General features: G+C 69.0%; 57 protein-coding genes (2 of these 57 only partly in view). 28 read left to right on the top strand and 29 right to left on the bottom strand.

Annotation, left to right across the window (positions count from 1 at the left end; translation table 11 throughout):
• Positions 1-54 carry the final stretch of a GNAT family N-acetyltransferase gene (locus P2PM1_RS17640; RefSeq protein ID WP_186387582.1) on the top strand. The gene continues 408 nt to the left of window position 1, outside the view, so the window shows 54 of its 462 coding nt (coding positions 409-462); its start codon lies beyond the left edge, outside the window; its stop codon occupies positions 52-54.
• A gap of 17 nt (positions 55-71) precedes the next feature.
• On the opposite strand, the gene P2PM1_RS17645 is transcribed toward P2PM1_RS17640, so the two are convergent.
• Positions 72-1,115: a DUF2125 domain-containing protein gene (locus tag P2PM1_RS17645; RefSeq protein ID WP_186399942.1), complete on the bottom strand. Its 1,044-nt coding sequence runs from the start codon at positions 1,113-1,115 to the stop codon at positions 72-74.
• A 147-nt stretch (positions 1,116-1,262) separates the two neighbouring features.
• Here P2PM1_RS17645 and P2PM1_RS17650 point away from each other — a divergent pair, with 147 nt between their 5' ends.
• Entirely contained in the window at positions 1,263-1,823 is a 561-nt protein-coding gene (locus P2PM1_RS17650) for a gamma-glutamylcyclotransferase (protein ID WP_186399943.1), read from the top strand.
• A 9-nt stretch (positions 1,824-1,832) separates the two neighbouring features.
• On the opposite strand, the gene ureG is transcribed toward P2PM1_RS17650, so the two are convergent.
• From ureG to P2PM1_RS17700, 10 genes are read right to left on the bottom strand one after another with little or no spacing between them, the layout of a single operon-like run.
• Positions 1,833-2,462, bottom strand: coding sequence for an urease accessory protein UreG (ureG, locus tag P2PM1_RS17655; RefSeq protein ID WP_186399944.1), 630 nt, complete (start codon positions 2,460-2,462; stop codon positions 1,833-1,835).
• A 23-nt stretch (positions 2,463-2,485) separates the two neighbouring features.
• On the bottom strand, positions 2,486-3,235 hold the full coding sequence (locus tag P2PM1_RS17660) for an urease accessory protein UreF (RefSeq protein WP_186399945.1): 750 nt from the start codon (positions 3,233-3,235) through the stop codon (positions 2,486-2,488).
• Positions 3,225-3,806 carry an urease accessory protein UreE gene (locus tag P2PM1_RS17665; protein WP_186399946.1) on the bottom strand — a complete coding sequence of 194 codons (582 nt, stop codon included), beginning with the start codon at positions 3,804-3,806 and terminating at the stop codon, positions 3,225-3,227. The genes P2PM1_RS17660 and P2PM1_RS17665 overlap by 11 nt, the downstream gene beginning before the upstream one ends.
• A complete protein-coding gene (locus P2PM1_RS17670) occupies positions 3,803-4,411 on the bottom strand; it encodes a glutathione S-transferase family protein (RefSeq protein ID WP_186399947.1) in 609 nt (202 codons plus the stop codon). Before P2PM1_RS17670 ends, P2PM1_RS17665 begins: the two co-directional genes overlap by 4 nt.
• A 42-nt stretch (positions 4,412-4,453) precedes the next feature.
• Entirely contained in the window at positions 4,454-6,166 is a 1,713-nt protein-coding gene (gene ureC, locus P2PM1_RS17675) for an urease subunit alpha (protein ID WP_186399948.1), read from the bottom strand.
• A gap of 9 nt (positions 6,167-6,175) precedes the next feature.
• A complete protein-coding gene (locus tag P2PM1_RS17680) occupies positions 6,176-6,493 on the bottom strand; it encodes an antibiotic biosynthesis monooxygenase (protein ID WP_186387574.1) in 318 nt (105 codons plus the stop codon).
• Between the two features lie 3 nt (positions 6,494-6,496).
• A complete protein-coding gene (locus P2PM1_RS17685) occupies positions 6,497-6,907 on the bottom strand; it encodes a lysozyme inhibitor LprI family protein (protein ID WP_186400073.1) in 411 nt (136 codons plus the stop codon).
• A 38-nt stretch (positions 6,908-6,945) separates the two neighbouring features.
• Positions 6,946-7,251, bottom strand: coding sequence for an urease subunit beta (locus P2PM1_RS17690; RefSeq protein WP_186387573.1), 306 nt, complete (start codon positions 7,249-7,251; stop codon positions 6,946-6,948).
• A gap of 15 nt (positions 7,252-7,266) precedes the next feature.
• Positions 7,267-7,569, bottom strand: a complete 303-nt coding sequence (locus P2PM1_RS17695; RefSeq protein ID WP_186387572.1) for an urease subunit gamma — start codon at positions 7,567-7,569, stop codon at positions 7,267-7,269.
• Positions 7,570-7,608: 39 nt separating this feature from the next.
• Positions 7,609-8,457, bottom strand: coding sequence for an urease accessory protein UreD (locus P2PM1_RS17700; RefSeq protein ID WP_186387571.1), 849 nt, complete (start codon positions 8,455-8,457; stop codon positions 7,609-7,611).
• Positions 8,458-8,898: 441 nt separating this feature from the next.
• Here P2PM1_RS17700 and P2PM1_RS17705 point away from each other — a divergent pair, with 441 nt between their 5' ends.
• Positions 8,899-10,317 (top strand): D-alanyl-D-alanine carboxypeptidase family protein, encoded by a 1,419-nt coding sequence (locus tag P2PM1_RS17705; RefSeq protein WP_186399949.1) that lies wholly within the window; start codon positions 8,899-8,901, stop codon positions 10,315-10,317.
• 46 nt (positions 10,318-10,363) lie between these two features.
• Positions 10,364-11,590, top strand: coding sequence for a GTP-binding protein (locus tag P2PM1_RS17710; RefSeq protein WP_208985319.1), 1,227 nt, complete (start codon positions 10,364-10,366; stop codon positions 11,588-11,590).
• On the opposite strand, the gene tesB is transcribed toward P2PM1_RS17710, so the two are convergent.
• Entirely contained in the window at positions 11,591-12,466 is an 876-nt protein-coding gene (tesB, locus tag P2PM1_RS17715) for an acyl-CoA thioesterase II (protein ID WP_186399950.1), read from the bottom strand.
• A gap of 128 nt (positions 12,467-12,594) precedes the next feature.
• Between tesB and P2PM1_RS17720 the strand changes: the two genes are divergently transcribed.
• From P2PM1_RS17720 to P2PM1_RS17760, 9 genes are all read left to right on the top strand, one after another.
• Positions 12,595-13,824 (top strand): ubiquinone biosynthesis hydroxylase, encoded by a 1,230-nt coding sequence (locus P2PM1_RS17720; RefSeq protein WP_186399951.1) that lies wholly within the window; start codon positions 12,595-12,597, stop codon positions 13,822-13,824.
• Between the two features lie 44 nt (positions 13,825-13,868).
• The gene (locus tag P2PM1_RS17725) at positions 13,869-14,747 is read left to right on the top strand and encodes an SDR family NAD(P)-dependent oxidoreductase (protein ID WP_186394315.1); all 879 of its coding nucleotides are present in this window, start codon (positions 13,869-13,871) and stop codon (positions 14,745-14,747) included.
• Between the two features lie 42 nt (positions 14,748-14,789).
• A complete protein-coding gene (locus P2PM1_RS17730) occupies positions 14,790-14,987 on the top strand; it encodes a twin transmembrane helix small protein (protein WP_186399952.1) in 198 nt (65 codons plus the stop codon).
• 38 nt (positions 14,988-15,025) lie between these two features.
• Entirely contained in the window at positions 15,026-15,601 is a 576-nt protein-coding gene (locus tag P2PM1_RS17735; RefSeq protein WP_186387565.1) for a cob(I)yrinic acid a,c-diamide adenosyltransferase, read from the top strand.
• Between the two features lie 85 nt (positions 15,602-15,686).
• A complete protein-coding gene (locus P2PM1_RS17740; protein ID WP_186399953.1) occupies positions 15,687-16,385 on the top strand; it encodes a rhomboid family intramembrane serine protease in 699 nt (232 codons plus the stop codon).
• 218 nt (positions 16,386-16,603) lie between these two features.
• Complete coding sequence (locus P2PM1_RS17745; protein ID WP_186387563.1) at positions 16,604-17,353, top strand: electron transfer flavoprotein subunit beta/FixA family protein; 750 nt, start codon at positions 16,604-16,606, stop codon at positions 17,351-17,353.
• 25 nt (positions 17,354-17,378) lie between these two features.
• Positions 17,379-18,320: an electron transfer flavoprotein subunit alpha/FixB family protein gene (locus P2PM1_RS17750; RefSeq protein WP_186394312.1), complete on the top strand. Its 942-nt coding sequence runs from the start codon at positions 17,379-17,381 to the stop codon at positions 18,318-18,320.
• A gap of 215 nt (positions 18,321-18,535) precedes the next feature.
• Complete coding sequence (locus P2PM1_RS17755; RefSeq protein ID WP_186387561.1) at positions 18,536-19,417, top strand: 3-hydroxybutyryl-CoA dehydrogenase; 882 nt, start codon at positions 18,536-18,538, stop codon at positions 19,415-19,417.
• Between the two features lie 91 nt (positions 19,418-19,508).
• Positions 19,509-19,709, top strand: coding sequence for a hypothetical protein (locus tag P2PM1_RS17760; RefSeq protein ID WP_186387560.1), 201 nt, complete (start codon positions 19,509-19,511; stop codon positions 19,707-19,709).
• Between the two features lie 86 nt (positions 19,710-19,795).
• Here the strand turns inward: P2PM1_RS17760 and P2PM1_RS17765 are convergent, their stop codons facing one another.
• Positions 19,796-20,413 (bottom strand): TlpA disulfide reductase family protein, encoded by a 618-nt coding sequence (locus tag P2PM1_RS17765; protein WP_244301565.1) that lies wholly within the window; start codon positions 20,411-20,413, stop codon positions 19,796-19,798.
• Between the two features lie 106 nt (positions 20,414-20,519).
• Between P2PM1_RS17765 and argH the strand changes: the two genes are divergently transcribed.
• The 4 genes from argH to P2PM1_RS17785 all read left to right on the top strand — a co-directional run bounded on the left by argH (position 20,520) and on the right by P2PM1_RS17785 (position 26,304).
• Entirely contained in the window at positions 20,520-21,917 is a 1,398-nt protein-coding gene (gene argH / locus P2PM1_RS17770; protein WP_186399955.1) for an argininosuccinate lyase, read from the top strand.
• A gap of 150 nt (positions 21,918-22,067) precedes the next feature.
• On the top strand, positions 22,068-22,265 hold the full coding sequence (locus P2PM1_RS17775; RefSeq protein WP_186387557.1) for a lipoprotein: 198 nt from the start codon (positions 22,068-22,070) through the stop codon (positions 22,263-22,265).
• A 69-nt stretch (positions 22,266-22,334) separates the two neighbouring features.
• Positions 22,335-23,609, top strand: coding sequence for a diaminopimelate decarboxylase (gene lysA, locus P2PM1_RS17780; protein ID WP_186399956.1), 1,275 nt, complete (start codon positions 22,335-22,337; stop codon positions 23,607-23,609).
• A 106-nt stretch (positions 23,610-23,715) separates the two neighbouring features.
• Positions 23,716-26,304 (top strand): TIGR02302 family protein, encoded by a 2,589-nt coding sequence (locus P2PM1_RS17785; RefSeq protein WP_186399957.1) that lies wholly within the window; start codon positions 23,716-23,718, stop codon positions 26,302-26,304.
• Between the two features lie 177 nt (positions 26,305-26,481).
• Here P2PM1_RS17785 and P2PM1_RS17790 read toward each other — a convergent pair whose 3' ends face one another.
• Genes P2PM1_RS17790 through P2PM1_RS17800 form a run of 3 tightly spaced genes read right to left on the bottom strand, consistent with a single transcriptional unit; the run spans position 26,482 to position 28,475 of the window.
• Positions 26,482-26,877 carry a response regulator gene (locus P2PM1_RS17790; RefSeq protein WP_186387554.1) on the bottom strand — a complete coding sequence of 132 codons (396 nt, stop codon included), beginning with the start codon at positions 26,875-26,877 and terminating at the stop codon, positions 26,482-26,484.
• A 30-nt stretch (positions 26,878-26,907) separates the two neighbouring features.
• Positions 26,908-27,450, bottom strand: a complete 543-nt coding sequence (gene hpt, locus P2PM1_RS17795; protein ID WP_186399958.1) for a hypoxanthine phosphoribosyltransferase — start codon at positions 27,448-27,450, stop codon at positions 26,908-26,910.
• Complete coding sequence (locus P2PM1_RS17800) at positions 27,447-28,475, bottom strand: MJ0042-type zinc finger domain-containing protein (RefSeq protein ID WP_186387552.1); 1,029 nt, start codon at positions 28,473-28,475, stop codon at positions 27,447-27,449. The genes hpt and P2PM1_RS17800 overlap by 4 nt, the downstream gene beginning before the upstream one ends.
• A 242-nt stretch (positions 28,476-28,717) precedes the next feature.
• On the opposite strand from P2PM1_RS17800, the gene ftsE reads away from it, so the two are divergent.
• Positions 28,718-29,377 carry a cell division ATP-binding protein FtsE gene (ftsE, locus tag P2PM1_RS17805; RefSeq protein ID WP_186387551.1) on the top strand — a complete coding sequence of 220 codons (660 nt, stop codon included), beginning with the start codon at positions 28,718-28,720 and terminating at the stop codon, positions 29,375-29,377.
• Positions 29,370-30,392, top strand: coding sequence for an ABC transporter permease (locus P2PM1_RS17810; protein WP_186387550.1), 1,023 nt, complete (start codon positions 29,370-29,372; stop codon positions 30,390-30,392). The genes ftsE and P2PM1_RS17810 overlap by 8 nt, the downstream gene beginning before the upstream one ends.
• 132 nt (positions 30,393-30,524) lie before the next feature.
• Here P2PM1_RS17810 and rplS read toward each other — a convergent pair whose 3' ends face one another.
• The 7 genes from rplS to P2PM1_RS17845 form a co-directional block, all read right to left on the bottom strand.
• Positions 30,525-30,986, bottom strand: a complete 462-nt coding sequence (rplS, locus tag P2PM1_RS17815) for a 50S ribosomal protein L19 (RefSeq protein ID WP_208984349.1) — start codon at positions 30,984-30,986, stop codon at positions 30,525-30,527.
• A 280-nt stretch (positions 30,987-31,266) separates the two neighbouring features.
• Positions 31,267-31,962: a tRNA (guanosine(37)-N1)-methyltransferase TrmD gene (gene trmD, locus P2PM1_RS17820; protein ID WP_186399959.1), complete on the bottom strand. Its 696-nt coding sequence runs from the start codon at positions 31,960-31,962 to the stop codon at positions 31,267-31,269.
• Positions 31,963-32,591: 629 nt separating this feature from the next.
• Complete coding sequence (rimM, locus tag P2PM1_RS17825; RefSeq protein ID WP_186399960.1) at positions 32,592-33,170, bottom strand: ribosome maturation factor RimM; 579 nt, start codon at positions 33,168-33,170, stop codon at positions 32,592-32,594.
• Positions 33,171-33,305: 135 nt separating this feature from the next.
• Complete coding sequence (rpsP, locus tag P2PM1_RS17830; protein ID WP_186387547.1) at positions 33,306-33,701, bottom strand: 30S ribosomal protein S16; 396 nt, start codon at positions 33,699-33,701, stop codon at positions 33,306-33,308.
• Positions 33,702-33,737: 36 nt separating this feature from the next.
• Positions 33,738-34,055, bottom strand: coding sequence for a chorismate mutase (locus P2PM1_RS17835; protein ID WP_186387546.1), 318 nt, complete (start codon positions 34,053-34,055; stop codon positions 33,738-33,740).
• Positions 34,052-35,614, bottom strand: a complete 1,563-nt coding sequence (gene ffh, locus P2PM1_RS17840) for a signal recognition particle protein (protein WP_186399961.1) — start codon at positions 35,612-35,614, stop codon at positions 34,052-34,054. Before ffh ends, P2PM1_RS17835 begins: the two co-directional genes overlap by 4 nt.
• A gap of 329 nt (positions 35,615-35,943) precedes the next feature.
• Positions 35,944-36,642, bottom strand: a complete 699-nt coding sequence (locus P2PM1_RS17845) for a YggS family pyridoxal phosphate-dependent enzyme (protein ID WP_186399962.1) — start codon at positions 36,640-36,642, stop codon at positions 35,944-35,946.
• A 188-nt stretch (positions 36,643-36,830) separates the two neighbouring features.
• Here P2PM1_RS17845 and leuS point away from each other — a divergent pair, with 188 nt between their 5' ends.
• Genes leuS through holA form a run of 3 tightly spaced genes read left to right on the top strand, consistent with a single transcriptional unit; the run spans position 36,831 to position 41,052 of the window.
• On the top strand, positions 36,831-39,440 hold the full coding sequence (leuS, locus tag P2PM1_RS17850) for a leucine--tRNA ligase (RefSeq protein WP_186399963.1): 2,610 nt from the start codon (positions 36,831-36,833) through the stop codon (positions 39,438-39,440).
• Positions 39,427-40,005 carry an LPS assembly lipoprotein LptE gene (lptE, locus tag P2PM1_RS17855; protein ID WP_186387542.1) on the top strand — a complete coding sequence of 193 codons (579 nt, stop codon included), beginning with the start codon at positions 39,427-39,429 and terminating at the stop codon, positions 40,003-40,005. Before leuS ends, lptE begins: the two co-directional genes overlap by 14 nt.
• Positions 40,006-40,011: 6 nt before the next feature.
• Positions 40,012-41,052, top strand: a complete 1,041-nt coding sequence (gene holA / locus P2PM1_RS17860; protein ID WP_186394298.1) for a DNA polymerase III subunit delta — start codon at positions 40,012-40,014, stop codon at positions 41,050-41,052.
• Between the two features lie 40 nt (positions 41,053-41,092).
• Here holA and P2PM1_RS17865 read toward each other — a convergent pair whose 3' ends face one another.
• Positions 41,093-41,644 (bottom strand): RNA methyltransferase, encoded by a 552-nt coding sequence (locus tag P2PM1_RS17865; RefSeq protein ID WP_186399964.1) that lies wholly within the window; start codon positions 41,642-41,644, stop codon positions 41,093-41,095.
• Between the two features lie 178 nt (positions 41,645-41,822).
• On the opposite strand from P2PM1_RS17865, the gene P2PM1_RS17870 reads away from it, so the two are divergent.
• On the top strand, positions 41,823-42,797 hold the full coding sequence (locus P2PM1_RS17870) for an NADPH:quinone oxidoreductase family protein (protein WP_186394296.1): 975 nt from the start codon (positions 41,823-41,825) through the stop codon (positions 42,795-42,797).
• Between the two features lie 27 nt (positions 42,798-42,824).
• Here P2PM1_RS17870 and P2PM1_RS17875 read toward each other — a convergent pair whose 3' ends face one another.
• On the bottom strand, positions 42,825-43,628 hold the full coding sequence (locus P2PM1_RS17875) for an exodeoxyribonuclease III (RefSeq protein ID WP_186387538.1): 804 nt from the start codon (positions 43,626-43,628) through the stop codon (positions 42,825-42,827).
• A 282-nt stretch (positions 43,629-43,910) separates the two neighbouring features.
• Here P2PM1_RS17875 and lysM point away from each other — a divergent pair, with 282 nt between their 5' ends.
• Together lysM and P2PM1_RS17885 are read left to right on the top strand one after the other, a co-directional pair.
• A complete protein-coding gene (gene lysM, locus P2PM1_RS17880; protein ID WP_186399965.1) occupies positions 43,911-44,348 on the top strand; it encodes a peptidoglycan-binding protein LysM in 438 nt (145 codons plus the stop codon).
• 152 nt (positions 44,349-44,500) lie between these two features.
• The gene (locus P2PM1_RS17885; protein WP_186387536.1) at positions 44,501-45,220 is read left to right on the top strand and encodes a GH25 family lysozyme; all 720 of its coding nucleotides are present in this window, start codon (positions 44,501-44,503) and stop codon (positions 45,218-45,220) included.
• 57 nt (positions 45,221-45,277) lie between these two features.
• Here P2PM1_RS17885 and P2PM1_RS17890 read toward each other — a convergent pair whose 3' ends face one another.
• Positions 45,278-46,498 (bottom strand): hypothetical protein, encoded by a 1,221-nt coding sequence (locus P2PM1_RS17890; RefSeq protein ID WP_186399966.1) that lies wholly within the window; start codon positions 46,496-46,498, stop codon positions 45,278-45,280.
• 148 nt (positions 46,499-46,646) lie between these two features.
• On the bottom strand, positions 46,647-48,668 hold the full coding sequence (locus P2PM1_RS17895) for a protein meaA (RefSeq protein WP_186399967.1): 2,022 nt from the start codon (positions 48,666-48,668) through the stop codon (positions 46,647-46,649).
• A 367-nt stretch (positions 48,669-49,035) separates the two neighbouring features.
• On the opposite strand from P2PM1_RS17895, the gene ccrA reads away from it, so the two are divergent.
• From ccrA to P2PM1_RS17910, 3 genes are all read left to right on the top strand, one after another.
• A complete protein-coding gene (gene ccrA, locus P2PM1_RS17900) occupies positions 49,036-50,331 on the top strand; it encodes a crotonyl-CoA carboxylase/reductase (RefSeq protein WP_186399968.1) in 1,296 nt (431 codons plus the stop codon).
• Between the two features lie 195 nt (positions 50,332-50,526).
• Positions 50,527-51,048: a CAP domain-containing protein gene (locus tag P2PM1_RS17905; RefSeq protein WP_208984348.1), complete on the top strand. Its 522-nt coding sequence runs from the start codon at positions 50,527-50,529 to the stop codon at positions 51,046-51,048.
• Between the two features lie 12 nt (positions 51,049-51,060).
• On the top strand, positions 51,061-52,701 hold the full coding sequence (locus tag P2PM1_RS17910) for an AMP-binding protein (protein ID WP_186399969.1): 1,641 nt from the start codon (positions 51,061-51,063) through the stop codon (positions 52,699-52,701).
• Positions 52,702-52,744: 43 nt separating this feature from the next.
• Here P2PM1_RS17910 and P2PM1_RS17915 read toward each other — a convergent pair whose 3' ends face one another.
• Positions 52,745-54,040 carry a GNAT family N-acetyltransferase gene (locus P2PM1_RS17915; protein ID WP_186399970.1) on the bottom strand — a complete coding sequence of 432 codons (1,296 nt, stop codon included), beginning with the start codon at positions 54,038-54,040 and terminating at the stop codon, positions 52,745-52,747.
• 178 nt (positions 54,041-54,218) lie between these two features.
• A protein-coding gene (locus P2PM1_RS17920; protein ID WP_208985320.1) for a lipopolysaccharide biosynthesis protein crosses the window boundary here: on the bottom strand, positions 54,219-54,596 show its 3' end. Its footprint extends 1,002 nt past the window's final position; only the last 378 of its 1,380 coding nucleotides appear in the window; the start codon falls outside the window, past its right edge; its stop codon occupies positions 54,219-54,221.

Genomic DNA, 54,596 nt, shown 5'->3' on the forward strand with positions numbered 1-54,596 from the left:
CCGGCGGACTGGAAGGGCTATATCCTGGCGATCGATCGCGGCGGCAACGACTGAGCGCCGGCCGCCGCGCCTCAGCGCAGCGGCGGCAGGGTGCCGAGCGGGATGAAGCCGACGCGGGCGGTGCCGCCGGCAAAGGCGAGCGGCACGGTGACCGCCGGGCCGCCGTCGAGGGTTGCCGGCTGGCCGAGGGCGGCCAGCGCCCCGGCAAGCGAGGCCGGCACCTTCGATCCTTCGGGAAAGAACGGGGCGAGCAGCGGCGGCAGGCCGGCGGCGCCGGCAACGGTGAGCGGCAGGGTGCCGTTGAGCCGTCCCGCCGCGTCCAGCCACAGGCTGCCGGTCGCCGACAGGGTGACCCCGCCCGAGGCAAGGCGCAGGTCGCGAACCGTCAGCGCGCCCTCGCTTTTCAGCAGCGCGAGCGGGTCGGCGCCGCGGGGCGCCAGCAGCGCCGCGCCGCCGGCGAGCCGCACATTGGCCAGGACATCGACCGGCGCCGCCGTTCCCGGCAGGGCAAGCGCGTCGAGCCGCAGGGCGGCCTCCGCATCCTCGGCCGTGTCCGGCGAGCGGCGCAGGTGCAGGTTCGCCAGTGCGGCCGACCCCGCCACACGGTCGTCGGCGAGGCTGAGCACGGGCGCGACGATCTCCACGTCGCTGCGGTCGAGCGCGGAGGTGCCGAGGCGCAGGCTGGCGCGGGCGGTGGTCCAGCCGGCCTTGAGGCCGGTGGCAAGGCCGTTGCCCTCGACCGCGACGGGACTGTCGGCCTCCAGGATCACATGCCAGGGATTGTAGGCAAGGGCGACGGCGCGGAAGCCCTCGACCTGCGCCCGCTCGCCGTGCGCCCCGGCGACCGACAGCGGCTGGCAGGACAGTTCGAGGTGGAAGGGATAGCCGCCGAGGTTCTGCCCGGTGCAGGCGATCTCGCCGCCTTCCGCGCGCGCCGCCATGCGGACATTGGTGAAGAGATCGGCGACCACGCCGCGGGCGATCGACCAGTAGCCGCTCCACAGGGCGATGACCAGGGCGACGAGCGTCGCCAGCAGGATGTAGCCGCGCCGCGAGGTCGGCTTGCGAGCGGGCGTGCCGGTTTCGGACGGGGGGCGGTCCGTGCTGTCGGTCATGTGATCTGTCCCGTGATGTGGCGCCCGGGCGGGCGTGGTGATGCCTGTAAGCATGCCGGCGCGGCGGATTCAAGGCCGTTCGCCACGGTTGCCAGCGGCGAGCGCTGTTGCTAGGTCGTGGGACCCGGACGGGACGGGAAGGGTCGCATGCAAGACAGGCAGGATCTGTGGGTGTTCGGATACGGCTCGCTGATGTGGCGGCCGGGCTTCGAGTTCGAGGAGGCGGTGCAGGGCGTGCTGCATGGCGCCCATCGCTCGCTCTGCATCTATTCCTGGGTCCATCGCGGCACCGAGACGCGGCCCGGCCTGGTGCTCGGCCTCGACCGGGGCGGCGCCTGCCGCGGCATGGCCTTTCGTGTTGCCGCCCGCCGGCGGGACGAGGTGGTTGCCTACCTGCGCGAGCGCGAACAGGCGACCATGGTCTACCGGGAGGCGCATCGGCGGGTGCGGCTGGAGGGCCGCGCCGACCGGCAGGTCAGCGCGCTGACCTATGTGGTCGACCGGACCCACCCGCAATATGCCGGCGTGCTGTCGCTGGAGCGGCAGCTCGAACTGGTCAGCGGCGCCGTCGGCCAGTCCGGCGCCAATCCCGACTATGTGCTCAACACCGTCGACCACCTGTCGCAGATTGGCATCCGCGACCACGGGCTGGAGGCGCTCGGCAAGCATCTGCGCCAGTCGATGGCCCCACAGCTCTCCGCCGGCTGAGCGGCTGCCTTACGCGACCGCCGAAGGCGCCAGCCCGCCGCGCGTGACGATGAAGTCGAGCACCGCCTCGACGCCCTTGCCGTCCTTGACATTGGTGAAGACGAAAGGCCGCTCCTTGCGCATCAGGCGGGAGTCCCGGTCCATCACCTCCAGCGAAGCACCGACCAGCGGGGCGAGGTCCGTCTTGTTGATGACGAGAAGGTCGGAACGGGTGATGCCGGGCCCGCCCTTGCGCGGGATCTTGTCGCCGGCGGAGACGTCGATGACATAGATCGTCAGGTCGGCAAGCTCCGGCGAGAAGGTGGCGGCGAGATTGTCGCCGCCAGACTCGATCAGGATCAGGTCGAGGGCGGGAAAGGCGGCCTCCAGCTCTGCGACGGCGGCAAGGTTGATCGAGGCATCCTCGCGGATCGCGGTGTGCGGGCAGCCGCCGGTCTCCACGCCGCGAATGCGCTCGGCCGCCAGCGCGCCGGAGCGGGTCAGGAACTCGGCATCCTCGCGGGTGTAGATGTCGTTGGTGATGGCGGCGATGTCATAGGTGTCGCGCAGCCGCTTGCACAGGGCGTCCATCAGCGCCGTCTTGCCGGAGCCGACGGGGCCGCCGATGCCGATGCGCAGGGGGCCGTTGGGGGAGGGCATGGGGATCTCCTTCGAAAAGCCGCTCAAGAGCGGAACAGCCGGGTGTACTGGGTCTCGTGCTTCATGGAGGCGATGTCGGCGGCAAAGGCGCAGCCGCCGATCTCCTCGAGCGGGGCTTGAAGCGCGGCGGCGGCAAGGGCGACGACCTCTTCCCCCAGGCCGTTGACGACCCGCTGGCCATCGGTCTGGCCGAGCGGCACCGCGCGCACCGCTGCCGAGACGAGGTTGGCGGCAAAGGCATGCAGGAAGGCGGTGGCGACAGGCCCGGCCGGCAGACCCCAGGCCGCGGCGGCGGCGGAAAATGCCAGCGCATAGGTCCACTCCCCGCGCGCAAGCGCGGCCTTGCCTTGTGTGAGGCGGGCGAAGAGGCGCGTTGCCGCCGTGTCTCCGGGCGGCGGCCAGGCGCCGATGATGGCGGCGATGAAGGCATCTCCCTGCGCGCTCGCCTCCAGCCGGCGCTCCGAACTCGGCTGCAGGGCGAGCGACAGGTCGAGCAGCTCGCGGAACGCCGCCTCCTCGCCGAGGGCGGCCGCGCGCAGTCCGTGGACGAGCAGCAGCGTGTCGCTCCAGCCGGCGCCATGGCGCAGCACGCCGGTCACCCAGGCGCGCAGCGTCGCGGCATCGCGCAAGGTGCTATCCTCGACCGCCCATTCCAGACCGTGGCTATAGGTATAGGCGCCGACCGGGAAGGACGGCGAGGTCCAGGCGAGCAGGGTGTGCAGCCCCGCGCCGGAGAGGCCGGCGCCGGACCCGGGGCTCGTCTCAGGAGCCATCCGCAGCGGGGCCGTCATGGGAGTGCGCGTGCGTGTGGGAGTGGGAATGGCTACGGGAATGCACGTGGCTATGGGAGTGCGCGTGGCCATGGGAGTGCGAATGGTCGTGGGACTGCGCGTGGTCGTGCCCCTCGACGGTGCCATGGCCATAGGCGCCGCCTTCCGGATCGAAGGGCGCGACGAGCGGCGTGATCGTGCCGCCGAGCCGGGCCACCATGTCCTCGATCACGTGGTCGCGGCGGATGCGCAGGGCGCCGGGCAGGAGCTGGGTCGGCAGATGGCGGTTGCCGAGGTGCCAGGCGATGCGCAGCAGGTCGTCGGCGGTCGCCGCCTCGATCTCGACAAGCTCCTCGCCGGCCGCGAGAACGGCGACGATGCGGCCGTCCTCCAGCCGCAGTCCGTCGCCGTGATGCAGTTGCACCGGGCGCGGCAGGTCGAGCAGCACGCGGGTGCCGCCGGCACAGTCCAGCACCGCGCGGCGGCGGTGCCGGTCCTCCCGGTCGAGCACGATGCTGTCGGCCGGCGCGCCTTCCCAGCGGCCGGCGGCGAGGATCTCCTGTACCCGGATCATGCGATGGCCTCGGCTCCTCGTTTCATGGCGGCGGCCAGGGCCGGCCGCGAACCGGCCCGGTCGAGATAATCGGCGAGGGGACCGGCCGCCGGCAGGTCGAACTTCGCCAGCCTCGCCCAGTTGGCGCAATGGACGATCAGGATGTCGGGCACGGTGAAGCGCTCCCCCATGACGAAGGGACCGGAGCCCAGAAGGTGCTCGAGATGGCGCAGGCCGTCGGCGAACTCGGCGGCGCAGACGCGCTTGACCTCCGGCACCCGCAGCTCCTCCGGATGGATGAAGCTGTTCTTGGCGGCCGTCCACAGGGCGCCCTCCAGCACGTCGACGGTGAACTGGGTGATCCCGTCCTGGCGCGCCCGCTCCAACGTGCCGGCGGGACAGGTCAGCCTGCCGTGCTTGTCGGCGAGATACTGGCAGATGGCGACCGAATCGGTGAGCACGGTGTCGCCGTCCTTCAGCACCGGCACCTTGCCGGTCGGGTTGAGCGCGGTGACCTCAGCGGCGTGCGGGGCTGCCGGGATGTAGTCGTAGGGTTCGCCCAGTTCCTCCAGCATCCACAGGACCCGCATGGCGCGGGTGCGCGGATAGCCGATCAGCGTGTACATGCAAGACTCCTCCGGTCGGTGACGGTTCCTCCGTCCTCGAACCTAGAACAGGAAATAGCGCTGGGCCATCGGCAGGACCTTCGCGGGCTCGCAGGTCAGCAGCTCGCCGTCGGCGCGCACCTCGTAGGTCTCCGGGTCGACCTCGATCACCGGGGTGGCATCGTTCAGCACCATCGAGGCCTTGGAAATGCCCGAACGGGTGTTGGAGACCGGCAGCACCAGCCGGTTGAGGCCGAGCCGCTCGCCAATGCCGTCGTCGAAGGCGGCCTGCGACACGAAGGTGACGCTGGAGGCGGTCATCGAGCGGCCATAGGCGCCGAACATCGGCCGGTAGTGGACGGGCTGCGGCGTCGGGATCGAGGCGTTGGGATCGCCCATCGGCGCGGCGGCGATGGTGCCGAGCTTGAGCACCAGCTCCGGCTTGACGCCGAAGAAGGCGGGATCCCACAGCACCAGGTCGGCGAGCTTGCCGACCTCGACCGAGCCGACATGCTGCGAAATGCCATGGGCGATGGCCGGGTTGATCGTCACCTTGGCGATGTAGCGGCGGACGCGCAGGTTGTCGTTGTCGCCGCTCTCGCCGGCAAGGCGGCCGCGCTGGATCTTCATCTTGTGGGCGGTCTGGAAGGTGCGGATGATCACCTCGCCGACCCGGCCCATCGCCTGGCTGTCGGAGGCGATGATCGAGAAGGCTCCCATGTCGTGCAGGATGTCCTCCGCCGCGATGGTCTCCTTGCGGATGCGGCTTTCGGCGAAGGCGACGTCCTCGGGGATCGAGCTGTCGAGGTGGTGACACACCATCAGCATGTCGAGATGCTCGTCGATGGTGTTGACCGTGTAGGGCCGCGTCGGATTGGTCGAGGAGGGGATGACATTCGCCTCGCCGCACAGCTTGATGATGTCCGGCGCATGGCCGCCGCCGGCGCCTTCCGTGTGGAAGGCGTGGATGGTGCGGCCCTTGAAGGCGGCGGTGGTGTTTTCCACGAAGCCGCTCTCGTTGAGCGTGTCGGTGTGGATCATCACCTGGATGTCATAGGCATCGGCGACCGCCAGGCAGCAGTCGATGGCCGCGGGCGTGGTGCCCCAGTCCTCGTGCAGCTTCAGCGCGCAGGCGCCGGCGAGGATCTGCTCCTCCAGCGCCGCCGGCAGCGCGGCATTGCCCTTGCCGGCGAAGGCGAGGTTCATCGGGAAGGCCTCGGCCGCCTGCAGCATGCGCTCCATGTGCCAGGGACCGGGAGTGCAGGTGGTGGCGTTGGTGCCGGTTGCCGGGCCGGTGCCGCCGCCCAGCATGGTGGTGACGCCGGACATCAGCGCCTCGTCGATCTGCTGCGGGCAGATGAAGTGGATATGCATGTCGAGGGCGCCGGCGGTGACGATCTTGCCCTCGCCGGCGATGGCCTCGGTGCCCGGGCCGATGACGATGTCGACGCCGGGCTGGATGTCCGGGTTGCCGGCCTTGCCGATGCCGGAGATGCGCCCGCCGGTCAGGCCGATATCGGCCTTGTAGATGCCGGTATGGTCGATGATCACCGCATTGGTAATGACCGTGTCGACCGCGCCTTGCGCCCTGGTGCGCTGGGACTGGCCCATGCCGTCGCGGATCACCTTGCCGCCGCCGAACTTCACCTCCTCGCCATAGATGGTGAAGTCCTTCTCGATCTCGATGACAAGGTCGGTGTCGGCAAGGCGGAGCCGGTCGCCGGTGGTCGGTCCGAACATGTCCGCATAGGCGGCGCGGCTGATCTTGAAGGGCATGGCCTTACCTCAATAGGTGACGATTTCCGAGTAGCTGGCGATGTCGGCCTCGACGCCGAGGCGGCGATAGAGCGCGCCGGGGTCGGAACCGCGGGCTTCGTAGAGCTTTCCAAGCGCCTCGCGTGCGGCGGCGAGATGGCCGGCGCTCTCCCAGCGGGCGAGGTTGACGAGATTGAACCGGCCGGGGCCGCCGGCCTTGCGGTAGAGGGCGCCGGACAGGAATCCCGGCTGGGCCGCCAGGAACGCCCGGTGCTCCGAGAACTCGTCGAGAAACGCCTCGACCGCCTCCTCGGGAACCACGAACTTGTTGATCACGGTGACGCCCATCGCTCAGTTCCCCAGACCCTCGGTCAGTTGTTCCAGTTCCTGGGTGCGCTGCTCGGTCAGTTCGGCAAGGCAGGAATAGACGAGCATCGGCTCCATCGAGCCGCCGCGGGCGAGGAAGCCGGCGGCGGCGCAGGCCTTGTCGCGATAGGGGACCCAGGCGCGCTGGGCCTCCTTCAGCGCCTCGGCGGCGCCCTTGAGGTCGGCGGAGAGATCGGCGTCCATCGCGCGCATCGCCTTCATCGCCGCCGCGTAGGCGGTGTTGAGCTCTTTGTCGGCGGCTTCCCAGTCCTTCTCGGCGCAGTAAGTGAGCTCCATCTGAACAGTGGCGTTCTCGCAATCGATGTCGGGATCCTGCTGGGCACTGGCGGGAGCGGCCGGCAGCCACAGGGCGAGCAGGACGGCGGAGGCGGTCAGGAATGCTGGGCGGGTCACGTCGGGTGTCCTTCGGTTGGTCAGAGCGTGCCCATCACCTTGCCATTGAAACCGTAGACCGCGCGATCCCCGACATAGGGAACGAGGCTGATCTTGCGCGTCTGGCCCGGCTCGAAGCGGATCGCCGTGCCGGCGGGAATGTCCAGCCGGTGGCCGCGCGCCGCCGCCCGGTCGAAGGCGAGCGCCGGGTTGGTCTCGGCGAAATGATAGTGGGAGCCGACCTGCACCGGACGGTCGCCGGTGTTGGCGACCTCGATCTCCAGCACGCGGCGGCCGGCATTGAGCTCGATGTCGCCCTCGGCGGGCATCAGTTCACCCGGGATCATCCGGCGCTCCTTCTGTCAGCGAATCGGCTGGTGGACGGTGACGAGCTTGGTGCCGTCGGGAAAGGTCGCCTCCACCTGCACGTCGTGGATCATCTCGGCGATGCCGGGCATCACCTGGTCGCGGGTCAGAACCTCGCCGCCGGCGCTCATCAGCTCGGCGACGCTGCGCCCGTCGCGGGCGCCCTCGACGACGAAGTCGCTGATCAAGGCCACGGCCTCGGGATAATTCAGCAGGACGCCGCGGGCGAGCCGCTTGCGGGCGACCTCGGCTGCCATGGCGATCAGCAGCTTGTCCTTTTCCCGCGGGGTGAGTTTCATGGCCTGGTCCTCATCTGCATCTGCGGTGCGTGCCTGTCCTCAGCAATACCATGTGCGCGGCAGGCGCGTGCCGCGCCAGGTCTCCAGGAAGGAGACGAGGCCGGCGCGCAGGTCCTGGCCGCTGTCGGCGAGAAAGCGGAAGACGAGAAGGTCGGGAAGGGCGCTGACGCCGCCGCGCAGCCGCTCGCCGAGCAGCGGGCCCATCGCCTCGCGCGCCCGCTCCAGCAGGCCGGAGACGCCCTCGCGGCAATCGACCAGCGTGGCGAAGGCGCGGCTGCCGGCCGCCGTCGCCGAGCCGGAGAGGATGTCGGTGGCATCGCCCTGGATGCGGGCCTCGTCGGCGAAGATCAGCCGGCCGTCGCGGCGGATGCGCCAGCGGTCGCGGAAGCCGAGGGCGTGCACGTCCTCGCCCATCGCCTCGCGCCCGAGCACCAGGCTCTCCACCGCCAGCAGCCGGGCGCCGGGGGCAAGATCGACGGTGAGCGAGCGCTGCAAGGAGGCGCGGTCGAACAGGATGGTCTCCTGCGGCAGCCATTCCAGCACCGCGTCCTCCTCCGCGCGCAGGGCGCTCGCCACCTCGGCCGGGCCGTCGATGCTGCGATAGACCCGCTCGGCCGCCTGGGTGGTCAGCACCGCATGGGCGCCGGGGCCGGCGGTGGCGTCGAACTCGATGCGGTCGCCGCCGGTCAGGCCGCCGGCGGTGTTGAGGAAGACGGCGACCGGCGGGGAGCCGTGGGTCTTCGGCAGGCGGATCTTGGCGGAGCCGCTCTGGCCGAGCTCCTTCAGCCGCGTCGCGTCGCCCTGCCGCGCGAAGGTGACATGGGCGTGCCCGTGCGCGCGCTGCATCGCGGGGGACGGGATCGCCGGGGCTGCGGGTTCGACGGTCATTCGGCTGATTGGCCTCGCTCGAATAGTCATGAGAATCCGGAGCTTACGCCGGACGTTCGAGAGCCGCGAGAGGGTCGCGGCCGGTCGTCGCGCCCCTGTCGCAGGGGCGTCGGACGGTGCCAAGCAAGAGCGGGGCCAGTCGCGACCAGCCGCGGCCGGGCGGGCCGGCGGCGGCTTCCCGGCGCGGCGGACGGGAGCGACTGCCTCAATCTTCGGCAAATGCCGCTTGTGCGGGCAGGGGCGGTTGCCGCGCATAAGGGCGGGTGGCGGACAGGGGCGGAAAACTTGCAGGTTTTGCATTCCGCCCGCAGGATCGGTTACATATATCCGGCATGGACATTCGGGCATGGACGGGGCCTCCCACGGGTGGCCCGTCCCGGCGCGGACAATTCGATGCGGCGGCTGGAGCTGTGGCGGCCGGACCTGCGGAGGCATTCTGACGTGCTGGCTGACGTGCTGGACTTTACCGGACGCCCCTTGCGCAAGCACCTGGGCAGGCATTTGCGCGGCCTCGCGATCGCGGCAGCGCTCGCGGTCGGCGCCCTGCTGCAGACCGGCGGGACCGCCCGCGCCGACATCGGCGCCTGGATCGTCATCGATGCGGAGACGGGGGCGGTGCTCGACCACAAGGACGCGCTGCGCCAGTGGTATCCGGCTTCGGTGACCAAGCTGATGACCGCCTATCTCGCCTTCAAGGCGGTGCGCGAGGGGCGCGCGACGCTGGAAAGCGCCGTGGCGATCAGCACCAATGCCCATGCCCAGCCGCCCAGCAAGATGGGCTTCAAGCCCGGCACGCAACTGACGCTCGACAGCGCGCTGAAGATGCTGATCGTCAAGTCGGCGAACGACATCGCCGTGGCGATCGGCGAATCGATCGCCGGCTCCGAGCCCGCCTTCATCGACATGATGAACGCGGAGGCGCGGCGCCTCGGCATGAGCGCGACGACCTTCACCAATCCGCACGGGCTGCCGGACAACCGGCAGGTGTCCTCGGCCCGCGACCTGGCCGTGCTGGGACGGGCGGTGTGGCGGGAATTCCCGCAATATCAGGGCTATTTCAGCCTGCCGGCGATCCGGGTCGGCAAGCAGACGCTGCGCTCGGCGAACCGGGAATATCTCGCCCGCGTGCGCGGCGCCAACGGCATGAAGACCGGCTATATCTGCAATTCCGGACTGAACGTGGTGGCGACGGCGAGCCGTGGCGGACGCACCGTGCTGGTGGTGATCCTGGGCGCCTCGTCCGGCGTGGAACGGGCCGCCAAGGCCCGCGTGCTGGTCGATGCCGCGTTCAGCCAGCGGCCGGGGCGCTCCCTCGACAGCATGACCGGCATTGCCGGCGGGCCGCCGGCGGACGGCTATTGCAAGCGCAACCCCAGGCCGACCGCCGAGGAACTGCTCGCCGCCTACGGCACCGGCGGTCTGCGCGGCTCCAGGACGCTGTCCTATGCGCAGGCCGGCCCGGCGTCCGACGGCGTGCGCCAGTCGATCGTCGCCCAGGCGCCGCAACAGGTGGTCTCGGCGGATGACGACGCGCCGGCCGGGGACGACGGCAAGACCGACTGGGGCAAGGTGATGGACCAGATCATCGGCCCGCGCGCCCGCGCCGACCAGGCGCTGCAGGTCGGCCTCGGCGTGCCCAAGGGCGGCGCGGCGCCGGCCGAGGCGAAGGTCGCCGCGCTGACAACCGTGCCGATGCCGCGGGAAAAGCCGGCGACGGGCGCGGTCGCGGCGACGCCCGCCCTGCTGCCGACGGCCGCCGCCGCTGCGCCGGCGCCGCAGGGCGAAGCCAAGCCGGGCGCGATCTTCCGCGGCGAGCCGCTCTTGATCCTGCCGCGCCCGTCCCCAAATCCTCGCCCATAGACCGGTGCGTCGGCCGAGCGGCCGGCGTCCGCGAAAGGACCGTGACGTGACCGAGACCGACCAGACCGGCAAGCGCCCGCGTGGGCCGAAGCCGCCCATTCCGCTGACCGTCATCACCGGCTTTCTCGGCGCGGGAAAGACGACGCTGCTCAACACCCTGCTGAAGGATCCGGCGCTGGCCGACGCGGCGGTGATCATCAACGAGTTCGGCGAGGTCGGCCTCGACCACCTGTTCGTGGAAGGAGGCGAGGAGGGCATCGTCGAGCTGTCCTCCGGGTGCCTTTGCTGCACCATTCGCGGCGATCTGGTGACGACGCTGGAGGATCTGCTGCGCCGGCTCGACAACGGCCGCAGCGAGCGGCTGTCGCGGGTGGTGATCGAGACGACGGGGCTCGCCGATCCGGCTCCCGTGCTGCACACGGTGATGCAGCATCCCTATCTGGTGATGCGCTACCAGCTCGACGGGGTGGTGACCCTGGTCGACGCGGTCAACGGGCTGGCGACGCTCGACGCGCAGGAGGAGGCGGTGAAGCAGGTGGCGGTGGCCGACCGCATCGTGCTGACCAAGACCGATCTTGCGGAGGGCGCGGCGGCGCTCGATCCGGCGAGCCCGCTGCGCCGGCGCATTGCCCGGTTCAACCCGGCCGCCCCGGTGATCCTGGCGGCCAGCGGCGAGGCGACGGCGGCCCGGCTGATCGGCACCGGGCTCTACGATCCGGCGACCAAGACGGCGGATGTGGCGCGCTGGCTGAACGAGGAAGCCTATCGCGACGGCCATTCCCATGGGCACGGTCATGGTCATTCCCACGGCCATCACCATCATGATCACCACCATCATGATCACCACGATCACGGGCATCACGATCACGGGCACGACGTGAACCGCCACGGCGATTCGATCCGCGCCTTCTCCCTGTCGACCGACCGGCCGATCCCGGCGGCGGCGCTGGAGATGTTCCTCGACCTGTTGCGCTCGGCGCATGGGCCGAAGCTGCTGCGGATGAAGGGGGTGGTGCAGCTCGCCGAGGATCCGGACCGGCCGGTGGTGCTGCACGGGGTGCAGCACGTGTTCCATCCGCCGGCGACGCTGCCGGCCTGGCCGGACGCCGACCATCGCAGCCGGCTGGTGTTCATCACCCGCGACCTGCCGGAGACCTTCGTGCGCAAGCTGTTCGACGCCTTCACCGGAACGCCTTCGACCGACACGCCGGACGCGGCGGCGCTGTCCGACAATCCGCTGGCGATCCGCGGCTTCAGCGGCAGCTTCCGCTGATCAGGCCGGCGACCGGTCGGCGCGCACGCGGATGAGCCCTTCCTGCGCGACGGAGGCGACCAGCCGGCCGTCGCGCGAATAGAGCGAGCCGCGGGTGAAGCCGCGCCCGCCGGAGGCCGACGGGCTGTCCTCGGCATAGAGCAGCCACTCGTCGGCGCGGAACGGGCGATGGAACCACATGGCGTGGTCGAGACTTGCTACCTGGAGCCGCGGGTCGAACACGCTGGTGCCATGGGCGAAGAGCGAGGTGTCGAGCAGCGTCATGTCCGAGGCATAGGCAAGCACGCAGGAATGGACGCGCGGATCGTCGGGCAGGGCGGCGCTGGCCCGGACCCAGACATTCTGCGACGGGGTCAGCTTGCGGCGGCTGAAATAGTGGGTCATGTCGACGGGGCGCAGTTCGATCGGCCGGTCGCGCTCCCAGTAGCGGCGCACCGGCTCCGGCGCATGGGCGAGGAACTGTTCCTTCAGCTCCGCCTCGCCGGGCAGGTCCTCCGGCATCGGCACGTCGGGCATGGCGACCTGGTGGTCGAGGCCTTCTTCGAAGGTCTGGAAGGAGGCGGCCATGGAGAAGATCGGCTCGCCGTGCTGGATGGCGACGACGCGGCGGGTGGTGAAGCTGCCGCCGTCGCGGATGCGGTCGACCTCGTAGACGATCGGCACGGCCGGATCGCCGGGGCGCAGGAAATAGCCGTGCAGCGAATGGACGGCGCGGTCCTGCGGCACGGTGCGGGAGGCGGCGACCAGCGCCTGACCGATCACCTGGCCGCCGAAAACCCGCTGCCAGCCGACCTGCGGGCTCATGCCGCGGAAGAGGTTGTGTTCCAGCGGCTCGAGATCGAGTATCGAGAGGAGGTCGTCGACGGCTGAGCGCATGCGGCACCTGTTCGCAGGGACGGAAAGGGTGCGTGAGCCTTCGGGGCGCCGGACGGCATTGTCAAGACTGACCCAGGGGCAGCCGTCCCGGGGCGTAGTAACGAGCGTGCAAACACGGGAGCGACAGGATGGGCATCCAGGCGGACGGGCTCGACGTGCTGGTCGGCGGCGGCGGTTATGTCGGCCTGTCGCTGGCGGTGGCGCTGAAGCAGGCCGATCCGGGCCTTCGCGTCGCCGTGGTCGACATGCGCCCGCGCGACGCGCTGGAGCAGGATCCGCGCGCCTCGGCCGTCGCGGCGGCGGCGAGCCGCATGCTGGACCGGCTCGGCGTGTGGGAGCAGATCGTGCCGCATGCCCAGCCGATGATGGAGATGATCGTCACCGATTCGCGGCTGCGCGATGCGGTGCGGCCGGTGTTCCTGACCTTCGACGGCGAGGTGGAGCCGGGCGAGCCCTTCGCCCATATGGTGCCGAACGGGCGCATGGTCGCCGTGCTCGCCGAGCGGGCCGAGGCGCTCGGCGTCGAACTGATCGCACCGGACACGGTCGCCGGCTTCGCGACCGGACCGTCGGAGGTGGAGATTCGCCTTGCCTCGGGCGCGGTCCGCACGGCGAAACTGCTGGTCGCCGCCGACGGCGTGCGCTCGAAGCTGCGCGAGCTTGCCGGCATCGGCACGGTGCGCTGGGAGTACGACCAGTCGGGCATCGTCACCACCGTTGCCCATGAGCGGCCGCATGGCGGCCGCGCCGAGGAGCATTTCCTGCCCTCCGGCCCCTTCGCCATCCTGCCGCTGACCGGCAACCGCTCGTCGCTGGTGTGGACGGAGCGGCGCGTCGAGGCCGAGCGGCTGGTGACGGGCGACGACTTCACCTTCGAGCTGGAGCTGGAGCGCCGCTTCGGCCATCACCTCGGCAAGCTGGAACTGGCCGGGCCGCGCCACGCCTTCCCGCTCGGGCTGACCCTGGCGCGCGACTTCGTGCGGCCCAGGCTGGCGCTGGCGGGCGATGCCGCCCACGGCATCCATCCGATCGCCGGCCAGGGGCTCAATCTCGGCTTCAAGGACGTGGCGGCGCTCGCCGAGGTGCTGGTCGAGGCGCGGCGGCTCGGCGAGGATATCGGCGCGCTTGACGTGCTGGAGCGCTACCAGCGCTGGCGGCGCTTCGACACGTTCCGCATGGGGGTGGTGACCGACGTCTTGAACCGACTGTTTTCCAACGATATGGATGTGGTGCGCGCGGCCCGCGATGTCGGCCTCGGCCTTGTCGACCGCATGCCGGGGCTGAAGCGCTTCTTCATCCGACAGGCGGCGGGGCTGGAGGGGCCGGCGCCGAGGCTGCTGGTCGGCGAAGCGATCTGACCGCATCGGAACGGGCTGGGACGGGACGGGAGAAGACCTGAGACATGGCCGGGTCACTGACAGCCGCATATGTCCGGCCGCAGCGCATCATTCTCATCACCGGCTGCTCCTCCGGGATCGGCGCCGCCGCTGCCCATACGCTGCGCGGCCGCGACTGGCGCGTCTTCGCCACCGCGCGGCGGGCGGAGGACGTGGACCGGCTGCGGGCGGAAGGCTTCGAGAGCTTCCGCCTCGACTATCAGGACGAGGCGAGCCTCATCGAGGGTGCGGCGGAGCTGTTCGAGCGCACCTCCGGCCGGCTCGACGCGCTGTTCAACAACGGCGCCTATGCCATTCCCGGCGCGCTGGAGGACATCCCCTCGGAGGCGCTGCGCGGGCTGTTCGAGGCGAATTTCCTCGGCTGGCACACGCTGACGCGGGCGGTGCTGCCGCATATGCGCCGGCAGGGGCACGGGCGCATCGTGCAATGCTCTTCGATCCTCGGCTTCATGGGCATGCCCTATCGCGGGGCCTACAACGCCTCGAAATTCGCGCTGGAAGGCTATAGCGACACGCTGCGGCTGGAGCTCGCCGGCGCCGGCATCCATGTCTCGCTGATCGAGCCGGGACCGATCGCCACCCGCTTCACCCAGAACGCGATGGCGAATTTCGAAAGGGTGATCGGCGAAGAGGGGGCGGCCGGCTCGCCCCACCGGGAGATCTACGAGCGGCGCCTTGCCCGTATGCGGGCCGGGGAGCCGTCGCTGTTCAAGCTGCCGGCGCGGGCGGTGGTCAAGCGCCTGGTCCATGCGGTGGAGGCGCCGCGGCCGCGCCCGCGCTACCGGGTGACCGTGCCGACCACCGTGATGGCCGGCCTGAAACGCCTGCTGCCGACCCGGGGCTTCGACTGGGTGCTGTCGCGGGCGGCGCGATCCGAGGAATAGGACGCCGGCGCCTGCCGCGCCCCTGTTGAGAAAGGACTTCCGATGGCCGACTTCCTGCGCATGACCATACCCTTCGCCGTCGGGGCGGTGGCGGTCGTGCTGCTGCTGGGCTTGTGGAACATGATGCGCGGCGGCTCGTCCTCGCGCTCGCAACTGCTGATGCGCTGGCGCGTCGGGCTGCAGTTCCTTGCCGTGGTCCTGGTGATGGTGGTGCTCTATCTCACCGGCGTGCGGCCGTAAGGCGCGGCCGGGAAACGAATTTCGCGGAAGGACATGCCATGGTGGTGCTGAACAAGATCTACACCAAGACGGGAGATGCCGGCACCACGGCGCTTGCCTCCGGCGAGCGGCGGCCGAAGCACGACCTGAGGGTCGAAGCCTATGGCACGGTCGACGAGACCAATGCGGTGGTCGGCCTGGCGCGGCTGGAGACGGCGCGCGGCCATCCCGAGCTCGACGCGGTGCTGGCGCGGATCCAGAACGACCTGTTCGACCTCGGCGCCGATCTTGCCACACCGGAAAGCGACACGCCGCCGGCCTATCCGCCGCTGCGCGTCACCGAGGCGCAGGTCTCGGCCATCGAGGCGGCGATCGACCGGTTCAACGCCGACCTGTCGCCGCTGCGCTCCTTCGTGCTGCCGGGCGGTACGGCGGCGGCGGCGCAGCTCCATCTCGCCCGCACGGTGTCGCGCCGGGCCGAACGGCTGATGACCGAACTGGCGGCGCGCGAGACCGTCGGCCGGCCGGCGCTGGTCTACATGAACCGGCTCTCCGATTTCTTCTTCGTCGCCGCACGCTGGGTCAACGACAAGGGCGCCGCCGACGTGCTGTGGGTGCCGGGCCAGAACCGCTAGGGCCAAGACCGCCGCCTTGACGACGCACTTGACGCCGGGGCGCGCAGGCCGGAAAGCTGCGACGACGCAACAGGACGGCCGGCCGATGTTCATTCCGCTCTACGATCACAAGCCGCTCGTGCATGTGCGGCGACAATTTGTCACATGGGGGCTGATCCTCGCCAATGTGGCGATCTTCGTGCTGGTGCAGCAGGGCGGGCTGTCGGAGCCGGCGATGCAGGCCTCGAGCCTCTCTTACGGGCTGATCCCGGCGGTGCTGTTCGACCTGCGCGACCTTGCCCCCGATCTCGTGGTGTTTCCCGAACCGGCGGCGCTGGTGACCTATGCCTTCCTGCATGGGAGCTGGATGCATCTGGGCGGCAACATGCTGTTCCTGTGGGTCTTCGGCGACAATGTCGAGGACGCGATGGGGCACGTTCGCTTCCTGGTGTTCTATCTGCTGTGCGCGGCCGCGGCCGGGCTCGGCCACGCCCTGATCGAGCCGGGGTCGATCGTGCCGCTGATCGGCGCCTCCGGCGCGGTGGCCGGCATCATCGGCGCCTATCTGGTGCTGCATCCCAAGGTGCGGGTCTGGGTGCTGGCCTTCGGCCGGCTGCCGCTGCGTCTGCCGGCCGCCTGGGTGCTGGGGGCGTGGATCGCCTTCCAGGTGGTGATGGTGCTGGGTCCGGCCGAGGATGGCGACACTGTCGCCTGGTGGGCGCATGTGGCCGGTGCCGCCGCCGGGGCGCTGCTGGTGGTGCCGATGCGCCGGCGCGGCGTGCCGCTGTTCGACAGGGGGGTGTAGGGGGCTTCGGGCGGCGTGGGGAAGCGGGCGTCGCTCCTGCGACGGCAGGGTTCCCTTACGTGGCGTTGACAGCCACCAAGCGCGTCAGTACGGTCCCGGCCCGACGACACGGAACCTGCGAAAAAGCCGCGGTTTCCGGCTGTCCTGAGGCGTTGCGGATACGAAAGGCGACCGGCGGCGGTAACTTGCGGTCGCGTCAGCGGGAGGTTGAAAAACCAATGAAAATCCTTGTGCCCGTGAAGCGGGTGATCGACTACAACGTCAAGGTGCGCGTGAAGGCCGACGGCTCGGGGGTCGATCTGGCCAACGTCAAGATGTCGATGAACCCGTTCGACGAGATCGCCGTCGAAGAGGCGATCCGTCTGCGCGAGGCCGGCAAGGCCACGGAGATCATCGTGGTCTCGGTCGGCCCGCAGCAGGCGCAGGAGACGCTGCGCACGGGCCTCGCCATGGGTGCCGACCGCGGCATCCTGGTCAAGACCGACGCCACCACCGAACCGCTCGCCGTCGCCAAGATCCTGAAGAAGGTGGTCGAGGACGAGCAGCCCGGCCTCGTCATCCTCGGCAAGCAGGCGATCGACGACGACTGCAACCAGACCGGACAGATGCTCGCCGCGCTGCTCGGCTGGAGCCAGGGCACCTTCGCCTCGAAGGTGGACCTCGGCGAGGGCACGGTCGACGTGACCCGCGAGGTCGACGGCGGCCTGCAGACCGTCAAGCTGAAGCTGCCGGCCATCGTCACGACGGACCTGCGCCTCAACGAGCCGCGCTACGCCTCGCTGCCGAACATCATGAAGGCGAAGAAGAAGCCGATCGACGAGAAGTCTCCGGAGGACTGCGGCGTCGACGTCACGCCGCGCCTGGAAGTGCTGAAGACCGTCGAGCCGCCGGCACGCCAGGCCGGCGTGAAGGTGGCCGATGTCGCCGAGCTTGTCGCCAAGCTCAAGACCGAAGCCGGCGTGCTGTGATCGGACGGACAGGGAGACACTGACGATGACCATCCTTCTTGTTGCCGAACACAGCAACACCGCACTGAACGATTCCACCCACAAGGCGATGACCGCCGCCGCCGCGATGGGCGGCGACGTGCATGTGCTGGTCGCCGGCAAGGGCGCGCGCGCGGCCGCCGAGCAGGCCGCCAAGATCGCGGGTGCCGCCAAGGTGCTGCTCGCCGACGGCGACGGGCTTGCCCAGCAGCTCGCCGAGCCGATGTCGGAGCTGATCGTGTCGCTGGCCGGCGGCTATGACGCGATCGTCGCGCCGGCCACCGCCAACGGCAAGAACATCCTGCCGCGCGTCGCCGCGCTGCTCGACGTGATGCAGCTTTCCGACGTCACCGCCGTCATCGACGGGTCGACCTTCGAGCGGCCGATCTATGCCGGCAACGCCATCCAGACCGTCAAATCGAACGATCCCAAGAAGGTGGTGACCGTGCGCACGGCGAGCTTCGCCGCCGCCGAGGAGACCGGATCCGCCGCGATCGAGGAGATTTCGGCGACCCAGTCGGATCTGTCGACCTTCGTCGGCCAGGAACTGTCGAAGTCCGACCGTCCGGAGCTGACCTCGGCCAAGGTGATCATCTCCGGCGGCCGCGCGCTCGGCTCCAAGGAGAAGTTCGAGGAGGTGATGCTGCCGGTCGCCGACGCGCTGGGCGCGGCTGTCGGCGCCTCGCGCGCGGCGGTCGATGCGGGCTACGCGCCGAACGACTGGCAGGTCGGCCAGACCGGCAAGGTCGTCGCGCCGGACCTCTATATCGCCTGCGGCATCTCGGGCGCCATCCAGCACCTTGCCGGCATGAAGGACAGCAAGGTGATCGTGGCGATCAACAAGGACGAGGAAGCGCCGATCTTCCAGGTCGCCGATTACGGCCTCGTCGCGGACCTGTTCGAGGTGCTGCCGCAGTTCAAGGCTGCCGTCGAGGCCGCCAAGGGCTGACGGCACCGCGCCGCGGCGCGGGCGAGACGATTGCGAAGGGCCCGCCCTCGGCGGGCCCTTCCGCGTTGCCGGGGACGGTTGGCGCCATGGCGCTGCCGCCTTGCGAAAAAGCGCTGCCGGGTCCTTGCGGCGGGCTCGCGAAGTTGCCATGAATAGCCCTCACTTTCCCCAAGGGTGCGCCGCGCGGTGGCACCGAAACGAAATCGGGACGGACGATGGTGGTCGAGATCAAGAAAGTCGGCGTGATCGGCTCGGGCCAGATGGGCAGCGGCATTGCGCATGTCTGCGCCGTCGCCGGCTTCGAGGTGCAGCTCAACGACATTTCCCGGGATCGGATCCAGTCGGGACTGGCCTCGATCAACGGCAACATGGCCCGCCAGGTGTCCAAGGGGCAACTGACCGAGGACGAGCGCACGGCGGCCCTGTCGCGGATCGTGCCGGCCGAGAGCATGGACGAACTCGGCGATGTCGACCTCGTCATCGAATCGGCCGTCGAGAACGAACAGATCAAGCGCAAGATCTTCAGCCAGCTTTGTCCGCTGCTGAAGCCGGAGGCGATCCTCGCCACCAACACCTCGTCGATCTCGATCACCCGGCTGGCGGCGACCACCGACCGGCCGGAGCGCTTCATCGGCATTCATTTCATGAATCCGGTGCCGCTGATGGAGCTGGTGGAACTGGTGCGCGGCATCGCCACGGAGGACGAGACCTTCGAGGCGGCGCGGGTGTTCACCCGCAAGCTCGGCAAGACCATCGCGGTTGCCGAGGATTTCCCCGCCTTCATGGTCAACCGCATCCTGCTGCCGATGATCAACGAGGCGATCTACACGCTCTATGAGGGCGTCGGCTCGGTCGAGGCGATCGACACGGCGATGAAGCTCGGCGCCAACCATCCGATGGGCCCGCTGCAGCTCGCCGACTTCATCGGCCTCGACACCTGCCTGTCGATCATGCAGGTGCTCTACGAGGGCCTCGCCGACACCAAGTACCGCCCGTGCCCGCTGCTGGTGAAATATGTCGAGGCCGGCTGGCTCGGCCGCAAGACCCAGCGCGGCTTCTACGACTATCGCGGCGACGTGCCGGTTCCCACCCGCTGAGGCGGGCGGGTACCCGCGCAGGTTGCCCGGATTAACCCGTCGTTAACGCTGGTCATGCGAGGGGTGGGAAGGCTCGAACCGGGAGGCTTTCATGTCCAGTGTTGCCGCCGCCATGGTCGGCATGTCGCAGGCGCAGACCCAGACGCAGCTTGCCGCGACCTTCATGAAGCAGAATGCCGATGCCACGGCCGCGCTCGCGGCCATGCTGGAGCAGAATGCCGACTACGCCGCCGCCGTGGCCAAGGCTCCGACGCCGGCGGGCGTCGGCGGCAGGCTCGACATCTCCGCCTGATCTTTTCCACGACCTGCCGGAAACCATCAAGCGCCGGACGCATCCGCCCGGCGCTTGTGTCGTTCGGTTCCGTCGAGCCGGGCGTCTTAGCTGCCGGTCCCTTCGGGATCTGCCTTGCGCTGGGCGTCGATGGCCGCGCGCACCAGGGCCTTGGCATCGTCCGAGGCCCATTCGGCCGGTCCCATCAGCGCGCCGATCTCGCAGCCCTCGCCATCGACCAGCAGCGTCGTCGGCAGGCCCGGCGCGCGGCCGCGCGCCCGAACATCCTGGAAGATCTTCATGCTGGGATCGGCATAGAAGGCGAGGTTGCCGACGCCGATCTCCTGCAGGAAGGCGCGCGGCTTTTCCTCGCCGGTCTGATCGACGCTGACGGCGACCACCTCGAAATCGTCGCTGCCGAGCTCCGCCTGCAATTCGTCGAGCGCCGGCATCTCCTTGCGGCAGGGCGCGCACCAGGTGGCCCAGAGATTGACCAGGACCACCCTGTCGCGGAAGTCGGCGAGGGTGATCGGCTCGCCCGCATCGTTGCGGAAGGCAAGGTCGGAGAGCGCGTTCGGGTTCTTCGCCGGCAGGAAGGCCGCCACTTCGCCGCGGGCGAGCGGCGCGATCTCAGCGGCAAGGCTAGCCGCGGCGCTGCAGGCGCCGGCCTGCTGCCGGTTGCCATCGGCCCCGCCGATCACGTATATCCCCGCCAGTCCCGCCATCAGGGCCACGGCGGCACCTCCGAGAAGGAGCGTGCACCGGGGAGGCCTGGTTCCGTTGGTCATCGATCCATTACCCGTTCCTTAGGGGCGCCAGAAAGGCACGTTCATGAGCAATCGCATGTGGGGAGGCCGGTTCTCGGATGGGCCGGACGCCATCATGGAGGAGATCAACGCCTCCATCGACTACGATCGCAAGCTCTACCGGCAGGATATAGAGGGTTCGAAGGCTCATGTCCGCATGCTTGCAGCGCGCGAAATTGTCGCCGCCGAGGATGCCGAGAAGATCGCTCACGGTCTAGACACGATCCGGTCAGAGATCGAGGCGGGCGATTTCACCTTCTCGCGGGCGCTCGAGGACATCCACATGAACATCGAGGCGCGCCTGGCCGAACTGATCGGCCCGGCCGCCGGCCGCCTGCACACGGCGCGCTCGCGCAACGACCAGGTCGCCACCGATTTCCGCATCTGGGTGCGCGACACGCTGGACACGCTCGACGAGCAGCTCACCGAGCTGCTGCAGGCGCTCAGCGAGCGGGCGCTCGCCCATGCCGGCGACGTCATGCCGGGCTTCACCCATCTGCAGTCGGCCCAGCCGGTGACTTTCGGCCACCACCTGATGGCCTATGTTGAGATGTTCGCCCGCGACCGCTCGCGCATGCGCGATGCCCGCAAGCGGATGAACGAATGCCCGCTCGGCTCCGCCGCGCTGGCCGGCACGTCCTTCCCGATCGACCGGGAGATGACGGCGGCGGCGCTCGGCTTCGACCGGCCGACGGCCAATTCGCTGGACGCGGTGTCCGACCGCGACTTCATCATCGAGGCGCTGGGCGCGGCCTCGATCTGCGCCATGCACCTGTCGCGTCTCGCCGAGGAAATCGTCATCTGGTGCTCGGCGCAGTTCGGCTTCGTCACCCTGTCCGACCGCTTCTCGACCGGCTCCTCGATCATGCCGCAGAAGAAGAACCCGGACGCGGCCGAGCTGGTGCGTGCCAAGACGGGCCGCATCTACGGCTCGCTGACGGCGCTGCTGGTGATGATGAAGGGCCTGCCGCTGGCCTATTCCAAGGATATGCAGGAAGACAAGGAACAGGCCTTCGACGGGCTGCCGAGCCTGTCGCTGGCGCTGGCCGCGATGACCGGCATGGTCCGCGACCTGACCGCCAACACCAGGACGATGAAGGCCGCCGCCGGCTCGGGCTACTCGACCGCGACGGATCTGGCCGACTGGCTGGTGCGGGTGATCGGCATGCCGTTCCGCGAGGCGCATCACGTCACCGGGCGCGCCGTCGGCCTTGCCGTGGAGCGCGGGGTGCCGCTGCACCGGCTGCCGCTGGAAGACCTGCAGGCGATCGAGCCGCGCATCACCGAGGACATCTTCACCGTTCTGTCGGTCGACAAGTCGGTGCGCTCGCGCACCAGCTATGGCGGCACGGCGCCGGCCAATGTCCGCAAGCAGGCCAAGCGCTGGCTGAAGGCGCTGGAGCGCGAGGCGGCGCGGCGTTAGAGACCTGCGGCAGCAAGGCGGGCCCAAGGTCCCGACCCTGGGGACTTGCGGCAAACGCCGCCGCATGCGAGGAAACGGCAGGGGCCGGCCGGGCCGGCCCGCTTCGAACGGACGTCAACAGGAGCGACGCTCACCATGGCGAAAGCTGGCATGTCTCGGGTCCTGAGCGGCGGCGTGCTGATCGCGGCCGTGCTGGCGCTGACGCTGGCCGGCTGCGGCCGTCGCGGCGCCCTCGATCGTCCAGGTCAGGTGGATCCCGCCGTCTCCGCGCCCGGTCAGGCGGCTCCGGCGCAGGCGCCGGCGTCGGCGCGCCCGGACCGACCCTTCATCCTCGACGCCATCATCTGAGACGTCGCGTTTTCATGCCGGCAGCCGGCGGCGCCACCGCCACCGGTGCCCTCTGGTCAGGACAAGGCCTTGCATCACTTCCACTATGTCGATGGCCGGCTGTTTGCCGAGGACGTGCCGGTCGAGACCATCGCCGCCGAGGTCGGAACTCCGTTCTACTGCTATTCCACCGCCACGCTGGAGCGGCACTACCGGGTGTTCAGCGAGGCTTTCTCCGGCATCCCGACGCTCGTCTGCTACGCGATGAAGGCGAATTCCAACCAGGCGGTGCTGTCGACGCTGGCGCGGCTCGGCGCCGGCATGGACGTGGTTTCGGAAGGCGAATTGCGCCGGGCGCGGGCGGCCGGGGTGCCGGCCGACCGGATCATGTTCTCCGGCGTCGGCAAGACGGCGCAGGAACAGGCGCACGCGCTCGACGAGGACATCCTGTGCTTCAATGTCGAGAGCGAGCCGGAACTGGTGCAGCTTTCGCAGGTGGCGAGCCAGAAGGGCCGCACGGCGCGGGTCTCGATCCGCATCAACCCGGATGTCGACGCGCGCACCCATGCCAAGATCGCCACCGGCAAGGCGGAGAACAAGTTCGGCATTCCCTGGGGCCGGGCGCGCGAGGTCTATGCCCATGCGGCCGCCCTGCCGGGGCTGCAGGTGTCGGGCATCGACATGCATATCGGCTCGCAGATCACCGAGCTGGAGCCCTTCGACACGGCGTTCTCGCGGCTCGGCGGGCTGATCGCGGACCTGCGCGGCGACGGCCATGCCATCGACCATGTCGATCTCGGCGGCGGGCTCGGCATTCCCTACCGGGACAACAACGAGCCGCCGCCGCACCCGGAGGCCTATGCGGAGGTGGTGCGCCGGCATGTCGAGCATCTCGACTGCAAGGTGATCTTCGAGCCGGGGCGGATGATCGCCGGCAATGCCGGCATCCTCGTCACCCGCGTCCTCTATGTGAAGCAGGGCGCGGCGAAGACCTTCGTGGTCGTCGACGCGGCGATGAACGACCTGATCCGCCCGACGCTCTACGACGCCTATCACGAGATCCGCACGGTGGTCCTGCCGGCCCCCGACCATCCGCGGGTGACGGCCGACGTGGTCGGTCCGGTCTGCGAGACCGGCGACTATCTCGGCCATGATCGCGACATGCCGGCGGTTGTGCCGGGCGACCTGCTGGTCTTGCATTCGGCCGGCGCCTATGGCGCGGTGCAGGCCTGCAGCTACAACAGCCGGCTGCTCGTTCCGGAGGTTCTGGTGAAGGGCGACGCCCACGCGGTGGTGCGTCCCCGGCCGACCTACGAGGAGCTGATCGGCCTCGACAGGCTGCCGTCCTGGCTCGACGAGAACTGAGCCGCGGGGCGCCTTTGCCCGGCGCGGCCTTGCCAAAGCGGACGAAACGCCCCACCCTAACGGAACGGGGGCGGGTGACCCAAGGGTCGGGCCGCGGAGACAGACAGTGACAGACGCGACGACACCGGCCGGTTCCGGAGCGGAACCCGGCCCAGCCGTCCCGCCGCCGGGCGACGAGGCCCGGCGCGCGCGCGCGCGCCTCGAACGGGCGGTTCTGCGCACGCGCCTGTCGCTGCTTTGGGAGCGGGTCTGGCCGCCGCTGCACTCGGTCCTGATCGTTGTCGCCCTCTATGTCGGCCTGTCCTGGCTCGGCCTGTGGTCGATGCTGCCGTCCTGGCTGTCGGCGATCGCCGCGCTCGGCGTCCTCGCCGGTGCCGTGTACGCCGCCCTGCCGCTCGCCCGTGCCGGTTCTCCCTCCCGCGCCGAAGCGCTGGCTCGGATCGAGCGTGTCTCGGGCCTCAGCCACCGGCCGCTGGCGGCGCTGGACGACCGGCTGTTCGACGGCGGCGAGAGCGCCGAGACGCGGGCGTTGTGGGAGGTGCACCGCCGCCGCGCCAGCGCCGCGCTGGCCAGCGTGCGCACCGATCTGCCGAGCCCGCAGGCCTTCCGCCGCGATCCCTTTGCCCTGCGCGTGCTGGCGGCGATGCTGCTGCTGGTGGGCTATTTCGCGGCCGAGGGCAGCCATCTGTCGCGGCTGTCGCCGTTCGGCGGCGGCGCGCCGCAGGCGGCCCCCGTTGCCGCCCGGATCGATGCCTGGATCGCACCACCGGTCTATACTGGCCGGGCGCCGGTGTTCCTGACCGGGGCGGCGGCCGAATTGCGCGACCCCGGCAAGGCGATCAGCGTGCCGCAGGGCAGCGAGGTGATCGTCCGCGCGCAAGGGGTCGGTGCGCTTGCCGTGCTGCTGGTCACGCCGCAGGAGACGGTGAACCTGGCCGAGGCCGGCGGGGGGAGCGGCGACGAGGGCGCGGCGCCGGCGGCTGTCGCAGGCGGTTTGCGCAGCCGGCTCGAGACATCCGCGGCCATCGAAATCCGCGATGGCGAAGCGCTCGTGCATGCCTGGCAGGTGGCGGTGGAGCCGGACGAGCCGCCGACCATCCGCCTGCTCAACGATCCGGAAGAGCAGCTCAGCGGCGCGGTCAAATTCACCTATCTGGCGCAGGACGACTACGGCATCGTCGGCGCGCGCGCCGACATCCGCCCGGCGCAGCGCCGCAACCAGGACAGCGGCGCGGCGATCCGCCCCCTGGTCGAGGCGCCGAGCTTTCCGCTGTCGCTGGCCGCCGGCGAGCGGCGCACCGGGACCGGCGAAACGATTCGCGACCTGACCAGCCATCCCTGGGCCGGCTCCGAGGTGGACGTGGTGCTGAGCGCCAGCGACCATGCAGGACAGACCGGCTATTCCGAGCCGCACCGCTTCACCCTGCCGCAGCGGCGCTTCGCCAAGCCGCTGGCGCGTGCGGTGGTCGAGCAGCGCCGCAGCCTGGCGCTCGACGCCAATGCGCAGGTGCGCGTGCTCGACGCGTTCGACGGCCTGATGCTGGCGCCGGAAGTCTTCGGCGAGAAGCTGCGGACCCATCTCGGCATGCGCTTCGCCCGTGGCCAGCTCGTTGCCGCGCAGTCGGACGACGAGCTGCGCGATGTCGTCGACCTGCTGTGGGAACTGGCGCTGAACATCGAGGACGGCGACCTGTCGACCGCCGAGCGGGCCTTGCGCGACGCGCAGGAAGCGCTGCGCCGGGCGCTGGAGGACGGAGCGTCCGACGAGGAGATCGCCCGGCTGACGGAAGAGCTGCGCCAGGCGCTGAACGAATACATGCAGGCGCTGGCCGAGCAGTTGCGGCAGAACCCGCAAGCGATGCAGCCGCTCGATCCGAATGCGCAGAACCTGCGGCCGCAGGACCTCAACGAGATGCTGTCGCGGATCGAGGAACTGGCGCGCAGCGGCTCGCGCGATGCCGCGCGCGAACTGCTCGCCCAGATGCAGCGGATGCTGGAGAACCTGCAGGCCGGCCGGCCGCAGCAGATGCCGGACAGCATGACGCAGGAGATGATGCAGGCGCTCAACGAGCTCGGCCGGATGATCCAGCGGCAGCAGGAGCTGATGGACCAGACCAACCGCTTCAACCAGCAGCAGGAGCAGGGTCGTCAGCAGGGCCAGCAGGGTCAGCAAGGCCAGCCGGGACAAATGACGCCGGAAGAGCTTGCCGAGGCCCTGAGGCAGCTTCAGGAAGGGCAAGGGCAACTGGGCGAGCGGCTGCAGCAGCTTCTCGACCAGATGGCCCGCAACGGCATGCCGTCGAACGACGACCTCGGCCGGGCCGGCGAGGAGATGGGCAATGCCCGCGACAGCCTCGGCCAGGGTCAGCCGGGCGATGCCGTCGGACAGCAGGGCAATGCGCTGGATGCGCTGCGGCGCGGGGCGCAGGGCATGGCGGAGCAGATGTTCGGACAGCCGGGGCCGGGCGACGGGCCCGGCATGGCCGGACGCCAGGGCAGCCCGATGGACGAGGACCCGCTCGGGCGGCCGCGCCGCACGGAAGGGCCGGATTTCGGCGACCGGGTGCGGGTGCCGGACGAGATCGACGTGCAGCGGGCGCGCCGGATCCTGGAGGAGTTGCGCCGGCGCTTCTCGGACCCGACCCGGCCGATGATCGAACTCGATTATCTGGAGCGGCTGCTGCGGCGCAACTGAGCGGCGCCTTGCGGGCGTGCGCTGCGATTTCGGGCTCGCGCGGGACAAGCGCGGGCCCGTTGCGTTTCAACGGACGATTGGGGGGAAGAAGGAAGCCGGCGACAGCGCCGGAGCGGGAGACGACGGCTCGCCTCCGTGAAGGAAGGGGCTGCGGCCGAGGCGCAGGCCGCCACGCGGTCAGGCGTAGCGGCGGGTCTCTTCGCGGCAGATGCCGAGCAGGGCATCGCTGACGGCGCGGCGGATTTCCGCCAGCGAGAACGGCTTGGTGACGACGTCGTGGATCAGCGCGTCGAGCCCGTTCGCCCGCTCGCGCTGGTCGGCGAAGCCCGTCATCAGCAGGATCGGCACGGCGGGATAGTCGCGGGCGGCGATCAGGGCGAAGGCGATGCCGTCCATCACCGGCATCTTGATGTCCGAAAGGATGAGGTCGAAGGCGCCCTTTTCCTTCGCCAGCGTCTCGGCCGCCGCCGCACCGTCTTCCAGGGCGACCACGGCGTGACCGTCCAGCTCGAGGGCGCGCTTGACGAAGCTGCGAACGGCTTCGTCGTCTTCGGCGATCAGAATGCGGGCCATGTCCCCCTCCGTTGTTGAACCATCCGCGCGCTAGGCCGGTGCATCCTGGACGACGTAGCCGATGAACGGGAGCTGGCGCCACTTGTGGCCCATGTCCATCCCGTAGCCGACAACGAACTTGTCCGGACACTCGAACCCGACATAATCCGCGGAAATGGCGGTTTTGCGGCGCATCGGCTTGTCGAGCAAGGCGGCGATGCGCACAGAGCCTGCGCCGCGCTCGCTGAGTCGGTCTCGCGCAAAAGCCAGCGTGCGGCCGCTTTCCAGGATGTCATCCACGAGAATCACATCCCGGCCGGCAACATCGCTCTCCACATCGCGCAACACGCGGATTTCCCTTGACTCGGTGCCCGCGCCATAGCTCGACAGGTGGATGAACTCCATCTCCGGCGTCAGGCCGGCCCGATGCATGGCCCGCACCAGATCGGCGGCGAACATGAAGCTGCCCTTGAGCACGGCAACGACGAGCAGCCCCTGCGGCCGCGAGGCCGCGATCTCGCAAGCGACCTCCTCGACCCGGGCGGCGATCGCGGCTTCGTCGAAAAGGGTTCGGATGTCGACAGTGTCGTTCATTGCAGCCTGACCTGGCGTTCTTTGCGCTCCACGAAGCGCACCTGGATGTCCGCCGCCAGATCGGGCGGGGCCGACAGGCGGGTGCGAAACCGCGTCGTGCCACCGACATCGAGCCGGCGCAAGCGCGGTTCCATGGTCCAGGCGTAGATTTCCTGGGCATCCTCGCTGCGCAGGGCGAGGCGAATGGCCGGGATCGGCACCGCTTCCCGCTCGACATTGACGATCGTGCCTTCGATCACCAGCACGATGGCGCCGTCCTCGATCTCCCGGAAGGTGCGCAGGTCGCGGAATTCCAGCCCGCGCAGGTTGACCTCCAGCCCGGCGAGGGCGAACAGGCCGGCCAGATCCGGCATGCGGGCGACGATCGGCGTGCGGAAGGTGACCGCCAGCGCGCACAGGGCGATGGCGCCGAAGAACATCATCGTGCCGACCACCCGGCGGGGACGCAGCCGGCGGGCGCGCTGGCCGATCCTGGCGAGCAGGCGGCCCAGCACCGGCTCGCTGCTGCGCGGCTTGACATAGATCTTCGGCTTGCGGGCGAGGCTTTCGATGTCGACCGGCTTGGCGCTTGCCGCTGCCCCATCCGCCTCGGCCGCCGCCGCGGCTACCGGAAGAGCCGCGGGCTCGACCCGTTTGGCCGCTTCCCAGCCGTCCTCGGCCTGGTCGTCCTCATCCTCCAGACCGTCGTCGCGCGGCTCCGACGCGGCGGAGAAGACGTCCTCGTCCCGATCCGCAGGGTCCTCCTCCCGGTCGTCGCCCCACTGCGCGCCGTCGCTGTCGTCCTCGTCGTCCTCGGCCGGGGAGGCGTCGTCACGGCCGGCCATCGCCGCTGCCGGTTTGCGCGCGGCCCGTGCCTCGGTATCGGCGTCTTCGGGCAGTTCGGTCTCGATGGAGGCGGTGTCCGGATCGGGAAGCGCGTGCCAGCGCGTGCCGCAGCGGGCGCATTTGACGTCGCGGCCCTCCGGCCCGAGGGCGGCGGGGCTGACCCGATAGGCGGTTGCGCAGTCCGGACAGGTGATCTTCATTGTGGACGCGGCCTCGTCTTGCCCGCAAATACCGGCCGGAAAGGCGTATCGACACCCGGAGAGCCGGTTCGCAAAGCGGGTAGTTTCCGGCGAAGACCGTAAACATGCCGCAAACGGCGAAACGATTGATCGTCGCGCCGGCCGCTTTCCGGGTGTTCTGGCTCCATCACGCCTGGATATCGTTAATGAAGCGTTAATGCCGAGGCGATACTGTCCGGCCAATGTCTTAACGAGAGGTTGCCGTGATCCGATTCGAAAATGTCGGTCTGCGCTACGGCATGGGGCCGGAAGTCCTGCGCGACCTGACCTTCGAGATCAGGCCGCAGTCATTCCAGTTCCTTACCGGTCCGTCCGGTGCGGGCAAGACCAGCCTGATGCGCCTGCTGTTCCTGTCGCTGAAGCCGACGCGCGGGCTGATCCGCGCCTTCGGCAAGGACACCTCGGCGCTGAACAAGAGCCAGATCCCGGCGCTGCGCCGGCGCATCGGCATCGTCTTCCAGGATTTCCGCCTGCTCGATCACCTGACGACCTACGAGAATGTCGCCCTGCCGCTGCGCGTCATCGGCCAGGAGGAAAGCCAATACCGCTCCGACGTGGTGGAACTGCTGAAATGGGTGGGGCTCGGCGAGCGCATGCATGTGCTGCCGCCGGTGCTCTCGGGCGGCGAGAAGCAGCGCGCGGCGATCGCCAGGGCGCTGATCACCCGGCCGGAGATGTTGCTGGCGGACGAGCCGACGGGCAATGTGGATCCGCCGCTGGCGCGGCGGCTGCTGCGGCTGTTCATCGAGCTGAACCGGCTCGGCACCTCGGTGGTGATCGCCACGCACGACCTCGCCCTGATGGACCAGGTCGACGCGCGGCGCATGGAGCTGGGCGAAGGACGGTTGCAGATCCATGACTGACGACGACAGGACCCAGAGGGCCGGGCGCGGCCCCCGTCCGGCCGCTGGCCGGCCAGCCGCCCCGCGCCGGGCAAAGGCCGCACCCAAGGCACGCAAGCGCGGCGCCGCCGGCGAGCTGCGCCCCTCCGCCCCGATCGTGCCGCCGCAGGCGGTCGCGGGGCGCGCGCTGACGCTGGTGGTGGCGATCATGAGCTTCCTCGCCTGCCTGACCATCGGCGCGGTGACCGTCATTCACGAGGCGGCCAGCGCCTGGTCCAACGACCTCCTGCGCGAGGTGACGATCCAGATCCGCCCGGCGGAAGGCGTCGACATGCTGCGCGAGATCGAGAAGGCGACGGCGGCGGCACGGGCCCAGGCCGGCGTCGGCACGGTGCGGGCGCTGTCCGACCAGGAGACGCGAAACCTGCTGCAGCCCTGGCTCGGCGCCGGGCTCGACCTGGAGAGCCTGCCGGTGCCGCGGCTGATCCAGGTGCAGGTGGCGGCGCCGGCGGCGTTCGACCTCGGCGCGCTGCGCCTGGCGGTCAGCGCCGAGGTGCGCGGGGCGAGCGTCGACGATCACAGCCTGTGGACCAGCCGGCTTGCGGCCATGGCCAATGCGGTGGTGCTGGGCGGCATCGCCGTGCTGCTGCTGGTGCTTGGCTCGATGGTGCTGTCGGTCGTCTTCGCGACGCGGGCGGCGATGGCCGGCAATCGCGACGTGGTCGAGGTGCTGCATTTCGTCGGCGCGGAGGACAGTTTCGTCGCCCGCGAGTTCCAGCGCCACTTCCTGCTGCTCGGCCTGCAGGGCGGGCTGGCCGGCGGCGTCGCCGCCTGTCTGGTCTTTCTCGTCCTCGGCTTCCTGGCGGACGAGCGCAGCGGCCTGCAGGGCCTTGCCCGCTCGATGGACATGTTCGGCGGCGTGTCGGTCGGCGTCGGCGGCTATCTCGGCGTGCTGGCGATCATCTTCCTCGTCACCGTGCTGACGGCGGCGACCTCGCGCCTTGCGGTGCGCGCGCATCTGCGACGGATCGAGTAGCGGAGCGGCGCCGCTCCGCAAACGAAAAGCTCCCAAATAAAACCTCAAACAAAAACCCCGGAACCTGAGGCTCCGGGGTTTTCGCATTCGGCAGATGACAGATCCGGGCGCGGGCGCCGGACCTTGAGCGTCTTATTCGGCGCTCTCGCTGGCAGCGGCGGCCTGCTCGGCCTCCTTCGCGGCCTTGGCGGCGGCGACGTCGGCCTTGACCTCGTCGTTCAGACGACGGGCGCGCACGTTGGTCGCCTCGACGATACGGGCCGACTTGCCGCGACGGCCGCGCAGGTAATAGAGCTTGGCGCGACGCACCTTGCCGCGGCGCACGACCTCGACGCCCTCGAGCATCGGCGAGAAGATCGGGAACACGCGCTCCACACCTTCGCCATAGGAGATCTTGCGGACGGTGAAGTTCTCGTTGATGCCGCCGCCGGAACGGGCGATGCACACGCCCTCATAGGCCTGGGTACGGGTGCGGTTGCCTTCCGTCACGCGGACGTTGACGCGGATCGTGTCGCCGGGAGAGAAGCTCGGCAGCTTGCGCTGGGCTTCGACCTTCGCCATTTCCTCGGCATTGAGCTGTTCGATGATGTTCATGGCACTGCCTTTTGGTTCGTCTCGGTCAGAGCGTCCGCTGACGGTCGAGCCGCAGGGGCGAATTCACCGGGTTTTGGCCAGGCCGGACAGGTCCGGCCACGGAATTCGACCGGGGCCGCCGCGCTCGCGAGATGCGGTGCCCCCGCGCCCGCGATCCGGGGCAAAGGCAAACGACAATCGTCACGGCTTGCGCCGGCAGGCGCCCGAGTGGCCGCTGTCTAGCGCAACTCACAGCGTTTGTCATGCCCTTTTGCGCCCGTTCGGCGCAGAAACCCGCGCCTCACTCGCCCGTATGGCGCTGCCACAGGTCGGGCCGGCGCTCGCGGGTCAGCCGCTCGGCCTCCTCCCGGCGCCAGCGATCGATGCGGGCGTGATCGCCCGAGGTCAGCACCTCGGGAATGCCGGCGCCCTCGAACTCGCGCGGGCGGGTGTAGTGCGGATGCTCCAGCAGGCCGGTCTCGAAGCTCTCGAAAGCGCCGCTCTCGGCATTGCCCATGACGCCGGGCAGCAGGCGGACCACCGCGTCGAGCAGGACCATGGCGGCGAGTTCGCCGCCGGAGAGGATGTAGTCGCCGATCGACACTTCCTCCAGACCTCGCGCCTCGATCACCCGCTGGTCCACCCCCTCGAAGCGGCCGCAGACGATCACCGCACCGGGGCCCTGCGCCAGCTCGCGGACCCGGCCCTGGTCGAGCGGACGGCCGCGCGGGCTCATCAACAGGCGCGGCCGCGGATCGCCGGCGGGGCTCGCCGCATCGATGGCAAGGGCGAGGATGTCGGCGCGCAGCACCATGCCGGCACCGCCGCCGGCGGGGGTGTCGTCGACGGAGCGGTGACGATCGGTGGCGTGATCGCGGATCTGGTGCAGCTCCAGATCCCAGTCGCCGCGCTCCAGCGCCCGCCCGGCCAGCGAGGTGCCGAGCGGACCTGGAAACATCTCCGGATAGAGGCTGAGGATCGACGCCCGGAACGCCATCGTTTGCTCCTTAGATGTGGTGGACCTGGTTGCGCGGCCATATTGTTGGCCGGATTTGCGCCGATGCACGGAGTGTTGCCGTCACTGGATGCGTTGCCGTCGCTTGATGAGCGGGGCAACCCCCGCTTAAGGCTTTCCCGCGCAGCAAGGAAGGCGCAATCCCCGGAGATCTTCATGCCGCAGCCGGTTGCCCGCCTTGTCGATCTCGTTCGCTCCCTGGCGCGGCGGCACTATCTCGACCTGTCGCCGGCCCGGGTGTGGCCGCTGGCCCTGCTCGTCGCCTACGGGATCTTCGCCGGTTTCATCTCCAATCCGGGCATCGACCACCCTTTCGACAAGCTGCAGCACCTGGTTTTCTTCGGGCTTCTGACCCTGGCGGTGCATGCGGTCTTCTGTTGCCGGCTGCGGATTTCGGCCGCCGTCGCCACCGGGCTGGGATTGGCCGGGGAACTGGTGCAGTCGCTGTTTCCCCACCGGGAATTCTCGCTGGGCGACATCGCCGCGAACCTGATCGGCGTCGCTCTTGTCGTCGCCGCCATCGCGCTGCTGCGCTCGCAGAGGAGAGCCGCCCTTGCCGGCGGCAGGGCGCCTGCCCCGGAGCCGGACGAGACGGCTGAGGCCCCGCAGGCTCAGTCCACCGTGTCCCCGTCCCCGTCCCCGTCGTCGTCCGCGTCGCGCGCACCGTCGTCCCGAGCCTCGTCGTCATCCGTGCTTTCGGGCACGACGACGGTCACCTTGCCGGCGGCCAGGTCGATCTCCGGCACCGCCTCGCGGGTGAAGGGCACGTAGAAGGACGCCGTCCCTTGCGGGCGGATCTCGACCAGCGTGCCGGCGCCGAAATCGGGCAGCGCGACAATCCTGCCGATGGTCTCCCCCTCCGGCGAGACCGCTTCGAGGCCGAGCAGGTCGGTGTGGTAGAACTCGTCGTCGTCCTGGAGTTCCGGCAGGGCGTCGCGCGGGACGTAGAGATCGAGGCCGTTCAGCGCCTCGGCGGCGGTGCGGTCGTCGATCCCTTCGAAGCGGGTCACCACCATCGCCTTTTGCAGGCGCGCGGATGTCACCACCAGCCGGCGCTTGCCGTCGGCGGTCTCCAGCGGTCCATAGTCGCAGAAGGACAGGGGATCGTCGCCGAACGGCTTGACGCGAACCTCGCCGCGCACGCCATGGGCGGCGCCGATCCGGGCAATCAGAATGCGATCCTTGCTCACGCGGCCGTGCTCCTGACGGGGAGGGCGGGTGTGCAGTCCCCGGGTGGTATCCGGTTCAGGGTCGGGACCTGAGGGCCCCGGCGGATCCGCGCCGGGAGGGCGCGGATCCTGAAGGTGCTCGAAGGGCCGTGCCGATTACTCGGCAGCAGCTTCCTCGCCGCCGCCGGCAGCCTCGGCAGCCGCCGCAGCGGCCTCTTCGGCAGCCTGGCGCTTGGCAGCGAGACGCTCCTTGGCCTTGGTGCCCGGCTCGGCCTTCTTCGGGTTGCTGCGGGCCTCGCGGCTCAGCACGCCGGCGGCATCGAGGAAGCGCAGGACGCGGTCGGTCGGCAGGGCGCCGTGGCTCATCCAGTGCTGGATGCGCTCGACGTCGAGGACGATGCGGTCGGCATTGTCCTTCGGCAGCATCGGGTTGTAGAGGCCGACCTTCTCGATGAAGCGGCCGTCGCGCGGCGAGCGGACGTCGGCAACAACGATGCGGTAGAACGGACGCTTCTTGGCGCCGCCGCGGGCAAGACGAATTTTCAGGGCCATGGTAGTCTCCTTTGGTACTTCAGTGCGACGCCGGGTTCAGCGGCGAATGGCTTCATGGTGTCGGATCACTTCCCTGACGATGAAGTTCAGGAATTTCTCCGCGAAATCGGGATCGAGGTTGGCGTCCCGGGCAAGCGCGCGCAGCCGCGCGATCTGCCGTTCCTCGCGCGCCGGATCGGCGGGCGGAAGATTGTGCGTCGCCTTCAGCAGGCCGACCTTCTGCGTGCACTTGAAGCGCTCCGCAAGCATGTGAACCAGCGCGGCGTCGATGTTGTCGATGGAGCCGCGCAGGCGCAGCAGCTCGTCCATCGCGGTGGACGCCGGCTCGAGGATCTCCTCGGCGCTGTCGGTCATTTCTTCTTCCCCCGTCCCAGGCCCGGAAGGCCGCCGAGACCGCCGGGCAGCTTCGGCCCGCCCAGTCCACCGAGGCCACCGAGGCCGCCCAAACCACCAAGCCCGCCGGGCAGACCCGGCATCTGACCTGGAAGCCCGCCGGGAAGTTGACCGGGCAGTTGACCGGATTGGGCCATGCGCTCCAGTTCCTTCGGATCGATGTTCGGCATGCCGCCGCCGGGCAGGCCCATGCCGCCCATCATCTTGCCGAGCAGGCCCTTGCCCTTGCCCATCTGCTTCATCATGTCGGCCATCTGCCGGTGCATCTTCAGCAGCTTGTTGACGTCGGCGACGTCGACGCCGGAGCCGGTGGCGATGCGCTTCTTGCGGCTGGCCTTGAGAATGTCGGGCTTGCGGCGCTCCTGCGGGGTCATCGACTGGATGATCGCGACCTGGCGCTTGATCACGCGGTCGTCGATATTGGCCGCGTCGAGCTGCTTCTTGATCTTGCCGACGCCGGGCATCATGCCCATGATCCCGGACATGCCGCCGAGCTTCTCCATCTGGCGAAGCTGCTCGGCAAGGTCCTCCAGGTCGAAATTGCCCTTCTGCATGCGGGCGGCCATCTTGGCCGCCTTTTCCTGGTCGAGCTCGCGCGCCGCCTTCTCCACCAGCGAGACGATGTCGCCCATGCCGAGAATGCGGTCGGCGATCCGCGCCGGGTGGAATTCCTCCAGCGCATCCGCCTTCTCGCCGGTGCCGACGAGCTTGACCGGTTTGCCGGTGACGGCGCGCATCGAGAGCGCCGCACCGCCGCGGCCGTCGCCGTCCATGCGGGTGAGCACGATGCCGGTGATGCCAACGCGCTCGTCGAAGGAGGTGGCGAGGTTGACCGCGTCCTGGCCGGTCAGGCTGTCGGCGACGAGCAGGATCTCGTGCGGATTGGTCGCCGCCTTGATCTCGGCCATCTCGACCATCAGCGGCTCGTCGATATGGGTGCGGCCGGCGGTGTCGAGCATGACGATGTCGTAGCCGCCGAGCCGCGCCGCGGTCATGGCGCGCGAGGCGATCTGCACCGGCGTCTGGCCGGCGACGATCGGCAGCGTGTCGATGCCGGTCTGCTCGCCGAGCACCTTGAGCTGCTCCTGCGCCGCCGGGCGGCGGGTGTCGAGCGAGGCCATCAGCACCTTGCGGCGCTCGTTCCTGGTCAGCCGCAGGGCGATCTTGGCGGTCGAGGTGGTCTTGCCCGAGCCCTGCAGGCCGACCATCATGATGGCGAAGGGCGCGGCCGCGTTGAGGTCGATCGGCTCGCCGGCGCCGCCGAGCATCTCGACGAGCTGGTCGTGGACGATCTTGACGACCTGCTGGCCCGGCGTCACCGATTTGAGGACTTCCTGGCCGACGGCCCGGGTCCGCACCTTGTCGGTGAAGGACTTGACCACGGGCAGCGCGACATCGGCCTCGATCAGGGCGCGGCGGACCTCGCGCAGCGCCTCGGAGACATCGGTCTCCGACAGCGCACCGCGCCGCGTCAGCTTGTCGAGAATGCCGCTGAGGCGATCTGACAGACTTTCGAACATGCCGTCTCCTTAAACTCTCTCGAGGCAGCGGCTGTCGCTGCTTCCGTGTCCCCCGGGCGGGACGAAGCGCGATCCGCAAAGCGGTGTGACACCCGAGGGCGCATCGCGCTGTCGGGTGTGAACCTCCGGGATCTCTTTATACCTCTGCGGGTCCCGGGCGGCGGATCGTAGTGTCGTCACTCTTTCGGAGTTGACGGGCTGATACCCGCAAACGCCAGCGAAAGTCAAGGGAGCCGGCGCATTCCCCTGCAAAACGCCCCCCTTTGCAAAACGCCCCCCTTTGCGAAACGCCCCCCCTTTGCAAAACGCCGAAGCCACGGCCTGCCGGCTCAGGGGTAGTCGCGCGTGCCGAAAATCGCCGAGCCGACGCGCACATGGGTGGCGCCGACGCGCACCGCGCTTTCGAAATCCGAGGACATGCCCATCGACAGGCCGGCAAGGCCGTTGCGCTCGGCGATCTTGCGCAGCAGCGCGAAATGCGGGCCCGGCGTGTCGTCGACCGGGGGGATGCACATCAGGCCGAGCAGCGGCAGGCGCAGCTCGTCCCGGCAGAAGGCGACGAACTCGTCCGCCTCGCGCGGGGCGATGCCGGCCTTTTGCGGCTCCTCGCCGGTGTTCACCTGAATGAAGAAGCGCAAGGTCCGGCCCTGTTCCGCGCATTCGGTGGCGAGCGCGCGGGCGATCTTCTCCCGGTCGAGCGTGTGGATCACGTCGAACAGGGCGACGGCGTCCTTCGCCTTGTTCGACTGCAGCGGACCGATCAGGTGCAGCTCGATATCGGGAAACTCCCCGCGCAGCGCCGGCCACTTGCCCTGCGCCTCCTGCACGCGGTTCTCGCCGAAGACGCGCTGGCCGGCGGCGATCACCGGGCGGATGGCCTCGGCGTCGAAGGTCTTGCTGACGGCGATCAGCGTGACCGAGCCGGTCGCGCGCGCGCCGTCCTGCTCGGCGGCGGCGATCCTGTCGCGGATGCCGGCGATCCGGCCGGCGGCGTCGGTCTTGGTCGGTTCGGCGGCGTGCGCGGACATCTTGCTGGCTCTTCGTGCTTGGGCGTTGCGGTCGCTGCCATGGACATGCGACGGGTGCGGCGCGAATGCAAGTCCTGGAGGGGAGAGGCGCGCGCCGCCGGCCTTGCCGGTTGACCGGGCCGGCGATTTCTGGTGACAGTCGCGCCACATCATTTCTTTTCACGGCAACGAGCGAAGCACACGACATCATGGCGACGGAGCGCTACAACGCCCGCGAAGCGGAAAGCCGCTGGCAGAAGGTCTGGGACGAGGCGAAGGTTTTCGCCACCCGCAACGAGGATCCCCGGCCGAAGTATTACGTGCTCGAGATGTTCCCCTATCCGTCGGGGCGCATCCACATGGGGCATGTGCGCAACTACGCCATGGGCGATGTCGTGGCACGCTACAAGCGGGCGCGCGGCTTCAACGTGCTGCACCCGATGGGCTGGGACGCCTTCGGCATGCCGGCGGAAAACGCGGCGATGCAGAACAAGGTGCATCCGCGCGACTGGACCTATCAGAACATCGCGACGATGCGCGGCCAGTTGAAGATCATGGGCCTGTCGCTCGACTGGGAGCGCGAGTTTGCCACCTGCGACGTCGAGTATTACACCCAGCAGCAGCACCTGTTCCTGGATTTCCTGAAGGCCGGCCTTGCCTATCGCAAGAACTCCAAGGTCAACTGGGACCCGGTCGACATGACCGTGCTCGCCAACGAGCAGGTGATCGACGGGCGCGGCTGGCGCTCCGGCGCCTTGGTCGAGCAGCGCGAGCTGACCCAGTGGTTCTTCAAGATCTCCGACTGGTCGGAAGAGCTGTTGTCGGCGCTCGACACGCTCGACCGCTGGCCTGACAAGGTCCGCCTGATGCAGAAGAACTGGATCGGCCGGTCCGAGGGCCTGCGCGTGCGCTTCGCCTTCTCGACGCCCGCGCCGACCGGCGACACGTCGCTGGAGATCTTCACCACCCGGCCGGATACGCTGTTCGGTGCGTCCTTCATGGGTCTGTCGCCGGACCATCCGATCTCGCGCAGGCTCGCCGAGAACGACCCGAAGATCGCCGCCTTCGTCGAGGAGTGCCGGCGCATCGGCACCTCGGCCGAGGCGATCGAGACGGCGGAGAAGATCGGCATCGACACCGGGCTGACGGTCGTCCATCCGCTCGACCCCTCGATCACGCTGCCGGTCTATATCGCCAACTTCATCCTGATGGACTACGGCACCGGCGCGATCTTCGCCTGCCCGGCGCATGACCAGCGCGACCTCGACTTCGCCCGCAAGTATCACCTGCCGGTGCGTCCGGTGGTGCTGCCGAACGGGGCGGATCCGGAGACCTTCGAGATCCGCGACGAGGCCTATACGGACGAGGGCACGATCTACAATTCCGCCTTCATGGACGGTCTGTCGATTGCCGACGCCAAGGACGCGGTGGCCGCGCGGCTGGAGGCGGCGATGCTGGACGGGGCGCCGCAGGCGCAGCGCCAGGTCAACTACCGCCTGCGCGACTGGGGCATCTCGCGCCAGCGCTACTGGGGCTGCCCGATCCCGGTCATTCATTGCGACGATTGCGGCGTGGTGCCGGTGCCGGTCGCCGACCTGCCGGTGCAACTGCCCGACGACATCGACTTCGACAAGCCGGGCAATCCGCTCGACCGCCATCCGACCTGGCGCAACGTCGCCTGTCCGAATTGCGGCAAGCCGGCGCGGCGCGAGACCGACACGATGGACACGTTCGTCGATTCCTCGTGGTATTTCGCCCGCTTCACCGATCCGCGCGCCAAGACGCCGACCGACAAGGCGGTGGCGGATGCCTGGCTGCCGGTCGACCAGTATATCGGCGGCATCGAGCACGCGATCCTGCACCTGCTCTATTCGCGCTTCTTCGCCAGGGCGATGAGCGTCACCGGGCATCTCGACGTCAAGGAGCCGTTCCGCGGCCTGTTCACGCAAGGCATGGTGACGCACGAGACCTACAAGGCGCCGGGCGGCGGCTGGGTCTCGCCGGCCGAGGTGCGCATCGAGGGCGACGGCGAGACGCGCAAGGCCTTCCTGCTGGAGAGCGGCGAGGAAGTCGCCATCGGCTCCATCGAGAAGATGTCGAAGTCGAAGAAGAACACCGTCGACCCGACCGACATCATCGAGACCTACGGCGCCGACACGGCCCGCTGGTTCATGCTGTCCGACAGCCCGCCCGAGCGCGACGTGCAGTGGACCGAGGACGGGGTGCAGGGCGCCTGGCGCTTCATGCAGCGTGTCTGGCGACTGATTTCCGAGATCGGCGAGAGCGTGCCGCAGACGGCGCGTCCCGACGCGTTCGGCGAGGCGGCGACCGCCCTGCGCCGGGCGACCCACAAGGCCTGCCAGGCGATCTCGGCCGATATCGAGGCGCTGTCCTTCAACCGCGCCGTCGCCCGGATCTACGAACTGGTCAACACGCTGTCCAAGGCCTTGCAGGGCGGCGCGGAGGGCGACGACATGCGCTTCGCCCAGCGCGAGGCGGCGGCCTTCCTGGTGCAGATGATGGCGCCGATGGCGCCGCACCTGGCCGAGGAATGCTGGCGGGCGCTCGGCCACGAGAGCCTACTGGCAACGCAGGGCTGGCCGGAGATCGAGGCGGCTCTCCTGGTCGAGGCGACCATCACCCTGCCGGTGCAGGTGAACGGCAAGAAGCGCGCGGACCTCGTCGTCTCACGCGAGGCTTCCAATGAGGAGGTCGAAGCGGCTACCTTGCTGCTCGAGGCCGTGCAGCGCGCGCTGGACGGCAAGCCCGCCCGCAAGATCATCGTGGTTCCGCAGAGGATCGTGAATGTCGTCGTGTGACCATCCGCAACCGCAGCAGCCCGCCCGCCGGCGGACGCTCGCCGTTCTCGTCATCGGTGCGGCGCTGCTTGCCGGCGCCTGCCAGGTGCGGCCGCTCTACGGCACCATCGGCGGAGTGTCGGGAGCCTCCCCCGCCGTCGCCAGCGAACTGGCGGCCATCGACATCGATCTGGTGGAGACCTCCTCCAGGGAGGATCTCGACCGGGTCGGCCAGGTGCTGCGCAACGAGCTGATCTTCGGCTTCCGCCGCGGCCGCGAGGCGGGCGAGCAGCGCTACCGGCTGCGGATCCTGATCGACCGGCCGCTCAACGAGGTCGGCGTCGAGCGGCTCGCCGACGTGCCGTCGGCCTATACGGTCACCGTCAACGCCACCTATGTGCTGAGCGAGCTCGGCACGGGCCGCACGGTGACCACGGGCCGCGCCTTCGGCTCCGCCTCCTTCGACTTCTCCAGCCAGCGCTTCGCCAACCTGCGCGCCCAGCGCGATGCCGAGGACCGGGCGGCGAAGATGGTGGCCGGCGACATCCAGACGCGGCTCGCCGGCTTCTTCGCGTCCCGCGGCTGATCCGCGATGGTCGCGCTCAAGGCCGGCGAGATCGACCGTTTCATCGCCGAACCGCCGGCCGACGTCTCCCTCGTCCTCGTTTTCGGGCCTGATACCGGGCTCGTCTCCGAGCGCGCCCAGGCGCTGGTGACGCGCGCTTCCGGCGGCGTCGACGATCCCTTCTCGCTCGTGCGCCTGGATGCCGCCGAGGTGGTCTCCGACCCGGCGCGGCTGATCGACGAGGCGTCGACCGTGCCGCTGTTCGGCGGCCGGCGGGTGGTCTGGCTGCGCGACGGGGCGGGCAAGAACCTGTCGCCGGCGGTCGATCCGCTGTTCGGCGAACTGCGCGCAGAAAGCGCGCTGGTGGTGATCGAGGCGGGCGACCTGAAGAAGGGCACGGGCCTGCGCGGCAAGTTCGAGCGCGACCGCAAGGCGGTGGCGATCCCCTGCTATGGCGACGAGGCGCGCGATCTGGAGCGGGTGATCGACGGCGAATTGCGCGAGGCCGGCCTTGCGATCAGCCGCGAGGCGCGACAGGTGCTGATGGGGTTGCTCGGCGCCGACCGGCTGGCCAGCCGCGGCGAGGTGCGCAAGCTCTGCCTCTATGCCTATGGGCGCGAGCGCATCGATGTCGCCGATGTCGAGGCGGTGATCGGCGATGCCTCGGCCTTTGCCGTCGACGAGTTGATCGATGCGGCCGCGCTTGGCGATCTCGGCACGCTTGACCACGGGCTGGAGCGGTTGTCGGCCAGCGGCCAGCGCGCCGACATGATCGCCTCGGCGGCGCTGCGGCATTTCCAGTTCCTCGCCCGCGCCAGGGCGGAGGTCGATCGCGGCGTGCCGCCGGCCCGCGTCGTCGAGCAGGCGCGTCCGCCGATCTTCTACAAGCGCCGCGACCTTGTCGCGCGGGAGCTGTCGCTGTGGTCGGGAGACGACCTTGCCAAGGCGGGCGAGCGGCTGGCGGATGCGGTGGCGGCGGCGCGCAAGTCGCCGGCCCTGGCCGAGGCGCTGGTCGGCGATGTGCTGCTGACGCTTGGCCGGGTGGCCCGCTCGCGCGGCCGGCGCTGACCTCGCGCCGCCGATCCACCCTTGGAGCGCGCGTCTCCCGTTAGTCCGGCTGGCCGGGGATCTTGCGTCCGGTGCGCATGATCGGGCCGCCATGCCTGTGCTCCGGGCGCGGCGTCTTCGGGCCGCCGGCGGTCAGCGGGCGTGCGGCATATTGTCCATGCACCCGGTGGCGGTCATAGAGCACCACGGCCCCGGCGATCGCGATGTTCAGGCAGAACTTGGTCGGGATCTTGATGATGTGCTGGCAGGCCGCCTGCATTTCCGGCGAAAGCGAGCCGCGCTCGGGGCCGAGGATATAGGCTGCCTGCAGCGGATGCATGAAGCTCGGCAGGTCGATCGCTTCGTCGGTCAGTTCGACGCCGACAAGCTGGCAGCCCTGCGGCAGGTCCATCTCGGCGATCGAGGGCCAGTGGAACAGCGGCAGATGGCCGGTGCTCTTCGACGTGTCGGAGGCCGGCGCCTTGCGGATCCGCTTGTCGGCATCGACGGTGAAGAAGAAGCTCGCCCCGAAGGCATGCGCCGAGCGCATCAGGTTGCCGAGGTTCATCTGCTTGGAAATGCCTTCCGCTCCGACGGCGAAATAACCGCGCATGTCGCCTTGCGACCTCCTTGTCGTTGTGCCCGGCCGGTGCCGGGCAACCGCAGGTGCCCGGAGATAGCGGCTGGCCGCGGCCCTGGCAAGTTTGCGGGCCTTCGCTGCTTCCAGGACTTCGCAGGCCGTGCTAGGCGAGGCTTGGGGAAAACTTGGGGAACAGTTGGGGGAATCATCCGTGAAAGCCATCTTGTGCGAACGCTTCGGCGCGCCCGAGGATCTCGTCCTGCGCGACATCGAGATGCCGACGCCCGGGCCGGGGGACGTGCTGGTGGAGGTCCACGCCGCGGCGCTCAACTTCTTCGATACGCTGATCATTCAGGGCAAGTATCAGTTCCGTCCCGAGATGCCGTTCTCGCCCGGCGCGGAGTTCGCCGGCCGGGTGCTGGAGACGGGCGAAGGGATCGAGGCGTTCGAGCCGGGCGACCGGGTGATGGGCTATGTGCGCTGGGGCGCGGTGCGCGGCGCGGTGATCGCCAGCGAGGACGATCTCATCGCCCTGCCGGACGAGGTTTCGGACGAGGCGGCGGCCGGCCTTTCGGTCACCTATGGCACAACGCTGCATGCCTTTCGCGACCGGGCGCGGCTGGAGCCGGGCGAGACCGTGGCCGTGCTCGGCGCCTCGGGCGGCGTCGGACTTGCCGCTGTCGAGATCGCCAAGGCGATGGGCGCGCGGGTGATCGCCTGTGCCTCCAGCGCGGACAAGCTGGAGCTCGCCCGCGCCCATGGCGCCGACGAACTGGTCAACTATGCCGAGGACGACCTCAAGCTCCGGCTGAAGCAGCTCACCAATGGCAGCGGTGTCGATGTGGTCTACGATCCGGTCGGCGGCGACTACGCCGAAGCGGCGCTGCGCGCCACCGCCTGGCGCGGCCGCTATCTGGTCGTCGGCTTTGCCGCCGGCGAGATCCCGAAGCTGCCGCTCAATCTGGTCATGCTGAAGGGCTGCGACGTGCTCGGCGTGTTCTGGAGCGATGCCATCGTGCGCGAGCCGGAGGCGCATCGCGACAATATGGAGCAGTTGCTCGCCTGGGTGCGCGAGGGGCGTATCGTGCCGCATCTGCACGCGGCCTATCCGATCGAGGAGACGGCGCGCGCCCTGCGCGAACTCGCGGACCGCAAGGCCCAGGGCAAGGTGATCATCCGCCCATAAGGGCGTTGGAGCAGGCTGCAGGCGGCTTTAAGCCTCCAGCCGCACCAGCACCGGGGCGTGGTCGGAGGGCTGGTCCCAGCCGCGGGCGTCGCGCAGCACCTGCATGGAGACCGCCTGGCCGGCCAGCGCCGGGTTGGCCCAGACATGATCGAGGCGGCGGCCCTTGTCGGCCGCCGACCAGTCCGCGGCCCGGTAGCTCCACCAGGTGTAGAGCTTCTCCTCCATCGGCACGAAGGCGCGCATCACGTCGGTAAGGCCGGCGGCGGTGCGCACCGCCTCCAGCTTCTCGCATTCGATCGGCGTGTGGCTGACGATCTTCAAGAGCTGCTTGTGCGACCACACGTCATGCTCGTAGGGCGCCACATTGAGGTCGCCGACGACGATGGCATTGCCGGACATCGCGGCGAAGCGCTCGCCCATCTCGTCGAGAAAGGCGAGCTTGTGCGCGAACTTGTCGTTGAGCTCCGGATCGGGCAGGTCGCCGCCGGCCGGCACATAGAAGTTCTGCAGGGTGAAGCGGTCGCCGCCGAAGGGGATGCCGGTCGAAAGATGCCGGCTGTCGCCCTTGGTGCAGTAGTCGATCCGCTCCTCGTCGAGGAAGGGGCGGCGGGAGATCGTCGCGACGCCGTGATAGCCCTTCTGGCCCTTGATCGCGATATGCTCGTAGCCGAGCTTGCGGAAGGCGGAGAGCGGAAAATTGCCGTCCGCGCACTTGGTTTCCTGCAGGCAGATCACGTCCGGCGCATGGTCGAGGATCAGCTTCTCGACGATCGGCAGGCGCAGCCGCACCGAGTTGATGTTCCAGGTGGCGATGGTCAGGCGGTCGGTCATGGCGATCCGGGTCTGGCAGGGCGGGGCGGAGCCTGAGCGGCTTCCTGACTGATTGCCAGTTGCCGGCGTGCCTTGCAAGGCCGGCCTTTCTCCGGCCCGGCGGATTTCTGTGTTGCCTGTCACAGGAATCCGGCCCTGGCGGCTGTATTGACTGCGGCTGACACTGGTGTCGAACGGCGCGGGCAAGCCGCGCTGTTGCAGTGGGAGACGCGGCACCTGCCGCGTCAGATGGGACCGCGCGGCGTCAGCCGCGTTGGGGCAGGACCGAAGGGGAGCCGCGACATGGGTTTTTTTGATTTCGTGAAGGATGCAGGCAAATCGCTGTGGGGCAGCAAGGAGCCGGAGGCCGATGCGGCCGCGGCGATCGAGAAGGAAGTGGCGGCGCTCGGCCTCGACGGCGACGTCAAGGTGGAAGTGTCCGGCGACACGGTGAAGATCGCCGGTGCCGCCCCGAGCCAGGAAGCCCGCGAGAAGCTGATCCTGGCCGCCGGCAACGTGCTCGGCGTTGCCAGGGTGGAAGAGGAGATCGCGGTCGCCGCCAGCGCGCCGGAAGCCAGCTTCCACACGGTGGCGAAGGGCGACACGCTGTGGGCGGTGGCCAAGAAGGCCTATGGCGACGGCTCCAAATACATGGTGATCTTCGAGGCCAACAAGCCGATGCTGGCCGAGCCGGACAAGATCTATCCGGGCCAGGTGCTGCGCATTCCGCCGCTCGGCTGAGGCCGGCGCTGCGATCACGATCATGTGAGGCCGAACCGAAAGGTTTGGCCTCATCTCATTTCCGCTTCGCTCGATTGCTAAGTGCTTCCTTAACGCTTTGGTCATAGTGTCCAGACCCGGTTGAAAGGGGGCTTTGGACCAAAGAGAGAGCGATGACTGCGCGCGTGCTGATCCTGTTTTGCACCCTTTTCGTGGCGTCCTGCGCGGCATTCGATTTCGAAGATCCGAAGCCGCAGGACTATCCCATCCACGGCATCGATGTGGCGCGCTACCAGGGCGACATCGATTGGCACCGGGTGAAGAAGGCCGGCACCGAGTTCGCCTGGATCAAGGCGACCGAGGGCGGCGACTATCTCGATCCGAAGTTCATGGAGAACTGGACGAACGCCAAGGCGGCCGGCGTGCGGCGCGGCGCCTATCACTTCTATTTCTTCTGCCGTCCGGTGGAGGACCAGATCGCCTGGTTCATCGAGAACGTTCCGGTCGACCCGGATGCGTTGCCGCCGGTGCTCGACATGGAATGGAACGGTCACTCCTGGTGCCGGGAGCGCCCGGGCCGCGAGAAGGTCCTGCATGACATGGACCTGTTCCTGCGGGCGATGGAGAGCCATTACGGCAAGCGGCCGGTGATCTATTCCTCCGTCGATTTCCACCGCGACCGGCTGGTCGGGGCGAAGCGCGGCTACGACTTCTGGCTGCGCTCTGTCGCGGCCCATCCCAACCGCCGCTACGAGGACCGCCGCGACTGGGTGTTCTGGCAGTACACGGCGAAGGGCCGCGTCGACGGCATCAAGGGCGATGTCGACCGCAACGCCTTCCACGGCTCGCGTCGGCAATGGCAGCGCTGGCTCCAGGGTCACCGCACGCGCTAGGTGTGGGGGGCTGCGCTGGTGCGGGGCGCGGCGGCAGAGGCTGCTCCGCCCGCGTTGTCAGTTGATGGTGTCCATGGCGACAGGCTCATTTGAATTAGGCTGACCAAGGAACGGGGTAAATGACAATATATAAAATATTGCACCTTCCTTCTTAATTGCACTCATTCCACGATGATCATAATCATCAGCAATATATATCTTTTCATCAGTGTTTTTTGGCAATGTATTGCGCTTCTTATCCCGCGCACTGAAATAAGTTCTTTCAGGGTGCCACGCCTCGAAGACACAGGACATGAGCCCTTTGCGCTTATTATCTATAAAAACACCAGAGGGATCAAAAGACAGCGGGCGCATTTGTATTGCTAGATTCCGGGCGACATTGGTCATCGATCGCGTCTGTTCTCGCTTGAGAAGCGCTCCCGAGGTGATCAAACTTTCCGCTTCACTAAACCCGCCATTCCGATAGACGTCCCAGGCCACATTCCCAAATACCGTCTTGATTGGATGGAATCTATCATCATCCGGCAAGCCTTCTACCCAAGGGGCGAGTTCGGGCCAACGGCCCCAATCGCCGCGACCAAGCACCAATGCAGATTGGCACATGGTTTTGCGCGCGGGCTCCTCTGGTCGGTTCGAACGTGTTCGTTCAGTGTCCGTCACTCGGCTCTCAACACCTTTCGCTTTGACACTCGCAAAAGGACGCAGATCCGGACTTTCTGTCGCTGCCCGCTTTTCGGAAGCCTTGAACGCTTTCTTGTCTGTGCGGGTCATCGGCTGAATGCGGACAAACTCTACATGGCTGTCTTCACCGGCAAGACTTGAGCGGGTCAGATAGTACTCGACCTGCTCCAGCCGCTGCCAGTTGTCGGTCCACAGCACGGGTACGAGATCGCCGGGCTGGAGCGGCGGGTTCTTCCATGCGTCGCCTTCGTATTCGGCAGCCCAGCGGCACGCGTCAGGCGTCTGCACATAGACCGCCGCGTCGCTGCCGGGAATCTTGGCGCCTATCACCGGAGGGTTGGCGTAAACTTGGCCGCTCCAGCCGCCTGGATCCGCAGACGTGTTCCACGAACGGGTGCCAGTGCATTTCACGACACGCTCGATGGTGACCGGCACGCCGTCGACTTTCACATCCACCGCATACCGGAAATAGACCGGATACCTCGGGTCATTCTGCGAACATGCTGCCGCCAGGAGCAGGGCGGCAAGGCTCAGGGCCGCTACCGCGCGGGGCGGCAGAGCGAGGCGCGGGCGTCGGGTCTTCTGGTTGTCTCGCAAGGGCGTGGCGGCCTGACGGTGGAGTGAACTCCTGCCTTCATGCCGCGCCGGAGCGATGCGCGCAAGGCGTGTGGTGCCACACCTCTTGCGTGCGATTGCAGATAGTGCAGACAGGCTTAACCGCAGGTTCGTCCCGGTGCCTGCCCCCTCACGCCGCCGCTTCCGCGCGTGAGCCGACGATCTCCACCACTTCCTTCATGATGTCGGTGAGCTGGAAGTTCTTCGGCGTGTAGACGGCGGCAACGCCCATCGCCCGCAATTGGCTCGCGTCTTCCTCGGGAATGATGCCGCCGACGACGACCGGGATATCGTCGATGCCGGCGGCGCGCAGCCGCTCCATCACGTCGCGCACCAGGGCAAGGTGCGAGCCGGACAGGATCGACAGGCCGATGACATGGACGTCCTCCTCCAGCGCGGCGTTGACGATCTGCGCCGGCGTCAGGCGGATGCCCTCGTAGACGACTTCCATGCCGCAGTCGCGGGCGCGCACGGCGATCTGCTCGGCGCCGTTGGAATGGCCGTCGAGGCCGGGCTTGCCGACCAGGAACTTCAGCCGCCGGCCGAGCTTCGCCGACACGCTCTCCACTGCCGCGCGCACCGGAGCAAGGTCCTGCGCATCGGCGCGCGCCGCCTTGCCGACGCCCGTCGGCGCCCGGTATTCGCCGAACACCTCGCGCAGCGCCGCGCCCCATTCGCCGGTGGTGACGCCGGCCCTGGCGGCCGCGATCGACGGCTCCATGATGTTGGTGCCCTCGCTCGCCGCCCTCTTCAGCGCGGCGATGGCGCCCGCCACGGCGCCTTCGTCGCGCGCCTCGCGCCAGGCCGTCAGCGTGGCGATGGCTTCCGCCTCGACATGCTCGGGCACGGTCAGGATGCCGCCGTCCTCGCCGGTGGCGAGCGGCGAGGGCTCGCTCTCGGTGAAGCGGTTGACGCCGACCACCACCTGCTCGCCCGCCTCGATGGCGGCAAGGCGGGCGGCGTTGGAGGCGACCAGCGCCTGCTTCATGTAGCTCGTTTCCACCGCCGCGACGGCGCCGCCCATCTCCTCGATGCGGGCGAGCTCCGCGCGTGCCTCGTCCTTCAGCGCCTCGACCTTGCCGCCGATCACCGAGGAACCGTCGAAAATGTCCTCGAACTCCAGCAGGTCGGTCTCGTAGGCGAGGATCTGCTGCACGCGCAGCGACCATTGCTGATCGAAGGGGCGCGGCAGGCCGAGGGCCTCGTTCCACGCCGGCAGTTGCACGGCGCGGGCGCGGGCGTTCTTCGACAGCACCACGGCCAGCGCCTCGATCAGGATGCGGTAGACGTTGTTCTCCGGCTGCTGCTCGGTCAGCCCGAGCGAGTTGACCTGCACGCCGTAGCGGAAGCGGCGGTAGCGCTCATCCGCAACGCCGTAGCGGGTCTGGCAGATCTCGTCCCACAGTTCGGCGAAGGCGCGCATCTTGCAGATCTCGGTGATGAAGCGCATGCCGGCATTGACGAAGAAGGAGATGCGACCGACCGCCTCGGGAAAGTCGGCCGGGTCGATGGCGCCCGACGCCCTGACCTCGTCGAGGATGGCGATCGCCGTCGCCAGCGCGAAGGACAGTTCCTGCACCGGCGTCGCGCCGGCCTCCTGCAGGTGGTAGGAGCACACGTTCATCGGGTTCCACTTGGGCATCGCCCGGTAGGTCCAGGCGATGACGTCGCGGGTCAGCCGCAGCGAGGGCGCGGGCGGGAACACATAGGTGCCGCGCGACAGGTATTCCTTGATGATGTCGTTCTGCGTCGTGCCGGAAAGCTGCGCCCGGTCGGCGCCCTGTTCGTCGGCCGCCGCGACATAGAGCGCCAGCAGCCAGGGGGCGGTGGCGTTGATCGTCATCGACGTGTTCATCTGCTCAAGCGGGATGCCGTCGAACAGCGCCCGCATGTCGCCGAGATGGGCGATCGGAACGCCGACCTTGCCGACCTCGCCGCGCGCCAGCGGGTGATCGGGATCGTAGCCGGTCTGGGTCGGCAGGTCGAAGGCGACGGACAGGCCCGTCTGGCCCTTGGCGAGGTTGCGGCGATAGAGCGCATTGGAGGCGGCGGCCGTCGAATGGCCGGCATAGGTGCGGAAGATCCAGGGCTTGTCGCGCCGGATGCCGGCGGCGCCCGTCTGCGGGTTGGCGGGGGTCGCTCTGTCGCCCATGGAAACACTCCTCGCAAGCTTCGCGCCCGCGGCAGCGCCCAAGGGCCCCGCATGCCGGGCATCTTCCTGATTTTCCTCAGGCTCCCGACCTTGCGACCGGTCACCCTCCTCCCGAAATCGCGCGGCCCTGCGGCCTCGCACACGCACTATTTCTAGGTGCAATGCAAAAACACTCTTGGGCAAATGCGCCAATTAAGCAATAGTCCAATAGCAGGGCGCCCGTTTTTCGCACGATAGTTTCGCGAAGCGGGCATCTGAGCCGGCTTGCGATAATGCGCTGCAGCATTATCGTGTGGAGGACGGCGCCATAGCGGAGGCGGGGGGCGCTGTATCCGCGAAGGCTGACAAACGGGAGGATAACGGCAATATGGGCAGTGCTCAGCAGGCAAACGACAATCGCGAGGCGGAGGATCGCCCGGTGAAGGACCTTTACGAGATCGGTGAGATCCCGCCGCTCGGCCATGTGCCGAAGTCGATGTATGCCTGGGCGATCCGGCCGGATCGGCACGGGCCGCCGGAAGAGGCGATGAAGCTGGAAGTGGTTCCCACCTGGGAACTCGACAGCAACGAGGTGCTGGTGCTGGTGATGGCCGCCGGCGTCAACTACAACGGCATTTGGGCCGGGCTCGGCGAGCCGATCTCGGTCTTCAAGGTGCACGACATGCCCTATCACATCGCCGGGTCGGATGCCTCGGGCATCGTCTGGGCGGTCGGATCCAAGGTGAAGCGCTGGAAGGTCGGCGACGAGGTCGTCGTCCATTGCAACCAGGACGACGGCGACGACGAGGAGTGCAATGGCGGCGACCCGATGTTCTCGCCAACCCAGCGGATCTGGGGCTACGAGACCCCGGACGGATCGTTCTCGCAGTTCTGCCGGGTGCAGTCGCAGCAGTTGATGCCGCGGCCCCAGCACCTGACCTGGGAGGAGTCGGCCTGCTATACGCTGACGCTGGCGACGGCCTATCGCATGCTGTTCGGCCATGCGCCGCACCAGTTGCGGCCGGGCCAGAACGTGCTGGTCTGGGGCGCCTCTGGCGGTCTCGGCGTGTTCGGCATCCAGCTTGCGGCGGCCGCCGGCGCCAATGCCATCGGCATCATCTCCGACGAGGACAAGCGCGACTATGTGCTGTCGCTCGGCGCCAAGGGGGTGATCAACCGCAAGGACTTCAACTGTTGGGGCCAGATGCCCAAGGTCAACTCGCCCGAGTACAACGAGTGGCTGAAGGAGGCGCGACGCTTCGGCAAGGCGATCTGGGACATCACCGGCAAGGGCAACGATGTCGACATGGTGTTCGAGCATCCGGGCGAGGCGACCTTCCCGGTCTCCTGTCTGGTGGTCAAGCGCGGCGGCATGGTGGTGTTCTGCGCCGGCACGACCGGCTTCAACCTGACCTTCGACGCCCGCTATGTCTGGATGCGGCAGAAGCGCATCCAGGGGTCGCATTTCGCCCATCTCAAGCAGGCCTCGGAAGCCAACAAGGCGGTGATGGACCGGCGCATCGATCCCTGCATGAGCGAGGTCTTCCCCTGGGAGGACATCCCGCGCGCCCATACCAAGATGTGGAAGAACCAGCATGCTCCCGGCAACATGGCGGTGCTGGTCTGCGCGCCGACCACCGGTCTTCGCAGCTTCGAGGATGTGCTGGCGGCCAGCAAGGCCTGAACCGGCGGTCGCTTCCTGCCCCGCCGCGGAATGTCTCTCGCGGCGGGGCATCAACGCTTTCTCAAGGGACCGGGCCTATCCTTGCGCGACGGACCATGTGCGTCATGGTCGGACGACGTGAGCAAAGCGGCGCCGCGCGGCCGCCGCCTTTCGTTTTTCCTCGCCCCGCGCCGCGCGGGACGTTATGAGGACTGCATGATCTCTTGGTTCCGTTTCGGGTGTGTCGCCCTTGTCGGGCTGCTCGCCGCCGCCTGCATGCCGGAGCGCGAAGGCGTCGTTCCGCCCTATTACCGGGATCTTGCCCGGGTCGACGCCTCCGTCGACGCGGCTTCGGCGCAGCAGATGATCTCCAGCTACCGCCAGTCGAACGGCGCCGGCCTGCTGATGGTCGATCCGGTCCTGATGCAGGCGGCGCAGAAGCAGGCGATCGCCATGGCGCGTGCCGAGGACGTGAGGGCGTCGCTGGAGCCGGGCAACAGCCTGGCGACGCGGCTTGCCGTCGCCGGCGAGGGCAAGACCTACGCGGTCGAAAATGTCAGCGCCGGCTACCGGACGATCGCCGAGGCGTTTTCCGGCTGGCGCGATTCGCCCAAGCACAATGCGGTGATGCTCGACGGCAAGGCCACCCGCATGGGCATCGCCACGGCCTATGCCGCCGGGTCCCGACACAAGGTGTACTGGTCGCTGGTGCTTGCCGGGCCGGCCGGCCAGCCCTAAGTCCGTCAACCGATGCTTGAGCGCGCCGACAGCTACGAGGCTCTCGTTTCCGGATTCCGCTGGCGGATCCCGGCGCGCTACAACATCGCCGACGCCGCCTGCAGTGCCTTCGCCGCCCGTGAGCCGGGGCGCGAGGCACTGTTGCATCTTCGCGAGGACGGCAGCCTCGAACGCTGGACCTATGGCTGGCTGGAGGAGATTTCCTCCAGGCTTGCCAATGGCTTGCGGGCACATGGACTCGCGCGCGGCGACCGTGTGGCGCTGCTGCTGCCGCAGTCGCCACAGACGTTGCTCAGCCATCTTGCGGTCTACAAGCTCGGCGCCATCGCGGTGCCGCTGGCAAACCTCTTCGGCGTCGACGCGCTGCGCTACCGGCTCGCCGACAGCGGCGCGGCGGCGATCGTTACCGACAGCGCCGGCCTCGCCAAGATCGCGGAGATCCGGGACGAGCTAGGCGCGCTGAGGCTTCTCGTCTGCACCGATGGCGCGGCGCCTGGGGCCCTGTGCTTCGACACGCTGATCGAGAAGGGCTCGGCCTCCTTCGACGGCGCGGCGACCGGGCCGGACGATCCGGCGATGATGATCTACACCTCCGGTACGACGGGACAGCCGAAGGGTGCGCTGCATGGCCACCGGGTGCTGGCCGGGCATCTGCCGGGGATCCAGATGGCGCATGAATTCCTGCCGCAGCGGGGAGATCTGTTCTGGACGCCGGCCGACTGGGCCTGGGCGGGCGGGCTGCTCAATGCGCTGCTGCCGGCGCTGACGCTCGGCGTTCCGGTCGTTTCCTACCGCTTCGAGAAGTTCGATCCCGAGCGGGCTTTCGCACTGCTGGCGCGGTTTTCCGTCCGCAATGCCTTCATCCCGCCGACGGCGCTGAAGATGATGCGGGCGGTGGCCGATCCCCGCGCCCGCTTCGACTTGTCCTTGAGGACAATCGGCTCGGCCGGCGAGGCGCTGGGCCGCGAGACCTATGACTGGGCGCGCGAGGACCTCGGCCTCACCGTCAATGAATTCTATGGCCAGACCGAGTGCAACGCGGTGCTGGCCTCCTGCGCGGGGCTCGGTGTCAGCCGCGCGGGGGCGATCGGCAAGCCGGTGCCCGGCCACGAGGTCGCGGTGATCGGCGAGGACGGCCGCGCGCTGGCGCCGGGCGAGCAGGGGCAGATCGCCGTGCGCCGGCCCGACCCGGTGATGTTCCTGCGCTACTGGGGACAGGACGAGGCGACCATTTCGAAATTCATCGGCGACTGGATGACCACCGGCGACCAGGGCGTCGCCGACGAGGACGGCTATGTCCATTTCGTCGGCCGCGACGACGACATCATCACCTCGGCCGGCTACCGCATCGGCCCGGGCGAGATCGAGGACTGCCTGCTGGCGCATCCGGCCGTGGCGCTCGCCGCCGCCGTCGGCAAGCCGGATCCGCTGCGCACCGAGATCGTCAAGGCCTTCATCGTGCCGGCCGCCGGGGTCACGCCCGACGCGGCGCTGGAGACGGAGATCCGCGACCATGTGCGCACGCGCCTGTCGGCGCACGAATATCCCCGCGAGATCGCCTTTGTCGACGCCTTGCCGCTGACCACCACCGGCAAGGTGATACGCCGGCTGCTGCGGGAGGATATTCCGACCGCGCTGGAGGCGGACGAATAGGCGGCGCCGGCTTTCATGATGCCCGCGCTGTAACGTCGCCGTCTCAGTCCCTGCCGATCTTGCCGTCTCGGGGGCGAATCCTGCGCAGGCGGGCGAGCGCGGCGCGCGCCAGCCGCCGCAGGTGGCTGTCGGCGGCGATGTCGAGACGGACAAGGGCGCCGCGCAGGGCGCCGGCCGGCCCCTTCGAGACCACCAGCGTGGCATAGGGAACCGTGCCGCGCCACAGCGGCGCGATCATCGGATGATCGGGAATGGCAAGGGAATCGGTGTCGGAGACCCCGGCCTCGTCGAGCGTGCGGCGCATGGTCCGGCGGGCGAGCTGCGCCCCCGGCGAAAAGCGCGCCAGACGCTCGTCATGAGCGATCTTCCAGGCAAACACCCGGTCGCGGTCGCGAACCGTCACCAGCATGGCGGCGGGCACCCCGTCCGCCTCCAGCGTGTCGATGCGGATCTGCCCGCGCGCGGCCATGGCCGAGACGAAGGCGCGAGCGAAGGCGGCGCGTTCGGGCCGGCAGGCCAGCGCCGTGCCGCGCCGCCCCTTCCAGCCGGAAGCCTCCAGGGCAAGGAACCGCTCGAAGGCGGCCTCGACCTCTTGCGCCGTCGACAGGCTTTCGAAGCGGCCGGGCGGATGCGCTTCCTGCAGCCGGCGCAATTGCCGCTCGAGCGTCTTGCGGCGGCGCGTGCCGATCAGGCGGAACTGCTCCTCGCCGGCCGGGCCGGCGCCATGTCCGGCGCGCATCCCGGGCGCCGTCCGGGCGACATGCCAGCCGCTTTCCCGCGCTAGGGCGTGGAACAGTCCGGCGACCGGCCCGTCGGTGCGCAGCCAGGGAAACAGCAGGGTCGAGGCGCCGAAGGCGCGCGCCGCCGCATCCAGCAGCAGCGCCAGGGCGGCGGGGCCGGCGGCAGGGGCCAGAAGCGGCGTGCCGAGCGGTCCGTAGTCGCCGGCGCAGGCCGAGGTCACCGGAACGGCGAGGCCGGCACGGCGGCGGTGGAACGGGACGAGGGCGAGAAAGGCACCGTCCGCCTCGTCGCGCACGGCGAGGAGGGCCGCCTCGCCGATTTTCATATGGGCGAGATAGGGCAGCAGGAAATCGGGGCCGAAAAACGGGTTGGGCTCCAGCGCGGTCTCGGCGAGCGCCCGCCATTGCGCCAGATGGGCGGCGGCCTCGGCGGGGGAAAAGAGGAGGGCGCTCATCGCCCGCTCCGGCCGGATCTCGGCAGGCGCACCAGGGGCGGGAGTGCGGGGATCCTTGCGGCGGCGCGCGGGGATTTCCAGGGCGCGCAGGGCCGGCCCGCCCGAGCGCGCGCTGCTTGCCCTGCTGTTCTCGGCGATCGCCATGCCGGTTCCTTCGGCCGCCGGCCTGGCGCGCCCGACCCATCGCGGGGGCAGTCGCCGGCAGCACGCCCGGAAGATGCCACAGGACGCAGGCAATTGAACCCGTTTCGTTGATAACTGGTTAACCTTGCGGGGATTTGGGCGAAGGCTCTGGCACGGCGGCCAGGCCATGCGGTGCGGCTCACGGTGCGGTCCGGCCCGGTCTGGCGCCGAGGATAAACGGATCGACGCCCAGATGCCGGCGGGCCTGATGACGCAGGGCGCCGGCCTCGAAGACCATGGCGGCGGCGGTGGCGATGGCCGCGCCTTCGATCCCGAGCAGCGGGATCAGCGTGACGTTGAGCGCGATATTGATAGAAAAAGCAAGGACATAGGTCCGCGCGCAGCGGCCCTGCTGGTCGGCCATGGTCAGGAGGGCGTCGGCGGGGCCGACGGAGGCGCGGGCGAGGACGCCGGCGAGCAGGATGAGCATCGCGGGATAACCGGCGAGGAAGCCGGGGCCGAACAGCGACAGCAGCAGGGGCCCGGCCGGCACCAAGAGGGCGCACAGGGCCAGGGT

This window comes from Stappia sp. P2PMeth1 (genome assembly GCF_900185735.1).
GTDB lineage: Bacteria > Pseudomonadota > Alphaproteobacteria > Rhizobiales > Stappiaceae > Stappia.

Bases quoted from the DNA above. Each gene is read 5' to 3' on its own strand.
- P2PM1_RS17765 (WP_244301565.1), bottom strand. From the start codon at position 20,413: ATGGCGGGACTGGCGGGGATATACGTGATCGGCGGGGCCGATGGCAAC.
- P2PM1_RS17690 (WP_186387573.1), bottom strand. From the start codon at position 7,251: ATGATCCCGGGTGAACTGATGCCCGCCGAGGGCGACATCGAGCTCAAT.
- P2PM1_RS17700 (WP_186387571.1), bottom strand. From the start codon at position 8,457: ATGACCGTCGAACCCGCAGCCCCGGCGATCCCGTCCCCCGCGATGCAG.
- P2PM1_RS17845 (WP_186399962.1), bottom strand. From the start codon at position 36,642: ATGTCCGCGCACGCCGCCGAACCGACCAAGACCGACGCCGCCGGCCGG.
- leuS (WP_186399963.1), top strand. From the start codon at position 36,831: ATGGCGACGGAGCGCTACAACGCCCGCGAAGCGGAAAGCCGCTGGCAG.
- lptE (WP_186387542.1), top strand. From the start codon at position 39,427: ATGTCGTCGTGTGACCATCCGCAACCGCAGCAGCCCGCCCGCCGGCGG.
- P2PM1_RS17775 (WP_186387557.1), top strand. From the start codon at position 22,068: ATGTCTCGGGTCCTGAGCGGCGGCGTGCTGATCGCGGCCGTGCTGGCG.
- P2PM1_RS17875 (WP_186387538.1), bottom strand. From the start codon at position 43,628: ATGACCGACCGCCTGACCATCGCCACCTGGAACATCAACTCGGTGCGG.
- ffh (WP_186399961.1), bottom strand. From the start codon at position 35,614: ATGTTCGAAAGTCTGTCAGATCGCCTCAGCGGCATTCTCGACAAGCTG.
- P2PM1_RS17790 (WP_186387554.1), bottom strand. From the start codon at position 26,877: ATGGCCCGCATTCTGATCGCCGAAGACGACGAAGCCGTTCGCAGCTTC.
- argH (WP_186399955.1), top strand. From the start codon at position 20,520: ATGAGCAATCGCATGTGGGGAGGCCGGTTCTCGGATGGGCCGGACGCC.
- P2PM1_RS17835 (WP_186387546.1), bottom strand. From the start codon at position 34,055: ATGACCGACAGCGCCGAGGAGATCCTCGAGCCGGCGTCCACCGCGATG.
- P2PM1_RS17895 (WP_186399967.1), bottom strand. From the start codon at position 48,668: ATGGGCGACAGAGCGACCCCCGCCAACCCGCAGACGGGCGCCGCCGGC.
- ureC (WP_186399948.1), bottom strand. From the start codon at position 6,166: ATGCCCTTCAAGATCAGCCGCGCCGCCTATGCGGACATGTTCGGACCG.
- P2PM1_RS17725 (WP_186394315.1), top strand. From the start codon at position 13,869: ATGGCCGGGTCACTGACAGCCGCATATGTCCGGCCGCAGCGCATCATT.
- holA (WP_186394298.1), top strand. From the start codon at position 40,012: ATGGTCGCGCTCAAGGCCGGCGAGATCGACCGTTTCATCGCCGAACCG.
- P2PM1_RS17750 (WP_186394312.1), top strand. From the start codon at position 17,379: ATGACCATCCTTCTTGTTGCCGAACACAGCAACACCGCACTGAACGAT.
- P2PM1_RS17810 (WP_186387550.1), top strand. From the start codon at position 29,370: ATGACTGACGACGACAGGACCCAGAGGGCCGGGCGCGGCCCCCGTCCG.
- P2PM1_RS17745 (WP_186387563.1), top strand. From the start codon at position 16,604: ATGAAAATCCTTGTGCCCGTGAAGCGGGTGATCGACTACAACGTCAAG.
- P2PM1_RS17915 (WP_186399970.1), bottom strand. From the start codon at position 54,040: ATGGCGATCGCCGAGAACAGCAGGGCAAGCAGCGCGCGCTCGGGCGGG.
- trmD (WP_186399959.1), bottom strand. From the start codon at position 31,962: ATGGCGTTCCGGGCGTCGATCCTCAGCCTCTATCCGGAGATGTTTCCA.
- rpsP (WP_186387547.1), bottom strand. From the start codon at position 33,701: ATGGCCCTGAAAATTCGTCTTGCCCGCGGCGGCGCCAAGAAGCGTCCG.
- P2PM1_RS17695 (WP_186387572.1), bottom strand. From the start codon at position 7,569: ATGAAACTCACCCCGCGGGAAAAGGACAAGCTGCTGATCGCCATGGCA.
- P2PM1_RS17665 (WP_186399946.1), bottom strand. From the start codon at position 3,806: ATGATCCGGGTACAGGAGATCCTCGCCGCCGGCCGCTGGGAAGGCGCG.
- P2PM1_RS17760 (WP_186387560.1), top strand. From the start codon at position 19,509: ATGTCCAGTGTTGCCGCCGCCATGGTCGGCATGTCGCAGGCGCAGACC.
- P2PM1_RS17885 (WP_186387536.1), top strand. From the start codon at position 44,501: ATGACTGCGCGCGTGCTGATCCTGTTTTGCACCCTTTTCGTGGCGTCC.
- P2PM1_RS17755 (WP_186387561.1), top strand. From the start codon at position 18,536: ATGGTGGTCGAGATCAAGAAAGTCGGCGTGATCGGCTCGGGCCAGATG.
- P2PM1_RS17740 (WP_186399953.1), top strand. From the start codon at position 15,687: ATGTTCATTCCGCTCTACGATCACAAGCCGCTCGTGCATGTGCGGCGA.
- P2PM1_RS17645 (WP_186399942.1), bottom strand. From the start codon at position 1,115: ATGACCGACAGCACGGACCGCCCCCCGTCCGAAACCGGCACGCCCGCT.
- lysM (WP_186399965.1), top strand. From the start codon at position 43,911: ATGGGTTTTTTTGATTTCGTGAAGGATGCAGGCAAATCGCTGTGGGGC.
- P2PM1_RS17910 (WP_186399969.1), top strand. From the start codon at position 51,061: ATGCTTGAGCGCGCCGACAGCTACGAGGCTCTCGTTTCCGGATTCCGC.
- tesB (WP_186399950.1), bottom strand. From the start codon at position 12,466: ATGCGCTCAGCCGTCGACGACCTCCTCTCGATACTCGATCTCGAGCCG.
- hpt (WP_186399958.1), bottom strand. From the start codon at position 27,450: ATGAACGACACTGTCGACATCCGAACCCTTTTCGACGAAGCCGCGATC.
- P2PM1_RS17670 (WP_186399947.1), bottom strand. From the start codon at position 4,411: ATGTACACGCTGATCGGCTATCCGCGCACCCGCGCCATGCGGGTCCTG.
- rplS (WP_208984349.1), bottom strand. From the start codon at position 30,986: ATGAACATCATCGAACAGCTCAATGCCGAGGAAATGGCGAAGGTCGAA.
- P2PM1_RS17865 (WP_186399964.1), bottom strand. From the start codon at position 41,644: ATGCGCGGTTATTTCGCCGTCGGAGCGGAAGGCATTTCCAAGCAGATG.
- P2PM1_RS17905 (WP_208984348.1), top strand. From the start codon at position 50,527: ATGATCTCTTGGTTCCGTTTCGGGTGTGTCGCCCTTGTCGGGCTGCTC.
- P2PM1_RS17800 (WP_186387552.1), bottom strand. From the start codon at position 28,475: ATGAAGATCACCTGTCCGGACTGCGCAACCGCCTATCGGGTCAGCCCC.
- ccrA (WP_186399968.1), top strand. From the start codon at position 49,036: ATGGGCAGTGCTCAGCAGGCAAACGACAATCGCGAGGCGGAGGATCGC.
- P2PM1_RS17680 (WP_186387574.1), bottom strand. From the start codon at position 6,493: ATGGGCGTCACCGTGATCAACAAGTTCGTGGTTCCCGAGGAGGCGGTC.
- P2PM1_RS17735 (WP_186387565.1), top strand. From the start codon at position 15,026: ATGGTGGTGCTGAACAAGATCTACACCAAGACGGGAGATGCCGGCACC.
- P2PM1_RS17720 (WP_186399951.1), top strand. From the start codon at position 12,595: ATGGGCATCCAGGCGGACGGGCTCGACGTGCTGGTCGGCGGCGGCGGT.
- P2PM1_RS17730 (WP_186399952.1), top strand. From the start codon at position 14,790: ATGGCCGACTTCCTGCGCATGACCATACCCTTCGCCGTCGGGGCGGTG.
- P2PM1_RS17660 (WP_186399945.1), bottom strand. From the start codon at position 3,235: ATGGCTCCTGAGACGAGCCCCGGGTCCGGCGCCGGCCTCTCCGGCGCG.
- P2PM1_RS17650 (WP_186399943.1), top strand. From the start codon at position 1,263: ATGCAAGACAGGCAGGATCTGTGGGTGTTCGGATACGGCTCGCTGATG.
- ureG (WP_186399944.1), bottom strand. From the start codon at position 2,462: ATGCCCTCCCCCAACGGCCCCCTGCGCATCGGCATCGGCGGCCCCGTC.